Origin of the sequence: Gilliamella sp. CG22 (genome assembly GCF_046635725.1) — a bacterium.
Taxonomy (GTDB): Bacteria; Pseudomonadota; Gammaproteobacteria; order Enterobacterales; family Orbaceae; genus Gilliamella; species Gilliamella apicola_I.
Window position 1 is genome coordinate 1 of the sequence record NZ_JBIDFK010000011.1, and the last position, 57,671, is coordinate 57,671.

The following is a 57,671-nucleotide window of genomic DNA, read 5'->3' on the forward strand; positions in this document are numbered from 1 at the left end:
AGAAGTGAAACGCCGTAGTGCCGATGGTAGTGTGGGTATTACCCATGTGAGAGTAGGGTGCCGCCAGACTTTTAAATTTTAAGTTATACTATGTAATCATACCAAATACGGTGGAGCGGTAGTTCAGTTGGTTAGAATACCTGCCTGTCACGCAGGGGGTCGCGGGTTCGAGCCCCGTCCGTTCCGCCACCTTATTTAGGGGCGTAGTTCAATTGGTAGAGCACCGGTCTCCAAAACCGGGTGTTGGGAGTTCGAGACTCTCCGCCCCTGCCACAAAAAATCATGAATTTGTCTTAATTTTAGTCGTTTGATTATTTTTATCTATATAAATAAAAAAAATTTATTTACAGATTTACTTAGTTAATTATAATTTCCGCCCAACTACTTTTACAATCCAGAGGAAAAAAAATGGCTGAAAGTTTTGTAAGTCAACAACGTTTTTTTGATAATAAAAATTATCCACGAGGATTTTCTCGTCATGGTGATTTTACTATTAAAGAAGCACAAATTTTAGAAAAGCATGGTTGTGCATTTAAAGATCTTGATGCAGAAACAAAAAAACCGACAACAGCAGAAGAAAAATCATTTGTTGCAGTTTGTAAAGGTAAAAAAGAGCCTGCAACCGATTTTGAAAAAGTTTGGCTTAAATACCTTTCTCGTATTAATAAACCAAAACGTTTTCATACATTATCGGGTGGAAAACCGCAAATTGATGTAAACGATGATTTTGTCGATAATGATGACTGATTCTGTTAACCAATATTTTTGTGTAATTGAATTAACAGTCTATCCATAGAACGATAACTTAAAGCTTCTGAAATATGTTTTCGTTCTATGTTCTTTGAACCTTCTAAATCCGCAATTGTCCTAGATACTTTCAATATTCGATGCCAAGCTCTAGCTGAAAGTCCTAACTTGATTAAGGCTTGTTCTAAATATTCATTATTATCGTCAGATAATTGGCAATAGTGTTCAATTTCACTTGCTTCTAATTGACTATTTAATTTTTTATTCCTATCAAATTGTGTATTTCTTGCCTGTAAAACTCTTTGCCTAATAGATACTGTTGATTCAGCAGATGCTTTTTTCTGACTTAGTGAACCTTTTGGTAAAAGTGGTACTTCTATAGAGATATCAAATCTATCAAGAAATGGACCAGAAAGTCGGTTCAAATAACGAATGACTTGTTGAGGCGTCGTTCTATTGTGTGTTCCTTGATAATGACCGGTAGGACTTGGATTCATAGCAGCAATAAGTTGGAATTTAGCTGGAAAGCGTATTTTAGCATTTGCTCTTGAAATAATAATTTCACCAGACTCAATGGGTTCTCTTAACGCATCTAAAACTTTACGATTAAATTCAGGTAATTCATCTAAAAATAATACGCCATTATGTGCCAGTGAAATTTCCCCCGGTTTTGGAATTGTTCCTCCACCAACTAGTGCTGCAGTTGACGCGCTATGATGTGGCGATCTAAAAGGCCGTTTACGCCAATTTTTAATTGAACCATTTAGACTGACTAAACTAGTGATAGCTGCACTCTCAAGAGCTTCATCATCGGTTAATGGCGGCAATAAAGAAGTTAAACGAGTGGCTAACATAGTTTTGCCTGTTCCAGGTGGTCCAATAAGCAATAAATTATGTCCACCAGCGGCTGCAATTTCTAAAGCTCTTTTAGCATGTTCTTGGCCTATGACATCTTGTAAATTAACTGTTTCACTTTCTACATCATCATTTAGACGGTAATTTACTTTAGATAAACTCACTTCATGATTGAGATGTTGACACAATTCAAATAAATTATTGGTGATTAATGCATTGCTATGATGAATTAAAGAAATTTCAGACTGATTTTCTGTTGAAATAATTAATGTGCGATGACTTTTTTGTGATGAAATCGCAGCAGGGATAGCACCTTTCACAGCGCGAATATTTCCAGATAGCGCCAGTTCACCTAAAAATTCATATTGCGATAAATCCTGAGCAGGAATTTGCTCCGTTGCCGCTAAAATTGCAATGGCAATCGGCAGATCGAAACGACTTCCTTCTTTAGGAAGATCAGCAGGTGATAGATTTACAGTTATTTTCTTGGCAGGAAACGTAAAACCACTGTTAATAATAGCGCTACGTACCCGATCTTTAGATTCTTTGACTGTTGCTTCAGGCAAACCAACTAATACAAAGCCTGGTAGTCCATTGCTAATATGGACTTCAACATTTATTAATGGTGCTTGTATACCAATAGATGCTCGTGTGTAGATAATTGCAAGTGACATAAAAATAATCATTAATGGTTAAAATGATTTATTATGTTACTTTGTTAAAATGAGAGAAGTGGCTTAATATTGATTTATTGTGATGTAGTGTCCAATTAACATTGCCATTTTTCTTTGAATAGTTAATTTTTATCAGTAAAAAACTTCGATACAAATAAACACACAAAAAATAAGCCAGCATTACTTAAAACTACTGATGGACTTGTCGGTGTGTCATAGAGAAATGAAAATAATAAACCACTTAATACCGATATCATTCCAATAATAATTGAAAGTATAGCCATTACTTCAGGTGTTTTGGAAAAGTATCTAGCTGTAGCTGCAGGGATAATAAGTAAAGAGGTGATAATCAGTGCTCCCACGAATTTCATTGCAATACCAATAGTAAAGGCTAATAGGAGTGTTAGAATTAATTTTGTTAATCGAATATTAATACCTTGAATGAAAGCTAATTCTTCATTAACGGTAATAAAAAGAAAATCATTCCAGCGCCATATCAATAATAAACCGATAAATATTACACCAATTACGATTTGAGAGATATCAGTGTAAGTTATCGATAACAGATCACCAAATAAGTAACCCATTAAATCAATCCGTATGTTTCCCATTAGACTGATTACAACTAAACCTAAAGATAACGCACTATGAGCAAGAATACCCAGTAATGTATCAATAGGAAGTTGTTTCTGGGATTCTAACCAAAGTAATCCTAATGCTAAAATCAGTGTCACAAAAATTACTGCATAAAATAGATTAATATTTAATAAAAAACCAAAAGCAATACCGAGTAGAGCTGCATGAGATAAAGTATCACCAAAATAAGACATTCTACGCCAAACAACAAACGTTCCTAATGGACCGGTAATGGTTGTTAAGCTTAATCCAGCTAACAAAGAAGGTAATAACAATTCAATCATTTTAATGATCCCTTTCTATATGCATTAATTTATCATGTTGATGATCAGCCGATGTTCTACATAAGTCATGTTGGTGATTGTGATGATGTTTATACACAGCGATTTGTGATGCACCGTGTTGACCAAATAGTGAGACAAATTCAGGATCATTTGACACAGTAGCAGGTGTACCCGAACAACAAATATGATGATTCAGACAGATGACTTCATCCGTTTTAGCCATGACTAAATGGAGATCATGCGAGACCATTAATACCCCACAATTAAATTGTTTTTTTGCATTAGCAATTAAATCATATAAAAGAATTTGTCCATTAACATCTACGCCTTGTGTCGGTTCATCAAGAATAAGTAATTGAGGCTGTTTTGCTAAAGCTTGAGCAAGTAAAACACGCTGTAATTCTCCACCCGACAATTGATGCATTGATTTATCGACTAAGTATTCTGCTTTAACAAGTGAAAGCGTTTTTAAAATATCGTCATTTTTTAATTGTTTATTTAACCGCATAAAACGCTTTACAGTAATAGGGAGAGTTGGGTTTAAATTTATCGATTGCGGAACATAACCAATTGTTAAATTCGGTAAACGACAAATCTGTCCCGAAGAGTGGGGTAGTAATCCTAATATGACTTTAACCAGCGTTGATTTACCTGCACCATTAGGCCCAAGTAATGTAATAATCTGATTTAGCTTAATAGCTAATGAAATATTATCTAATATTTTTTGATGATTGATTTCAACGGAGACATTTTCAAGTGAAATTAATTGAGTCATGAAACGGGTAGCCCTTGCTCACCTAAATGTTATGTTATATTATAACAATATTAAATTTTATTCTATCATAAATTATAGCATTGGATAATAACGTGAAAAATCATATCGTGAAGACTTTTAAACTGTTTATACAGTATTTAATAATCTTAACCCCAATATTAATAATACAAAGCGCAAGTAATTATGCTAATGCTACGGTTATATCGTCGGTTAAACCAATAGGTTTTATTACTCAAGCTATTACATCAGGCATCACTGATGCAGAAATTCTTTTACCGGACGGTGCTTCTCCTCATACTTATTCATTAAAACCTTCTGATTTAAAGAATATTAAGTCAGCGGAATTAGTTATTTGGGTTGGTGAAGATATGGAAACTTTTATGCCAACCTTATTGAAAAATATCGATAAACAAAAGCAAATTGAATTAATGGAAATTCCTGCAATTAAGACTTTGCTTCGAACTAATCACGATGATCATTCTCATGAAGAAATAAATCATCATCAATCAGACCATGATCATCATGGTGAATATGATGAACATATTTGGCTTTCGCCTGAAATAGCGAAAATTATTGCGCAATCCATTCATGATAAACTTATCACCCTTTATCCAGATAAAAAAATAAAAATTGACGAAAATCTAAACGAATTCACTATAAAATTATCTGAAACAGAACAAAACATTGCAAAAAAATTAATAAACGTCCAAAATAGAGGGTATTTTGTATTTCATGATGCCTATGGGTATTTTGAATCACAGTTTAGATTAAAAAATCTAGGTAGTTTTACTATAAATCCAGCAGTTCAACCGGGCGCTCAAAAAGTTTATGCTATTCAACAAAAGTTAAAAGAACACCAAGCAGTATGTGTTTTTATAGAGCCTCAGTTTAGCCCAGCAGTTATTGAAAAATTGGTTAATGGAACAAATGTCAGAATTGGAGAATTGAATCCTTTGGGGACAGATATAATGCCTTCAAAAGATGCGTATTTTCAATTTTTAATGAAATTAACTCAACAATTGTTGGATTGTTTAGATAAATAATCAGATAGATAATAAATAGTTAAGGTTTATTTTGGCTCGAAAGATTGAAAATCGTCATATTGAAAAAAGCAAAGTGAAATTTCCCTATTTTTCAATATTAGGCGTTCTTCTTGTTGTTATCTTTTTTACGATATTATGGCGACCATTGAATTTGGATCGCACGGTTTATATACCGTTGAATCCTCAAGTTGAAACAACCGTGAATAATACTTCTGTGCCTGTAAGTATTGGAGAAGGTCAGGTTGAATTAGTCGACGGTAATTCAAATTCTACTGTGATAGAATCCTCTGATGAACCGGAAGATGAAATTGTCAAAGATGACTTAGATAAAATCATTGATGAAAAAGACAATACTGTACAATATACCATTGTTCGGGGCGATACCTTACATGATATTTTATTACGATATAACGTAAATCGAAATGATGTTTATGAATTAACGTCCAAATTTAAACAGCTTGCTAATTTAAGAATTGGTCAACAGTTGATGTGGACAACAGACGATGACCATAATTTACAAAACTTGAACTGGACTATCTCAAGCAACAATATCCGAATGTATGAAAAATCGGGTAATGACTTTGTTGAGAATTCAGAAACGGTCGAAGGAATTTTACAAGAAGTTGTTATTAAAGGTGAAATAAAATCTAATTTTATTGCTGATGCCCGTAAAAGTGGTTTAACTAGTACTGAAATCGGTATTATTACTCGTGCTTTACAATGGCGATTAGATTTTAAACGCTTACAAATTGGCGACAAATTTTCGGTTATTCTGTCTCGTGAGATGCATGGCGACCGTTTATCGAATAGCCAATTGTTAGCGGTTCGCTTCAAAAATGGCTCAAAAGACTATTATGCTGTTCTCGCCGATGACGGTAAATATTATGATATTAATGGAGATAGCTTATCCCAAAGTTTTTTCCGTTATCCATTAGCAAAAAAAGCGCGTGTTTCTTCTCAATTTAATCCTCGTCGTTTACACCCTGTGACAGGAAAAATAGCGCCTCATAATGGTGTTGATTTTGCGGTATCTCGTGGAACACCTGTCTTATCGGTGGGGAATGGTGAAGTTGTGATCGCTAAATATAGTGGATCAGCAGGTAATTATATCGCTATAAGGCATGGGCGTCAGTATATGACGACTTATATGCATTTAGATAAGATTCTCGTTAAACCAGGACAACAGGTTAAACAAGGTGAACAAATAGGATTGTCAGGCAATACTGGACGTTCAACAGGGCCACATTTACATTTCGAATTACATATCAATAATAAACCTGTGAATCCATTAACAGCTAATTTACCTATAGATGAAGGTTTAACAGGTAAATCTAAAAACGCTTTTGTTGCGAAAGTGAAAAGTATTAAACCACGACTAGAATTTAATAATTAATTTTGTAGATACACCATTTTAAGCTAAATATGTGCTAAATAAACAAGGCAGATATATCTTTGAAAAATTGTGTTATGATAACGAAATATATTTTATGACGAATTTTAGGTGAGCTTTGAATACTTCGACTAAATCTACAAAAAAGAAACCTACTCAAAAAGTAAAAAAAAATAAAAATAAAAATAAAAAACGCTCACTTTGGCGCCGATTTTTGTCATTGCTATTTAAACTGTTTTTAGTTTTTGTGGCTGTGACCGTAATGTATGGTATTTATCTCGATCAACAAATAAAAGAACGCATAGATGGTAATGTTTGGGAATTACCTGCAGCTGTTTATGGTCAAATTATCGATCTTGAGCCAGAAAGTGAATACAGTTTAAGCGATGTTGTAACGTTGTTAATAGGTGCACAATATCGACAACAGGATACGCAAGCTACTCGACCCGGTGAATTCATCGTCAGTAATGATGCTGTTGAAATATACCGTCGCCCTTTTACTTTTCCTGATGGTGAAGAACAAGCTTTTCGAGTTAGAATTACGTTCTATGATAATCGAATAGATCGTATTACTAATTTAGATACAGGACGTGATTTTGGATTACTTAAGATCGATCCAAAATTAATTACAATGATGCACTCACCTAATGGAGAACAACGTTTATTTGTTCCTCTCAAAGCATTTCCTGATTCACTGATTAAAACTTTAATTGCTACTGAGGATAAACGTTTTTATGATCATCATGGCGTGAGTTTATATTCGATTGGGCGAGCAATTTATGTCAACCTTACCACAGGTCGTACCGAAGGTGGAAGCACGTTAACTCAACAAACTGTAAAAAACTTATTTTTAACTAATGAACGTAGTTTAAGCCGTAAAATACGTGAAGCCTATATGGCGATGATTCTTGATGCTCGTTATAGTAAAGAACGTATCTTAGAGTTGTATTTAAACGAAGTTTACTTTGGACAAGCTGGGAGTGAGGAGATCCACGGTTTTCCACTTGCTAGCCTTTACTATTTTGGTCGTCCTGTTAATGAATTGACGCTCGATCAGCAAGCAGTTCTAGTTGGAATGGTAAAAGGGGCTTCGTTATATAATCCTTGGACGCAACCTAAACAAGTTTTAGAACGCCGAAATGTTGTTCTAAAGCTGACCGAGCAACAAGGAATTATTGATGATGAGTTATATAATCTATTAAGTCAGCGCCCACTATCTGTTTTACCAAAAGGTGGTGTTATTTCGCCACAACCTGCTTTTATGCAAGTTGTTCGTAGTGAATTAAGAAAGCAATTAGGTGATAAAGCAGATCACCTTTCAGGAATGAAGATTTTTACGACATTTGATCCTGTTGCCCAAGCAGCGGCAGAACAATCAGTTACGAATGAAATTGAAAAATTACGTAAATCAACTAATAAAGATTTACAAACAGCCATGGTTATTGTTAGCCGAGAAACCGGCGAAATTCGTGCAATTATTGGTAGTGCAGAGCCTCGTTATCCTGGTTACAACCGTGCATGGTTAACCCGAAGAGCAATTGGTTCACTTGCTAAGCCTTCAACATATTTAACAGCATTAGGGCAACCGGATCGTTTTCAACTTAATACGTGGTTGGATGATTCACCACTTTCAATAAAGCTTGATAATGGTTCGTACTGGCAACCGAAAAATTATGATCGTAAGTTTCGTGATCGTGTCATGTTAGTGGATGCTTTAGCACTTTCGTTAAATGTACCAACCGTCAACTTAGGGATGGCTCTTGGTCTTGATGCGACTAAAAATACCCTGCAAGCATTGGGTGTGCCAAGTGATCGTATTACGAATCTACCTTCACGGTTATTAGGTGCTTTAGAGTTAACACCTTTAGAAACAGCACAAATGTTCCAAACGATTGCAAACAATGGACAACGTTCGCCGTTATCTATTTTAAGATATGTACTAACGGATAAGGGAGAATTGGTATATCAAAACTATCCTAAACAGATTCAAGCTGTTTCACAGCAATCAGCCTATTTAACTACTTATGCTATGCAACAAGTTGTGGAATCGGGGACATCACGGTCTCTAAAACGAAAATATGGATCATTTAACTTAGCTGCTAAAACCGGAACCAGTAATGATTCTCGTGATAGTTGGTTTACAGGTATTGATGGTAAAAATGTCGCTGTTGTTTGGATTGGGTTGGATGACCATTCGCCAATGAAATTAACAGGTGCAACAGGTGCCTTAAAAATATATAGTGAATACTTACAAAATAATCCACCTAAAAGGTTGTCGCTACCGATACCTCAAAATATCTATATGCTATCGATAGATGAGAATGGTCAGTGGCAATGTGATGATCGTAGTGGTCGAAAGTTACCTGTTTGGACAACCAATACACAAAGTTTATGTAATAACAATAATCAACCGACTCCAAGTCAGCAAGTACCAACTTGGGTCACTGAAATGTTAAATAATTAGGTGAAATAAAATGCCTGAATTACCCGAAGTGGAAACAAGTCGCCTAGGTATTTTGCCTTATTTAAAAGGGCAAACTATAAAGCAAATAATAGTTAGGCAACCAAAATTACGTTGGCCTGTTGATGAACTCATTCATCGTTCTCATGGAGAAGTCATTTTGGATGTCAAAAGACGTGCAAAATATTTGTTGATACAGCTAGCACATAATTGGATTATCATTCATTTGGGAATGTCTGGTAGTTTGCGTATTTTATTTGATGAACAACAGGAAGTCGCAAAGCATGATCATATAGACTTGGTTTTAGAAAATGGTGTTGTATTGCGTTATACTGATCCAAGACGTTTTGGTTCATGGCTCTGGGCTAATTCGCTTGAAGAGGTTTCTCAATTAAACCATTTGGGGCCTGAGCCTTTGAGTGATGCGTTTTCAGCAGAGTATCTGTTGGCGCAAGCGAAAAATCGTCAAATACCAATTAAAAGTTGGATTATGGATAATCATATTGTTGTTGGTGTAGGAAATATCTATGCATCGGAATCGTTGCATATGGCAAAAATTAATCCCAATCGAAAAGTGAATTCATTACAATTAGTCGAGTTTGAAAGATTAGTTTCAGCGATCAAGCAAGTTCTGACTAAATCGATTAAACAAGGTGGAACGACACTAAAAGATTTTCTTCAATCTAATGGAAAGCCTGGTTATTTTGCTCAAAAATTACAAGTATATGGGCGAGAAGGACAAGAATGCCATAATTGTCAGACTATAATAAAATCGCAAAAAATAGGTCAGCGGAATACTTTTTTTTGTGATAATTGTCAAAAATAGTAAAAAACAAATGGATACTTATTTTTTTTCAAAACGATAAATATGTTAATAAACACACTAGGCTAAAACATCTTTTCAGACAGTTTGAAAATTTTTAATTTTAAAACAATTATTTTTCTTTTTTTGATAACTCAAAAGTTAAATTAGCATAACCAATCTTTTTAACAAAAAAAGCGTTAAAATTATATTAACCTTTTTATTCCATATACTATAGACTTGTTATTTAATATCAGCTATCTTTCTTAATGAAAAAGTATGTAGAAATTGTTGAAATATAAAAATTGCCATTTTTAAGTGATAATAATCGTATGTTTTAATTTTTATTACTTTTCTCCAACTACTAATATATAGTGAATCTAACGTAGTTATTTATGTTTAATTTAAGGAATTTAAGATGATCAAATACGCCTCTCGCTTTTTGATAATTTGTTCTATATTTTTATTTGCTTTAATCAGTAATAGTTGGGCAGATAATACAGGGATTCAAATAAATATTACTGAAGGTGTCAGTACCGCAAAGCCTATTGCTGTTTCACCATTTAAATGGACAGGATCGGGAGAACCACCCCAAATAATTGAAAATATTATTGCATCTGACTTACGCAATAGCGGTAAATTTAATCCAATCGACATCGAAAATATGCCACAAAAACCGACAACCGCATCTGAAGTTAATTCTGCTGTATGGAAAAATCTTGGCGTTTCAGCTGTTGTCGTCGGTTCAATTCAACCTGATGCTTCAGGGAAATACCACATTACTTATCAATTAATCGACACCGTTGATAAACCGGGTGCTATTTTGGCTGAAAACCAATTTACAATAAGTCAACGTTGGGTGCGTTTGGCCGCACATTCGGCAAGTGATGAGATATTCGAATCACTTACTGGAATTAAAGGTGCCTTTAGAACACGCATCGCTTATGTTGTAGAGACCAACAGAGGGCCGTACACGCATGAATTAAGAGTGTCAGACTATGATGGTTATGATCAAGTAACCGTTCATCGTTCTAAAGCCCCACTTATGTCACCAACTTGGTCTCCGGATGGTAAAAAATTAGCGTTTGTTACTTTCGAAAGTGGAAATTCTGCATTGGTCATGAAAAATTTAGAAAACGGCGCCATTGAAACCGTTGCTTCTTTCCCTCGACATAATGGTGCTCCCGCATTTTCGCCAGATGGTACAAAGTTGGCATTTGCACTTTCTAAAGATGGTAACTTAAATATTTATATTAAAGATTTAAATTCTAAACAAATCACTCAAATTACAACTGGTCGAAGTAATAATACTGAACCTTCTTGGATGCCAGATAGCCAAACAATTGTTTATACGTCAGATCAAGCTGGACGTCCACAACTTTACAGTATCAATATAAATGGTGGTACACCTCAAAGATTAACATGGGATAATACTCAAAATCAGAATGCTCGTGTTTCTCCAGATGGATCGTTTATTGCAATGATTTCAACTAACAATGGTGAACAACACATCACGAAATATGATATGGCAACCAAAACCTACCAAAGATTGACTGATACATTTTTGGATGAGACTCCAAGTATTGCGCCAAATGGTACCATGATTATTTACAGTTCGACGAAAGGATTAGGGTCGATTTTGAATCTTGTATCGACTGATGGCTTTTTTAAAGCTGAATTACCCGTATCAGATGGACAAGTGAAATTTCCATCTTGGTCACCTTATTTATAAATTACTGTCGAACTTGATAAATTAAAATGATAAATATTCAATTTATACTGAAGAGTTAAGAAATACAATATATCAACTTTATTTCCAAACTGGTAACAAACGATATTTGAAATCAGTTGGATCGGCTAAAAATAAATATTAATTTATTTAAAAACACAAAGGAGTTATTACAATGCAATTCTCTAAATATCTTAAGGTAGCAGCTATAGCTTTACCATTAATTGCTTTGACAGCATGTTCTTCTAAAAATGGTACCGACGCGAATGGTAATTTTAGCGATACTTTAACAAGAGAAGATCGTGCTTTGCTTGCAAGATTACAACAACAAGAAATGAATACTGTCTATTTCGATTTTGATAAATATAATGTTAAACCTGAATATAATCGCATGTTAGATGTTCATGCAGGTTTCTTACGTGCTCATACCTCAATGAAAGTTGTGATTCAAGGGCATGCTGATGAACGAGGAACACCAGAATATAATATCGCACTTGGTGAACGCCGTGCTGTAGCTGTTGCTTCTTATCTACAAGCGAATGGTGTCTCTTCTAGCCAAATGCTGATAAGATCATTTGGTAAAATGCAACCTGCCGTATTAGGTCATGATGAAGCTGCGTACGCTAAAAATCGTCGAGCGGTTGTTGTATATTAATTATATTTCATAACGGCTGAAGGTTCAGCCGTTAATTTTTCATATTGAGTTTTCATTTATGCATAAAAAAATAATTACATCACTCATATTGCTTTTGTTTACCGGTTACGGTTATGCAGCAAGTAATGCTGAATTAGAAAGAATGATACAAGCACAAGGACAGTTATTGATTGAGAGTCAGCAAAAGATTAGTGATTTACAATCGGATGTTGATACCTTACGTGGTCAATTGGAAGATACCAAATATCAACTAAATCAGACTATTGAACGTCAAAAAATGATTTTACAACAGATGACCAATGGTACCGAATTCTCACCAAATCAAACTAACAACTCATCTAATCAATCAGCATCACAAACTACCCAAACTGAATCGAGTGCATTAATAAATTGGACAACCACAGGAAATGATAAAACCGATTATAATTTTATTATGCAATTTATTAGTGATGCTAATCAAAGTAATGAACTCATTTTAGCTTTTAAAAAGTTTTTAGAAACTTACCCAAAATCGATATATCGTGCTAATGTGAATTATTGGCTTGGTCAAGTTTATTATAAGCAAGGTAAAAAAGATGATGCGACGTTTCATTATGCAACGGTAGTGAAAGATTTTGCAAACTCAGCGAAAGCACCAGATAGTCTTTATAAAGTAGGCTTGATTTTACTTGAAAAAGGAGATAATAAGAATGCTAAAGCTGTTTTTCAACAAGTAGTCAATAAATACCCTAAAGATAAAAATGCGGTGAACCTTGCCAAAAAGAAACTCGCTTCACTTTAGTCAAAACGTATGAAAAACCAGCTTTTGAAAAAAAGCTTTCAGAAAAGGGTTGCATTACCTCATAATTATAAGTAATATAGCAACCCGAAATTGCTTGTACCTATAGCAAAAAAGGTGCAAAGCGTCTCTTCATAATGGGTTGTTAGCTCAGTCGGTAGAGCAGCGGACTTTTAATCCGTTTGTCGAGCGTTCGAATCGCTCACGACCCACCACTTTCTCTCCTTCAAAATCAAATTAGAAATCAATTGAATTTAACAAATTTTAGTGATCATATTTATCGGAAATAATATTAAACCATTATTCTGTTAAGCTTAAAAGATGGGTTAACACAACAAAAGGGTTAAAAAATTATGTTCATTTGTTAAATTTTCTCGATTTTAAAGCAATCTATTTTACAGCCTATCTATAGGATAGGGTAAAATACAGAGACCTCCTTTTAATTAATTATACTCAAACCGCAATCCATTTAAACAACCATTGAATAACGCTTAATTTCAGTTAGATTTTAATATTCTTTGTCGCAATATTTTTATAAAACAGAAAATAAGTTGTAAATGTAAATAATAATCATTATCATATTTATTGTTGCTTTAACTTTAGCCAACTGAAACAAATTATAATAAAACGATAAAAGATAGGAAAAACAATGAAATTAAGTCATCAATTCGCTATTTTGGGGCTAATAAGTACAGCACCCTTTGTTAGCGCTCAAGATAAAATAGACGATGTTGCAAACATCGAAACAATGAAGGTTGTTGCCAACATTACCGATATCAATGACCAGCGAATAAAAAAATCATCAACCGCGACAAAAATGCCATTTGATATTAAAGATATACCCCAATCCATTAATTCCGTTAACATTGATCAAGAAAAAATTTTTGGACAAAATGATTTAAGTGTAATCGTCAATAAATTACCCGGTGTTGATACTACTTATGATATGCGGGATGAAGGCATAAAAATACGCGGTTTTTCCGCAAGTTCTGGCGATATTTATCGGGATGGTGTCCGTGCAAGTGGGCAAGTTAGGCAAAGTACAGCCAATATTGAACGCGTGGAAATATTGAAAGGTCCCGCTTCGGTACTCTATGGTCGTGGTTCTGGTGGGGGAATGATAAACATGATTAGTAAACAAGCTAATTTTGATTCACCTAATGTTTTAAGCTTACGTAGTGGTTCATGGGATAAATATGGCGGTATGGTCGATATTAATCATGTTGTCGATGAGAAACTAGCGATCCGAATGACAGTTGATCACCAATCAGAAAAAAGTTTTCGCAAAGGAATTAAACAAAGAGACACCATGGTATCGCCAAGTATACTCTATGATAATTTAGACGGGTTTAATTGGTTAGTACAATATACTCATGATCACTTATGGCGTAAACCAGACCGAGGACCAGCTTACTATAATTTACCAAAAGGGGTTTCAATTAAAACAACCTATGCGCATCCTGATGATTACGTAAAAGATAATTTTAAATCATTACGTTCGGTGATAGGTTTTGAATTTAATGATGATTGGTCACTAAAATTAACTAACCTTTATCGTCAAGCGAGTCAAAATTTTGACCATATTTATGGTGGTGATTATTGTCATTTAAATGGCAAAACAAATAGTGGAAAAACGTGTAACTATGCAGGGAAACTACAATTTCGACGAGCTTGGCAAGAAACAGATAATAAAACCTATAGTAATACACTCGATGTAATAGGCAAATTTACTACAGCAAGTATCGGTCATGATATGTTAGTCGGCATTGAATATAATATTGAAAAACGTCAACCTAGATTAGCATTAACGAGTGTTTACCCTGAAGTCGTTGAGCCTTACCATCCACACTGGAATTCTAAAAAACCACATTACAATAAGCTAAATACTAAAACGAATCATAAAGCGACTTCAAAAGGGATTTATTGGCAAGATTTAATGAGTTTTACATCACAATGGAAATTGTTGATGGGCTTACGCTATGACAATTACGAATTTGCATCAGATGATAAAATTAAACATCAAAGCCGTTCATATAATGGTCACTCGTTAAGCCCTCGAATCGGTTTAATTTGGCAACCTATCGAATCGCAAAGTTTTTATGCTTCCTATAGTAAAAATTTTGCACCTTATGGTGGACGAGGACTGATTACCATTTCAACAGACTCGAAAACGGTTTACGATAATAAACCACAATATTCAAGGCAATATGAAATAGGCGTAAAAAGTGATTGGTTAAATGATAAATTATCTTCTCAAATTGCACTTTATAATCTTGAATTATACAACGTTCGTTATCAACCCGATGCGGTGAACGATCCTTATAATTGGCAGGTAAAAGGCAGTGACCGCAGTCAAGGTATCGAGCTAAGTATCATCGGACAATTAACACCAAAATGGTACATTAACAGCGGTATTGGTTATCAGCAAGCTAAAGTTCATAAAGATAAAAAAATGCCAGTTAATCAAGGAAAATATTTGCCCAATACATCTAAGCATAGCGGTTACTTAAATATACGTTATTTGCCTTACGACAATTGGTTTACTGAAGTTGAGGTTAATTATAAGGGATCAATGTTTAATGATGATAAAAATCAATATAAACGTCCTGGGTATGTTGTATGGAATGCTGCAATAGGGTATCAATCTTCTTCTTTTGAAATGACTTTTGCAGTAACAAATTTATTAGGAAAAGAATATTGGCGTTCAAGTAGTATGCCTGGCACGCCTAGAGCTGTATTGTTAACTGCAAGTTATAAATTATAACCAATGAAGAAATAAAAGCGGAATGAAATAAAAATCCTATATTGAATAATTGATGATAATATTTGTCTGATTAGTATTTCAATCCGCTTATTGTTTGAATAGTAACAATATTTCAATTCATAAACATTATTATTTATAAAAAAGCATGGTGAAATAAATGAATAATTTGTAGACTATGCCTATCATTTGTTTTTTGGCTCCTATCTTATCTATGAATTTATTAAAATCTTTAGCCACTGTAAGTTCAATGACAATGGTATCTCGAGTTTTAGGCTTTGTTCGAGATGCAATAATTGCACGTTTTTTTGGTGCAGGAATGGCTACCGATGCGTTTTTTGTGGCTTTTAAACTTCCTAATTTATTGAGACGAATATTTGCTGAAGGGGCTTTTTCACAAGCATTTGTCCCCATTTTGGCTGAATACAAAAATCAACAAGGGATCGAGGCAACACGGACTTTTATTGCGTATGTTGCCGGTCTATTAACATTAGTATTGGCTATCGTTACGTTAATTGGGGTAATGACTGCACCTTTTATCATTATGCTGACAGCGCCAGGTTTTATGCAAGAATCTATCGACAAATTTGAACTTGCAACCATCATGCTTCGCATCACTTTCCCCTATATCTTTTTTATTTCACTTGCTTCATTAGTTGGTGCCGTACTTAATACGTGGAATCGCTTTTCGGTTCCTGCTTTCGTACCGACATTGCTTAATATTAGCATGATTGTATTTACGCTATTTTTAACGCCTTATTTTAATCCACCGGTGCTGGCATTAGCGGTATCTGTCGTAGTCGGCGGCATTTTACAATTGCTTTATCAACTTCCGACTTTAAAAAAGATAGGTATGCTAGTGCTACCTCGTATCAATTTAAAAGATAGTGGTGTATGGCGAGTGTTGAAACAAATGGGGCCTGCAATTTTAGGGGTATCGGTTGGGCAAATATCTCTAATCATTAATACGATTTTTGCTTCTTTCTTAATTTCGGGATCGGTTTCATGGATGTATTATGCTGACCGATTAATGGAGTTTCCAGCTGGCGTACTGGGTGTCGCATTGGGTACCATTTTATTGCCGTCATTAGCTAAAAGCTTTTCAAATGGTGATCATAAACAATATTCGGAATTATTAGATTGGGGATTACGTCTCTGTTTTTTATTGGCTTTGCCAAGCACGGTCGCATTAGGTGTGATTTCTCGTCCACTTATCTCAACACTCTTTGAATATGGACAATTTACAATAAATGACACATTAATGACACAACGTGCTTTAATAGCTTATTCTATCGGTTTACTTGGGCTTATTCTAATCAAAGTTTTGGCACCCGCTTTCTATTCCAGACAAGATATTAAGACACCTGTCAAAATTGCGATTGTCACATTAATTTTAACGCAACTAATGAATATGGTTTTTATTGGTCCACTACAACATGCTGGTCTTTCGTTATCAATTGGGCTGGCAGCATGTTTTAATGCTGGATTATTATTTTGGCAATTACGTAAAAAGGAACTTTATCAACCACAGCCAGGTTGGGGTAAATTTTTAATTAAAATTGTGATAGCGGTACTGTTAATGTCATTAGTATTATGGTTTGGATCGAAATTATTACCAGATTGGTCAACGGGTTCAATGTTAATGCGAATAAGTCGTTTATTGTTATTGGTCACGGTAGGTATCGTTATTTATTTTGCATCATTGATTGCAATGGGGTTTAAAATCAGGCATTTCATTAAACGAATTGATTAAATGATTTTTTCAAAATTTTATGAATAAACCGAATTATTGTAAGCATACCGCTTAATTGAAGTAGAGGCTGTCTTTGTGACTTAAATGCAATAATTTAATCTAAAATATTCAGTTGGTTGGATATTAAAATCAGCGTTAAAATGAAAAAATACGATTGTTTGGTAAAAGAATATTTTTTATAAACATGGTTAACAAATAAGATAAATTTAAAACAACTATTAAGAATTAGCACAAAGTATTATACAATAGCCCGATATTTTCTAGAGTATAGCACAATGAGAGAATCATAATGAGCTGGATTGAAAAGATTTTAAGTAAAAATAATATATCATCAGATCATAAAAAAGCGAATATACCCGGTGGCGTTTGGACAAAATGCAGTAACTGTGAACAAGTCATTTACCAAGCTGAATTAGATCGTAATTTAGAGGTTTGTCCTAAGTGTGATCACCATATGCATATCCCTGCGCGCGTCAGGTTATACCATTTTTTAGATGAGGATTCAGATGTAGAAATTGGAACTGATCTTGCGCCAAAAGATATTTTAAAATTCAAAGATACTAAAAAATACAAAGACCGTTTATCTGCGGCTCAAAAAGAGACACGCGAAAAAGAAGCTATGGTTGTCATGAAAGGAACATTACTTGGTATTCCTGTTGTGGTTGCCTGTTTTGAATTCGCTTTCATTGGTGGATCGATGTCATCAGTTGTTGGGGCTTTGTTTACCCGTGCTGCTGAACAAGCGATAGCCGATAAATGCCCGTTAATTTGTTTTTCAACAAGTGGCGGTGCAAGAATGCAAGAAGCACTTTATTCATTGATGCAAATGGCTAAAACCAGTGCAATACTTGCTAAAATGCAAGATGAAGGTTTACCTTATATTTCTGTCATGACCGATCCGACTATGGGTGGGGTTTCAGCTAGTTTAGCGATGCTAGGTGATATTAACATTGCCGAACCCAAAGCATTAATTGGTTTTGCAGGCCCACGCGTTATTCAACAAACTGTACGGGAAACTCTACCAGAAGGATTCCAACGAAGTGAGTTTTTACTGGAAAAAGGCGCAATTGATATGATCATTCATCGTAAAGAAATGAGACCTAAAATTGCCAGCCTAATTGCAAAATTAATGAAACTTCCCGATCCATTTAATGATGTGAATAACGATGAAATGACAATTGATGAGACAGTTTAATTGATCATGCAAAATGAAAAACCTAATGCCATGTCTGACTTAAAGACATGGCTTTGTTATTTAGAGCAACTGCATCCTACTACTATTGATATGGGATTAGAGCGAGTAAAAATCATTGCTCAGCGTTTAGATATTTTGCAACCTGGTCCCTATGTTATTACGGTTGCAGGAACTAATGGCAAAGGTACAACTTGCCGAACATTGGAAATGATCTTACTCGCTTCAAAACGAAAAGTTGGCGTATATAGCTCTCCTCATTTATTACGTTTCACAGAGCGAGTAAGAATTAATAATCAAGAGTCAACAGCCCAAGAAACGGTTAACGCATTTTTAGAAATTGAAAAAGTTCGTGGTGATATTTCTTTAACTTATTTTGAATATGCAACACTTGCAGCACTTTATCAGTTTAAAAAAGCAAAATTAGATGTAGTTGTGTTGGAAGTTGGGTTAGGTGGACGACTGGATGCAACCAACATTGTTGATGCAGATATTGCTGTTATCACAACAATAGACATTGATCATGTAGATTATCTTGGAAATACTCGAGAAAGTATTGGGCGTGAAAAAGCCGGTATTTTTAAATCGAAAAGCATTGCTGTTGTTGGTGAGCAAAATGTTCCTGTCACCATTCCATTGGTGGCAGAATCAGTTAACTGTCCTATCTATACGGTAAATAGTGATTGGTCTTATCAACAAATTAATGATAATCAATGGTCTTTTGAATCCCCCTTGGCAAATTATCATCATTTACCGATAGCCAATGTTCCGTTAGCTAATGCTGCGACAGCAATTGCAGCATTAAGTTATTCTTCTTTAAATATTACCCAAGACGATATCGTTAAAGGATTAAAACAAGCAAGCTTAGTTGGCAGATTTCAGACGCTACAATATTCACCATTGGTTATTATTGATGTTGCTCATAACCCACATGCTGCAACTTATTTAATTAAACAATTAGCTCAATTAAAAGCTAAACAATCCAAAACAGGTAAAATAAGATTTGTTATTGGCATGTTGAAAGATAAAGATATAAAAAGTACATTATCCATTTTACAAGGCGATGTATGGTATTGCGCGACACTCTATGGTGAGCGAGGTTGCAAAGCTGAAGTATTAAAGCAATACTTGCTTGATAAAGAAGAAACCACTGTTTTAACATTTGATCATGTGGCGGATGCTTATCAAAAAGCAATGCAAGATGCCAAAGATAATGATATTATCGTCGTATGTGGTTCATTTCATACGGTAGCTGAAGTTTTAGAGCAATATGAATTAAGTGAAATTAATCATGACGAAAGACAAAAATAACGCTTCAAATAATCAAAATAGAATGAGAAATCGACTTGTTGGTTTTGCCACTTTATTACTTATTTTAGCTTTGATAGCACCATGGATCATCACCGATAAATCGAATACAACAACATCGACTACGCCTATTTTGCAACCGAACATAGTGAATCAGCAGTTTCAATCTGTCGAACATACTCCTGATGACAGCTTTACACAAAATAACTCAAGTGAGGTTGCTAATTTTCCTTATGCACTAGACACAGACCAAAATCCAAGTTCATTAATCTCACCTGAAATCAATGCAGAAGATGTCAATGAACCGATAACGACAGATCAAACGGTCACAACTACGCAAGATTCAAAATTATATATGATTCAGATAGCGGCATTAAGAAACAAGCAAAAGATTGAAGAACTTGTTGCGTTATTACGATTAAACAATTATAACGTTAAAGTTATTCCTAAAAAGCCAGAACCTAACCAATTAATAAAATTACAAGTTGGACCTTATGCTAAAAGGGAGCAAGCAGAACAAGTAATCGATAATCTTAATAATTTAACAAAACAAAAAAGCATTATTATTACTAATTAAAAAAATTTGTTCAAAAATAAAAGTAATAAATAATATCTCCTATAAATAATTAATTGTGAGTTACTATGATGAATTGGATTGATTTTACTATTATTGGCGTAATAATTTTTTCCGCCATGGTCAGTATAATACGGGGCTTTGTTCGAGAAGCATTATCTCTGATTAGTTGGGTGCTGGCATTTTTCATTGCGAGCAGATTTTATGCTTATATTACTCAGTATTTAACCTATTTTGATAGCGAATTGATCCGTACTTCTGTCGCAATAGCTATCCTTTTCTTAGCGACATTACTCGTTTGCTCATTTATTTCTTATGTTATTGGCTTATTAGTCCAAAAAACAGGTTTATCAGGGACAGATCGAGTATTAGGCATCTGCTTTGGTGCATTACGTGGAATATTAGTGGTTTCAGCTGTTCTCTTTTTTATTGATACTTTCACTCCTTTCTCGCAATCGCAATACTGGAAAGAATCACAACTTATTCCTCATTTTCATGTTATTATTCGTTGGTTTTTTGATTTTATACAACATTCGTCTTCATTTTTAGTGCAGTAATTTTGAGGTAATCATTGTATGTGTGGTGTTGTTGGTATTTTAGGATGTAGCACAGTTAACCAATCTATCTATGATGCATTGACTGTATTGCAGCATCGAGGTCAAGATGCAGCGGGTATTGTAACCATTGATGAACAAAACTGCTTTCGTTTACGTAAAGCAAATGGTTTAGTTAAAGATGTTTTTCAAGAACATCATATGCAACGTTTGCAAGGTACATTAGGAATTGGACATGTACGGTATCCTACAGCAGGAAGTTCAAGTCCTTCAGAAGCTCAACCCTTCTACGTTAATTCGCCTTATGGCATAGCACTTGCACATAATGGTAACTTAACCAATGCTAACGAATTACGAAATAAAGTATTTGAATTAGCAAGACGCCATATTAACACTAATTCTGATTCAGAAGTGCTACTTAATATTTTCGCCAGTGAATTAGACAAATTTCCAACTTATCCCCTTTCTGCAGATAATATTTTTACCGCTATACGTCATGTACATAATATTATTAAAGGCGCTTACGCTTGTGTCGCAATGATTATTGGGCATGGATTGGTTGCATTTCGTGATCCCTATGGCATTCGTCCTTTAGTTATTGGTAAACGCATTTTAAATAATCAAAAAGTGGAGTATATGGTTGCTTCTGAAAGTGTTGCTTTAGATATACTTGATTTCGAATTTATACGTGATGTCGAACCCGGCGAAGCGATTTATATTACACAAGATGGGCAATTTTATTCACAACAATGTTCAGATAATCCCCAATATTATCCATGTATCTTTGAATACGTTTATTTTGCACGACCCGATTCGTTCATGAATGGGGTATCGGTTTATCAATCACGTATATTGATGGGACAAAAATTAGGTAAAAAAATAGCACGAGAATGGAAAGATGTTGATATTGATGTTGTGATTCCAATTCCTGAAACATCTTGCGATGCTGCGCTTGAGATTGCTAGAATTTTAAATAAACCCTATCGGCAGGGCTTTGTCAAAAATCGTTATGTTGGACGAACATTTATTATGCCAGGTCAAGCTACACGCAAACTTTCTGTAAGACGTAAACTTAATGCTAATCGCATTGAATTTGAAGGAAAGAATGTCCTTCTTGTCGATGACTCTATTGTTCGAGGTACAACTTCGGAAAAAATTTTGGAAATGGTTCGCTCTGTTGGTGCTAAAAAAGTTTATTTAGCTTCGGCTGCGCCAGAGATTAGGCATCCTAATGTATATGGAATTGACATGCCAACAGCCAGTGAGCTTATCGCTTATAATCGCACAGTCGAGCAAATTGCTAAAGATATTGGTGCAGATAGACTAATTTTTCAGGATCTATCTGACTTAATCGACTCAATCCGTGAAGAGAACCCTAAGATTCATCATTTCGAGTGTTCAGTGTTTGATGGGCAATATATTACAGACGGTATTGATGAAAGCTATTTGCTTCAATTAGAACAAACAAGAAATCAAAATCAAAAAGCTTTTAATAGTAAAGAATCAGAAAATCTTGAAATATATAATGAAGAACAATAATTAGTATTCTTGCTGAAAATGACATTTTTATAAAAAAAGATACTAATATTCTAATATTTCTATCTTTTTTATCTGCTTTATTTAGTATTAGATAAAGAGAACTAATGTATTATTAATATTATCAAATTGATAAATAAATCCCACGTTTTATTTTAATCTATCTCTCCTCATATTCTGAAGACATTTTCATCAAATCTTTACAAATATTTTAAAAAAGTTATTGAACAATGACTTCTTTGTAATATAATCTTAAAAAAAGTAATTTTTTGTAAAGAATTTTAAAGACAATAAAAATGCTATCGTTTTTTTATTCTAAACAAAGAAGCTTTTTTATCAAAAAGCTGAATAAAACGTGTTTTTGATACATATATTATCAATAAAGTGAAATATGAGGAATGATTAAGATGAAAACAAATCTTAATTTAAAAATTGTTTCAACCTTAGTTGTTCTGGCATTAAATTGCCAGACAGCTATGGCATTGGATTCGAAACAAGGCACTTCTACTGTTGCTGTAGACAACAGTAAAGTTATTGAACTTAAAAATGGTATTAAAGTTCGAGAAATGGTTAACAATAAAAAGGCTAGCCTTTACCAAATAGCATTAATAAGTGGTATAAATGTTGACCAACTACGCAAAATGAACAATGGGCGCTTTGATAAAAAGGATGTGATTGAAGAAGGTGAGCTTCTCGTGCTTCCTGAAAACTCCCCACTACTACCTGCCATCAGTACAAGTAAAGCTGAAGATACTAAACAAAACAAATATACAAATTTACCGGATTTAGGATCAGATGAAAATTATGATGTACAGGCAGATAAAGATAAGCTTGCAACTCATGTTGCTTATGCTTTACAGACATTAGCAACACAAGATTGGAAACAACTATTATCATCTGAAAATGGTGGCTTATCAAGTCAATTGGCCAATCGAGGTAAGGATTACGCAGAGGATTATTTACGCAGTAGTGTGAAAAATCATGTTGTTGATCCACTTCGTACCGCTGCCCAAGACTTCTTAGGGCGTTTTGGTACGGCTCAATTATCTTTTGACGTTAGTGATAAAGGACAATTTAGTAACGTCAACGTTAAACTATTTAGTCCTTGGTATGATACAGAAAATACCTTGATATTTAGTCAAATATCATTTCAAGAATATGAACATAAACGACGTATTGGAAATATTGGTATTGGTCAACGTTGGGACTTTGCAGATAAAAAATGGTTATTAGGCTATAACGTATTTTTGGATCATGACTTTCAACGTTCACACAATCGTTTAGGTTTAGGTGTTGAGGCTTGGAGTGACTACATGAAACTTGCAGCTAACTATTATCATCCATTATCAAATTGGAAACAATCTCGTGATTTTGATGATTATTTAGAACGTGCTGCAAAAGGTTTTGATGTTCGTTTTCAAGGTTATTTACCACAGTACCCTCATTTAGGTGGTTCATTAATGTATGAACAATACTTTGGTGATAAAGTGGCATTATTTGGTAAAGATAACCTACAAAAAAATCCTAGAGCAGTGACAGCAAGCGTTGATTACACACCTGTGCCACTTTTTACCCTCAAAGCGGAACATAAGCGAGGACAAAATAATCAAAAAGCCACTTCTGCTTCATTGACGATGAATTATCGTATGGGGGTTCCTTTAAAAGATCAGTTAGATCCAGATATGGTTCAAGCAGCACGTTCATTAGCTGGTAGTCGTTATGACTTAGTTGATCGTAACAACTATATCGTTCTTGAATATAAAGAGAAAAAATTAAGTGTTGATTTAGGACTTGAATCTTTACAACTCGTTGAAGGACAAAGTTATGATGTTAGTATCGCTGTTTATAATGCGAAAGGATTAAGCAGTGTAAAATGGAATGGTGATATGTTTGAAATTGATGCAAATGGTGGATTCCTTTGTTATACAACAGGTATTTGTACATCTTCATCATGGGCTACACCAAAAGCAGATACTCAAAATTGGAAAATTGTTGCACCAAGTTATGTAGATGAAAATGGTAAACGTCATCCAATTCAATCTAATGGTAAATATACCTTATCTGTTTCCGTTACCGATAAAAAAGGTCGTTCAGCAACATCAAATCAAGTGTCATTTGAAGTTATCCCCGATCCTGTCATGCGTAAGATTGGTCTTTGGGCTGTTGATCGTAACGGCAATAAAACCACAATGGCTTCTAATTCAGCCGATGGTCTCAGTGCTATAACATTGATTGCCAGCCTTGTAAAGCCGAAGGTACCAAATGGAACAATTTCGGCAATAGAGGATGCAGTTGGGTTTAGTGATGAACAACTCATGAACCGAATTCCAGACTCATTTGATTCTGTACTTAAAGGCTGGACAGCAACAAGTAATGGCAAAAAAATCACCTTAATTGATGGTACTTCGGGTCAAGTAACGTCTTGTCCTAAACAAGAACCTTGTGTCATTGTGAAATCCTTTGAAAAAATCAAAATGGGTCAAAAGATTTCTGCTAAGGCAGCTACTGCTGGAGGCATGGATGCAATTGGTGATAGTTATGCATTAGATGTCGCTTCTAATATTGAAGGGGTGGTTGAATTTTCCACTTCGATAGATCAATTTGGCGCATCGTTCAATAAAGTATCCATAGATTTTGCTGGTGGTCAAGCTGGATTAATTAAAGTTTATCGAAGTGATGGGGTATTGGTTGCGACTCAAGCTGGAAACTTATTAGAGTTTGATCCTAATGGTTCAAAAGAGTGGAAAGTTGATAATGAATATTATGTCAAAGCATATGCAGCAGATGGTGTCACTGAAATGAATAGTCCATATGTGATTTGGTCTCTTGTGGGGTCTAATGCGGTTGCATGTCCTAATGGAGCGGCAACAGCAGCATTACCTGATGCAAGCAACAAACCAAATGGGCCTTGGTTTAATGTCGCAATGGGATATAACGCACATTATAAAATTAGAAGTATAAAAACAGGTAGTTATGCAACTTCTGGTTCGAGCATTATCGCTAATGCTGATGCTCCACAAGAGTTAAATCTTGATCCGATAAACGCAACGCCTTCAGCATGTGCAGGTGATCAAGGGTTTAGATTACAAGTATTTGTTAAATAGAATGGTTAATTAAAAAAGAGTTTTAGATAACCAATTTATAAGGGTTATCTAAAAGTTAAATACAAAACGGTGTATATTATTTTTGATATACAATAATTAATAAATGAAAAATAGGAAGTTAAACATGAAAAGTTTAATGATAAAAAATATTGCTTTAGGTCTGTTAATCGCTGGATGTGCAGCAAGTAACGCATATGCACTTAGCGGTGTGAGTGCTAAATATATAGTGGGTAATGCACCTGTAATTAAAAGTCTTGGCGGTCAAGATCACAGTTTAACAGTGTCAGTATCCTCTGATGCTGATGGTAACAATACCGTGGGTGGTCGAGCTGCAAAAGTTAATGATTATGTCGTTATCGAGTATACATTACATGATGAAGATGGTGACAGCGATCCTTCAGGTAAAGTAGTAAAAGAAACGTTTAAAGCATTTTATAAAAGTGCGTCTGGTGAATGGAAAGAAGCCAGTTTAGCTGACTCAGATATTAAATTCAGTAATGGTAAAATCACGTTTAAAATTACAAATGAGTTTGCTGGTGCAACACGAATTGGTTTCAAAGTATTAGAAAAAACTGAGTTTGGTTTACCTTATACAAATAAATGGTTAAAAGTTGCTGATATTTGGAGTACGCAAGCACCAGGACAAGTGGATACATTAGATCCGACAGATCCAAGTAAAGCCCCTACTGATGATACTAATGGTCCGAATAAAGACGAAATAGGTAGTAACCCTAATGATGGTCCAGGTGAACAAAAAGATCCGAATAAAATTACAAGTGGACCAATTGAATCTGATGACATGAGGGTCTACATTTTAGCTGCTGATTCAAATGATAACTATAGTATAGCGGGTAGTACTTTCGTACCTAAACAAGGCGGAAAATATCGAGCTGTGGTATGGTTAGATTCTAATGGCAATGGTGCTTTAGATAGTGGTGAAGCTGACTTATCTGCAAATTACAACTTTACTTGGGAGTTAGACGGTACTTATGCCGGTGTTGGAGCGACAACAGATTCGTTAGCACAAAATCAAAATATAACATTAGGTCAACTTAACAACGATTCAATGTACAGTACGACCTACAAAGCAGGTGCTCAAGGTTATAAACTCAAAGTTACCGCAACCGCAAAATAATGCTTATTTAAGACAGATAAAAAACCACTCAAACGAGTGGTTTTTTTATAAATAAATTAGTTTGAACATCTTTTTAAATTAGTTTAAGCCGTTAAGTATTGTGCCATACTCACTAAGTTAAATACCCATTTAGGATAGACTCCGCAAATCATAATAAGTAAAGCAGAAAGGGTGATGAGTAACTCACTCATTCCAATTTTATGCCATTTAAAACTTACTACTGAATTATTGATAAATTGATCATCTCGACAAGTTGGTTTGATATAAAGGTTGATCACTAAACGAGCATAAAAATATAGGCCTAGCGCACTACCGACTACAACTGCTGCCATTAACCACCATAGTTCAGCGGTGACACCTAATAGGACTAATAAAAATCGACTAATAAAACCGAGAGTTAAAGGTGCGCCAGCTAATGAAAGCAAGCCTATTCCCATAGATAATGCAAGGATAGGGCGTCGCCAAAATAATCCAGACAAATCTAGCTCATTTTCATGATCTTGAAGCTCATTTGAGTGAGATTCTAAACTAATTACGCCCAGAACAGTAATATTTGCAAGAATATAACCTATCAAATAAACGCCGATTGTTTCTAAGGCCAAAACTTGATATTGCACAGCAATTAATGCAATTAATAAATAACCAAAATGTGCGATTGAGGAATATGCAAGAAGACGTTTTAAATTACTTTGCATAAAAGCAAATAAATTACCCCATAAAATAGAACAAAATGCCATCACAACTAAAATAATTCGGATGGTTTCATTGTTTACAATAGGAGCTAATAAAAATAGTCTTGCGATAGCGCAAAATATCGCAACTTTACCCACTGTGGATAAAAGAAGTGCGACAACCGTTGGTGCACCTTGATAAACATCGGGTAACCAAAGTTGGAAAGGAACAAGTGATAATTTAAAACCGACACCTACAAGCATTAAACAGACCCCCATTAATAACAGTGTGCTTGGGTAGGTCATAGTGGATAACTGATAACTTAAACCACTGAACGTTAATTCACCAGTGGATGCATAATAAAAAACAATACCCATTAGCAAAAAAGCACTTGCAACGGCGGATAAAATCATATATTTAATTGCTGCTTCAAGGGAGTGGGTTTGAATATATTGATATCCTATTAAACCCACAAAAGGAATGGAAAGCAACTCAATACCAATAAAGAAAGCGATTAAATGGCTGGCGTAGACTAAGGTCACTCCACCTAATGCCATGAAAAGTAATATTATATAAAATAATCCATGAGACTTTTGTTCTTGCTTAAACCAACGATATGCTAAGCAACTGACGATAATTGAAATTAATAAAATCAAACTGGTATAAAGTAAACCATAGCCATCACAGGTGAAAAGTACTGTAATTTCTTGGGAGTTCCAAATATTTACATTATTCGGTTGTTGAATATCTGAATGGGATTGATTTTTTTCTTGGTTATCCGCAATGTCTTCATTTTTCGGTGTTTCAGATGTTATAGTCTGTTCCGAATTGGATTCGTCTAACTGAGGTTGGCGGACTTGAGTTGCTGATTCTACGCTTGCATCATTATTATTGTCACTAAGTGCTTCTGTCTGATTAGTTTGTGGATCTGGTTGAGTTGGTGCGGCATCCACTGCTAACAATTTTGCATTCTGAAAATCAGGAGAAGTCAGTGGCAAAGAAGAGATAAATATTTGCATATTATCGCTGCTGATATCTGAAATTTTCTGATCATTGGCTGAAATTTTATATCCCATGACAGAAGCGCAAATTAATGCGAATATCAAACCACATAAAGATAAAATAGCGCAGCATTTTGTACTTACTTTGAAACGAAATAATGCAAACATTAGCGCAATAATAGTAAGACTTAATATATAAATAGGTGATAAAGCTATCATATCTTATTACTCTCCCATGCGCTCTGTTGTTATATAGTGTTGAGTTTGATTCATGACAGAATATGACATATCTAAAATGACTTTAGGATATAATCCGATAAAAATAAGAACAGCCAATAAACTACTTAACAATAAAAGCTCTTTGATATTAAGAAAACACTTTTTCATGGTTTCATTATTATCGTGACCGCCATGAAAAATAGGTTGCATACGAATAATGAATGAAATAGATAGCATAAGTAATCCTAATGCTAATAAAATTGTAGAATAAGAAAATGTTGTGAAACTTCCAAGTAACATCAGGTAATTTCCTATAAAGTTAGCTGTGCCAGGTATACCCAATACGGCCAATATGAAAAATAACGTAAATGATGATAAATATTTGACTCGCTCTTTCAATCCAGTAAATTGACTGATGTTACGTGTTGAATAACATTCAACTAATAAACCACTAATCATGAACATACCGACAATCGCTAAGTTAATCGCAATAATTTGTATGACCACTCCTTGGTAGGCGATTAATGAACCACTATATATGATAGCGGTCACAAAGCCCATCAATGCAATATGAACATAAGCAATTAGTTTTTTAATATCCGTTTGATTAAATGCAAGTAGTGCAGAATAAAAAACGGTGATTAATGCAAGTATTAAAATTAAAGGTACAATTGTTGCAGAAGCATTAGGAAATAGTGGTATGACAAAACGCAATAACCCAAAAGTGGCAGTACTAAGTAATAAACCACTAATCATCATTGAACCGGTTGTTGACGATTCGATATGTGCTTCAATAAACCAATTGTGAAATGGAACAAAAGGAATACGCACAATAAAGGCAGCCATGAATCCTAGCATTAATAAATATTCTGTTTTACTTGATATAGGCGTTTTGGTTAGGATTTGATAATCAAAAGTCCAATGACCCGTTAAATTCCAATTAATGAGAGCTAATGAAACAATCGAGATTAACATTAACAAACTACTGATTTGCGTATAAATAAGAAATTTACTTGCACCATTAAAGCGTAGCTGAGAATTGGAATCTCGTCTTCCCCATAAAGAAATTAAAAAATAGATAGGAATCGCAACAGCTTCCCAATAAAAGAATAACAAAAAGAGATCCGTAACTGTAAATAACATCATGACAGCTGATGTCATTGCTAAAATACACAGATAATATAATCCAGTATTATTAATGCTTTCTTTGCTTGAATAGGCGATAGTGAATAAAACAATAATGAGTGTTGAAGTAATAACAATGATAGATAGCCCATCTAAAATTAAGTGAAAACGAATACCTAATAACGGAATCCATTCAAAATTGACTTCTTCTACCCAACTATTTCCTTGATCCATAATAGCTTGCGCATCCAGCCAAAAATTAATCACCAATATTAGCGAGATGATAATCGTCATGAATGCGATACAAATTGGCAGTTTATTCCAACGTGATTGCGCATCAACAGATGCTACCATTCGTTGTAAAAAAAGATGACATAACCAACCGATAAATCCACCTGTCACAGGTAAGAAAATAAGCCATAACAACATGAAAGATTGCACCTTTATTAAATAAACACAAGTAACATTAATATAATAATACTACCCATTACAATTGAAACCATATACCATCTGAGATGTCCATTTTCGAAGCCGACAATATATGAATTGATTTTTTTTATACCCAGCATAACCCAATTGTCCCAAGTTGCTAATGGATCCTTTTTCAATTTACTGGTTAAAAAGATGAAAGGCTTAACAAAAACAATATTGAGTAAATAATCAAATCGCCATTCTGCTTTACACAGTCGTGTAAAAAATTTCACTATGGGCGTGTTTAACACTTCTTTCACTTCACTATTAGGATGAGCAAATAGTGTATAAGCGATGATAATGCTAAGTAACGTTACCGCAGCAAAAAGAAGCTGGAATGACAATTTTACATTAGTATCTAATGCAGCAATTGGAATTATTCCTTTTATGGGTAACGGAAAATAGATAACTAATGATGAGGTAAATATTAACAATAAGAAAATAGGGCAATAACTCATCCAATTCGTTTTGGCAAATTGTTTAATTTTAGGTTTATGATAAAACACCATAAATATTAAACGTAATATACTAACACTCGAGAGCAAAATACCTAATAACCCAATGGTTCCATTCATTAAATTATCTTGAGCCATTAATCCCCAAATAATGTCACCTTTAATGTAAAAGGCAGCTGAAATCCAAGGCATTGCACTAAGCGATAACAGAATGACTAAAAAAATGATAAATAAAACGGGGAATTTTTTATATAAACCGCCAATTTTACTTATATCACGCTCACCTTGGCATTTTTTGATAAGTATTGCCGAGGCTAATATGAGTAACGTACTTGTCATTGTATAATTGATTAAACAATTAAGTGATAAACTCCAATGTTGAGTTGAAAATGCATAAAACAGATAACTAATTTGTGTCAGGTTTATGAAAGTGACTATACGTTTAATATCGTATTGTACAAGAGCAATAGAACTCGCAAATAAAACTGTTAGCGATGAAATTATTGTCATGATCGAAAGTACATCGCTTGACATCATAAACAAATTGCTGAGTCTTAAAATTAAATAAACACCCGCTAAGATTACCGTTGAACTTTGCATTAACGCCATTGCAGGCATGGGGGCTAAGGTGCTTTCAGTAAACCAGGATTGCATTGGAAATAGCGCTGATTTACTCATTGCACCAAGCAATAGCATCAATGTTATCCAATAGATGATATCTGAATCGATAGCTAAATTAGCATGTGCGAGAGTCAATATATTCCGAATATCTAACGTATGAAGCGTTTGATAAATTAAAAATACACCGATGAGTAAAAAAACATCGGTCAAATGCATGATTACAAACGCTTTAACTGCTGCAAAACCATTGCGGATTTGTTTATAGTAAATGCCAATAAGTAAGTAAATACTTAATGTAACACCTTCCCAACCAATTAGCATGACCAACAGATTATCGACTAAAATAATTGTTAACATACTGGCTATTAACAAATTGCTATAAGCATAAAAAGTATAAATATCTTTTTGAGATGTTAAATAATACGCAGCAAAAAAATAGATAAGCATGCCCAAAAAAGCAATTAACACAAGAAAAGTTAATGACAAACCATCTAAGGTTAAAGTAATGGGAACAACAAAATCCCCTATAGAAAACCAATTCCATAATGGTCTGCTATAAATTAATGACATATCAGGGACTGAGTTAGTAACAAAATCAATACAAGAAAATATGGTAATTAATACCACAATCAGCATAGTACTAATGCCGATAATGATGATATTAATTGATCGTATTTGTCTTCCTAAGCTAACAAGGGCTAAAAAAGAAAGCAAAGGAACAATGATAGTTAAATAGAGTAAATTCATCCTTTCATTTCACTTAATGAGTCAATGTTAAAAATTTTCTTTCGGTAAACTAGCTTTCTAAAAAGGGCAAGTCCAACGCACACTTCGGCAAGTACCGCTACAATCGCTAAAATAGCCAGTACTTGCCCATCTGTATGTTGCCAGTGGCTACTTGCAGCAATTAAAGCAATAATGGCACCGTTATTCATTATGATTAGGCTAAGGAGCAAAAAATAGAGATTGCGCCGAATCATCACGCCTAGTAAACCAAGGACAAATAAGATAGAAGCTAAAATAAGGCTATGCATTAATGGAATCATATTAGCTCTCCGACGACAAACGATGCATAAAATGATAAGCAATGACCGCTGCACCTAATAATAAAAATATTCCCAATTCTGCCATTAAAATATAGGCATGTATTGAAATTTCATGGGTTAATTCATGTGGCTCTTTTAGCTGTGAATAGTCAGTGCTTACTACTCCATAAATAAGGATGACCAGTAAAACAAAAGCTAACATTAGCGGGACTAACCATATTTTAGGGCTAATACCACGTTTATCATTTTCTACATTGTCTTTACGAATTTTAAGTATACTTGCAATGGATAAAAAAAGCGTTACTGTTCCGCCAATAAAGAACACGATATAAAGCACAGCTGATAAATAAGTATTAAGTAGAATCAATATCAACGCTGAAGCAAAAAGCGAAACAATAAGGTACAAAATAGCTTTATCTATTTGTAAGCAACTAATCACTTTCATGCTAGCAAAAATAGCTATAATCGACGCAATATAAAAAACAGCGATCATTAAATAATCCAATATATATTCTCAATATTATTAGTATATACCCAAATTAAAGCAAGATACAGATTACAGGCGAGCTATTCATTGAAAAACAGTGATTTAATAAAAAATAGAACGTTATTTTTTAATATTAGCTAAGAATTTAAAGATAAGTGCATTATATTTTCAATATAATTAAAACAGAAAAAAAAATAAAAACCATAAAATTTTATTATTTAAATTCAATTAAGCATTGATATAAAGTATATAACTTGAGCAAATTAACCATTATTTATACTTATTTCTTTAAATTGTGAACATGCCCTTACAGCTTAAAGTTGCTTAACCCTAATTTTTAAATACATAAAATGAGATTAAAATGAACAGTGAATACTCCTCTATGCGAAGTAATGTTAATATGTTAGGTACCCTCCTTGGCGATGCAATAAAACGAGCGACCGGTAACGAAACTTTTGATTTAGTCGAAAAAATAAGGAAGCTATCAAAATCGGCTCAACAAGGAAATAAGCAATCTCATCAAGAGTTACTCAAATTAATAGAACATCTCAATGATGAAGATTTATTACATGTTGCTCGAGCATTTAACCAGTTTTTAAACTTAGTGAATATTGCGGCAGAATATTATGGCATTTCGCCGCACGGGGAAGCGGCGAGCAGTCCAAAAAAAATGACAGACTTATTTACTACCCTAAAAAAATTGAACTTTTCTGAGCAAACTATCACACAAGCCATTAACGATTTATCGATTGAATTAGTATTGACTGCTCACCCAACCGAAATTAATCGTCGTACAATGATTAATACCTATACCGCAATAAACAATTGCTTATCGCAATTGGATCATAATGATCTTGCTGATTACGAAATTGAACGTATTATGCGCCGATTAAAACAGCTAGTTTGTCAGGCCTGGTATACGGATGAAATACGTAAAAAACGGCCTACACCTCTCGATGAAGCTAAATGGGGGTTTTCTGTTATAGAAGACAGTTTATGGCAAGGTGTTCCTCTCTTTTTACGGGAATTTAATGATCAACTCGTTGATGCGTTTAATCAACAACTATCTGTTGAACATGTTCCAATAAAATTTACCTCATGGATGGGAGGAGACCGTGATGGTAATCCTAATGTCACAGCTGATGTGACAGAAAAAGTCATGTTACAAGCTAAATTAAAAGCAATTGAATTATTTTTAGCAGATATTCAAATATTAGTGCGAGAGTTATCGATGACAGAGTGTAACCAATCTGTTATTGATCTGTTAGATGAGCCAAATAAAACAGCATCAGAACCTTATCGAGCGGTGATGAAGCAGCTACGAGCCCGTTTAGTTAAAACGCACAGTTACATAGTATCAGTACTCAATAATGAACAAGTCCTAGCTCCAGCTGATATTTTAATTAAAAATAACCAACTTTGGGATCCACTTTATATTTGTTACCAATCATTAATTGATAATGGGATGTCAACTATTGCTCACGGACCTTTACTTGATACATTACGTCGAATAAAAAGCTTTGGATTACAGTTAGTCAAATTAGATATACGTCAAGATAGTTCTGTTCATACTGAAGCACTTGATGAATTAACGAAAGAACTTAATCTTGGAAGTTATGCACAATGGTCTGAAGAAGAGAAACAAGCATTTTTATTAACCGAACTTCAATCTAATCGTCCATTATTACCCTATCATTGGCAACCTAGTCAAATCGTTAAAGAAGTATTTGACACTTGTCGTGTAATTAAAAAAGCTGGTGAAGAGTCGATTGCTTCTTATGTTATCTCAATGGCAAAAGCACCTTCGGATATTTTAGCGGTATATTTGCTCTTAAAAATAGTCGATTGTGAAAAAAATATCCCCGTGGCACCGCTATTTGAAACATTAGAAGATTTGAATAATGCGAAGATTGTCATGCAAAAATTATTGGATATTCCTTGGTATCGACAAAAAATCCAAGGTAAACAGATGGTCATGATAGGTTACTCGGATTCAGCTAAAGATGCAGGAACCCTTGCGGCATCATGGGCACAATATCGTTCGCAAGAAGAATTAGTCGCCTTATTTGAAAAATATAATATCAATCTTGTTTTATTCCATGGGCGAGGCGGTTCAATTGGGCGTGGTGGGGCGCCAGCACATGCGGCACTCCTTTCTCAGCCACCTGGTTCATTAAAAGGAGGGCTTCGTGTCACTGAACAAGGTGAAATGATTCGGTTTAAACTTGGTTTACCGGAAGTCGCGCTCAGTAGCTTAATGTTATATGCTTCAGCTATACTTCAAGCAAATTTATTACCTCCTCCACAGCCGAAACAAGCATGGCGCAATATCATGGATGAAATGTCAGATATTTCATGTCAGTGCTATCGACGTTATGTTCGTGAAAAAGCAGAATTTGTCGATTATTTTAGAACGGTCACCCCCGAAGCAGAATTAGGAAGGTTACCTCTTGGTTCAAGGCCTCAAAAACGGCGAACAGGTGGCGGAATAGAAAGTCTTAGAGCTATTCCATGGATCTTTGCTTGGACACAAAATCGCTTAATGGTTCCTTCATGGCTTGGTGCTGGCTGTGCCTTAAAAAAAGTGATTGAAGAGGGGAAAAAAGATTTGCTCAAAGATATGTATCACAACTGGCCTTTCTTTAATGCACGATTAGGTATGTTAGAAATGGTATACGCTAAAGCTGCACCAAAAATTCATGAGTATTATGAACAACGTTTAGTTGATGCTAGCATGTGGCCATTAGGAGAAGAGTTACGTAATTTATTAACAGATGATATTAATACCGTTTTAACCATTACTGACGATGATAGCTTAATGGCCGATCTACCTTGGATTGCGCAATCCGTTGCTTTACGAAATATTTATATTGAACCGTTGAATTTATTACAAGCAGAACTATTAAATCGTTCTCGTCAACGTAATGATGAAGAAAATACAATAGTTGAACAAGGATTAATGATCACAATATCAGGTATTGCTGCTGGAATGAGAAATTCTGGATAACTTAATAAAAATAAAAAAGGGCAATCGCCCTTTTTTATTTATCTGCTAAAAGTTCATCTAAATACGTTTTAGCATCTCGATCACCTTGCTCACTCGCTTTAGTAAACCAGTAAATTGCCGTATCTTTATTTTTCTTAATACCTTCACCTTCAAGATATTTAATGGCTAAATTGTATTGAGCATCAGCACTGCCTTGTTCAGCGGCTTTAATATACCATTCAATCGCTTTTTTAATATCTTTGGGAACACCACCGCCGACATCATACATTACGCCAATATTATATTGTGCATCTGCATTACCCGCTTCTGCTGCTTTAGAGAACCAATGGGCTGCTAATTGGTTATTAGGTCTAGTGCCTGTACCTGTGGCATAAATAATGCCTAAATTATACATTGCAAGTACATTACCATATTCTGCCGCTTGCGTATAAAAATAGGTTGCAGCAACATAATCTTGAGTTAGACCGTCGCCGTGTTCCGACATTAATCCTAGATAATATAAGGCTTCAGGCACATTATATTTCGCTGCTTTACTAAACCAATCGGCTGCTTGCATACGATCTTCTTCTACACCATCACCAAAAAAGTACATAATGCCTAGATTTAGGTAAGCATCAAACACGCCTTGATCACCAGCTAAAATAAAATAGTTAATAGCACTATCGTTATTTTTGGCGACACCTTCCCCATTTTTGTACATCAAAGCTAAATTATAAAGTGCAAAACTGTAATTTTGATCCGCTGCCAATTTAAAATATTTAAATGCTTTCGATAAATTACGCTTAGTTCCTAAACCATTTTGATACATATATGCTAAATTATTTTGGGCCTTAGCTAATCCTTGGTCAGCTGCTTTTTTAAACCAAAACAGCGCGCGAACATGATTAACTTCAATACCGCCTAAACCTTGTTTATAAATATTACCTAAAGTGTATTGTGCTTGTGCATCCCCTTTTTCTGCCGAAAGCTTTAAAGAAGGAATCAATGAGCTAGGATCAGTCATTATTAGTTCTGGAGCTTTTGATGCACCATTTTCATTAGCTTTGACACTAAATGAAAAAGATAACATTAATACCAATAATAATTGAAATGTCTTCATAGTTTTTATTCATAATAAAAGTGTTATTAAGTATATATTAACAAGATAAAAATAAATAGTTTATATGTTTTTTGATAGATATAATCGATAGATTCTATATAAAAAAATTAAGTTCTGAGCAAAATTAATTTATTATTAATCAATTAAATCATACTATTATATTATAATTCAAAAATTTAGTTATCAAATCACATAACTTTTAAACGTACATAATACGGTTACTAACATACAAAAGGTGGGTTAACTTTCTGTTTAGTTTCTATTGATCGGATAAAGAATTCAAGTACTTTCTGATAATATTTAATTAAAAAATCGACAAATATTACTTTGTTTTAGGTATAAATTACCTTATTAACTTATTTATTCTATTTAAAATATTTAGTAGTGAATAATTTAAATATATTTTAATCTTTATGCTTTCTTAGGCATAGGGGCAACAAATAGTACATATTTAACCTTTTTTTTATGATACAATTTCGACCTTTATAAAATAAATTTGAATTCAGAGGATCAATATGGACTTTTTTATTAATCAAGCGTACGCAGCTGACGGACAAGCCGTTGAAAGCAATCCTTATTTTTTACCGATCATGCTTGTTGTTTTTGGATTATTTTTCTATTTTATGATCATGCGTCCACAACAAAAACGTGCTAAAGCACACCGTGAATTAATGTCATCCATTTCAAAAGGTGATGAAGTGTTAACCAATGGTGGATTGATCGGTCGTGTTTCTAAAGTGAACGAAAATGGTTATATTGCATTAGAATTAAATGATTCAACTGAAGTAATAATCAAACGTGATTTTATTACATCTGTATTACCAAAAGGTACAATGAAATCATTATAATAACAATATTATTATGATAATTCATTGTGTTAATAGTCTAACCCCACAAGAGAATATGTCGTGTTAAATCGCTATCCTTTGTGGAAGTACATTATGTTGGTCGTCATAATTTGTGTCGGCCTACTTTATGCGCTTCCTAATATTTATGGTGAAGATCCAGCTATACAGATTTCTGGCTCGGATAGTGCCAAAATTGAAACGGCTACGCAAAGCAATGTAATAAAATTGCTAGCTGATAATCACATCGATATCAAGTCAATTGTTTACGAAAATGGAACCATTTTAATTCGATTTGCTGATAACGATACGCAACTTAAAGCCAAAGAACTTATTTCAAAAGATTTAGGTGAAAATTATATTGTTGCTTTAAATCTAGCGCCCGCAACGCCAAAGTGGCTTTCCATGTTTGGTGCTTCACCTATGAAATTAGGACTAGATTTGCGTGGGGGAGTTCACTTCTTGATGGAAGTGGATATGACAACGGCATTAGACAAACTCGTAGAGCAATCAATTGAAAATCTAAAGTCTGATTTTAATAATAGCAAACTAAACTTTAAATCCTTGAGTCGCAATAGTGAGCAACAAATCGTCATGGAGTTTGTTAATACACAAGATCGAAACAAAGCCATTGCTAAAATCAATAATTTACAAGATTACAAGATTGACTCTCAAAACGACAACAGCATCATAATCAATATAAGTGAACAACGCTTACAACAAGCTAAAAACGATGCTGTTCAGCAAAACACAACGATTTTACGTAACCGAGTTAATCAACTAGGTGTTGCTGAACCGATTGTACAACGTCAAGGTTCGGATCGAATTGTTGTTGAATTACCGGGAATTCAAGATACCGCATTGGCTAAACGCATTATTGGTGCAACCGCTACACTTGAGTTTAGACAAGTAAATGAAAACAATTCAGCGGATTTGGCTGCTATCATTAACGGTCAAATGCGTGTTCCTTATGGTTCAGAAATAAAATATATGGAAAACGGGCGTCCGGTACTGTTATATAAACGCATTGTCCTGACTGGTGACCATATAACGGATTCTTCTTACCGATTGAATGAATATTCCCAACCAGAGGTTTCTATTACCCTTGATAGTTCAGGGGGAAAAACTATGCTCGATTTTACTCAAAAAAATCTGCATAAATCAATGGCTACTTTATTTGTCGAATATAAAGATACTGGTAAACGTGATGAAAATGATAAACCAATTTTTGAACGACTTGAACGGGTTATCAATGTTGCAACAATTCAAGGCATCTTCAGTGATCGTTTTCAGGTTACAGGCATTAGTAACATTAATGAAGCTAAAAATTTGTCACTTTTACTACGTGCCGGCGCATTAATAGCGCCAATTCAAATCATTGAGGAGCGTACCGTTGGTCCATCAATGGGGCAAGAAAATATTACTCAAGGGTTAGAATCTTGTGTATGGGGATTATTAATCTCAGTTATCTTTATGTTAGTGGTTTATCGACTATTTGGAGTATTTGCGAGTTTAGCGTTAGTTGCTAACTTAATATTAATTGTTGGTGCGATGTCATTATTGCCTGGTGCGACGTTAAGTATGCCGGGTATAGCTGGTATTGTATTAACTGTCGGTATGGCTGTTGATGCAAACGTACTGATCAATGAACGAATAAAAGAAGAACTGAGTAACGGTCGTAATGTTCAACATGCGATTAATGAAGGATATGCAGGTGCTTGGAGCAGTATTTTTGATGCAAATATCACTACATTAATTACTGCGGTTATCCTTTATGCAGTCGGTACCGGTTCAATCAAAGGTTTTGCGATTACATTAGGTATCGGTATAGTAACATCAATGTTTACATCTATCGTCGGTACTCGAGCATTAGCAAATCTTATTTATGGCGGTCGTCGCGTCAACAAGTTATCAATTTAGAGGTTTATTGTGATTGTTACTAGTAATGATATAAAAAATCATGATGTTAAAGAACTAAATCATGGTCGCAGAGTCCTCGACTTCTTAAAGTTTGGTTTTATTGCTTTTGCAATATCAATGTTACTTGTTGTTGGATCAATTTATGTAATTTTGACCAAAGGATTTAATTTGGGACAAGATTTTACAGGTGGTACAACAGTCGAAATTACGGTGACCAAACCAGTAAATCTTGACGACATCCGTGACAGTTTACGCAATGCTGGCTATCATGAGCCCGTTGTTCAATATTATGGAAGCAGTAAAGATATTATCATTCGACTTGCTTCAGAAAAAAAGGATGACGGTAGCGTATCTTCAGTTATTGATAATGCGTTAGGAGTCAACATTTCAAATTTAATTCATAAAGATATTGATGCAAATGCAGAAATAAAACGAATTGAATTTGTTGGACCAACCGTTGGTTCTGAGCTTGCTAAAGATGGGATATTAGCTATCTGCGCTGCATTGGTTTGCATATTAATTTACATTGCATTTCGTTTTGAATGGCGATTTGGAACAGGTGCGGTTGTTGCGCTTGCGCATGATGTCATCATCACTGCAGGCTATTTATCACTGTTTGATCGGGAGTTGGATCTCACCATAATTGCTGCCATGCTTTCAATTATCGGTTATTCACTTAATGATACCATTGTAGTATTTGACAGAATTCGTGAAAACTTCAGGAAAATTCGTCGAGCATCGCCTTATGATGTGATTAATATCTCATTGACTCAAACCTTACACCGAACTTTAATGACATCAGGTACAACCTTGGCAGTAGTCATTATTCTCTATATTTTCGGTGGTTCAATGCTAAAAGGTTTTTCAGAAACATTGGGCGTTGGTATTGTTTTAGGCACTATTTCGTCAATTTATGTAGCAGCTTACATGTCACTAAAATTAGGCGTTAAACGAGAACACTTTATGCCGCAAAAAAGTGAAGCTGAGGGTGCTGATCAACCTTCAATTATGCGCTAACTTTTACACTCTGCTGGATGCCCAGCAGAGTTATATCAGATTGTTATTTAAACAAATGATATTAAATAGATTGACACCTATTATCGAGTTGAATATTATTAGCCACAGTTTTATCCCTTTCTACTTGGGGCCATAGCTCAGCTGGGAGAGCGCAACGCTGGCAGCGTTGAGGTCAGGGGTTCGATCCCCCTTGGCTCCACCACTTTTTAAATTCATGTGTCAATGTTAATCAAACACAAACGATGACACTAAAGATATTAAATCCTACTTCATTATCATTCCTGTTATCGCGTTACTCATTCTCCTAAAGGCATATACCTACAAGTAAATATCTGAATACATCTATAATTAAAATAGGCAAAAGCTAAAACGAAAATTTAACTATCTTGATTGCATAAGGCTTTATTAATAATCCTAAAAGATTATATATACCGTTACTATGCCAAAATTCGCAAGAAAACCATATAAAGTTAAAGAATAGTAAAGAAATGTATATAGTAAGTAAATAATATTTAATTTATAATAATTATGTAAGGTTGATTTTGTGAATCTCCCTGACAAAACATCTATTTTAAACGATGAATAGATCAATATGTTTTAGAACTGACATTCTGTTTTTATGAAAAATAAAAAATAGAACGACATGATGTAATGAAAATTACATCATGTTTTTTTTGATTTAATTTTAGGTTAAATATTTTATAGGCTATTAATTTATATGAAAAATCATAAGTTTTCTGTTGTATATCAAACTATAGCATTAATAACGCTTTCCAGCGCGACTTATGTTAATGCTTTACCATGTAGTATCGCAAATGGTCAAATTAATGCCACTAACTCTTGCGAGACGAATGAGAATAATCTTACCAATATTAATGTTAACGCAGGGGCGACAGTTAACCATGATACCGCTAGTAGCTTAATTATCAATAATCCTGGGATTGAGTCAAATAGTAACGGAATTAATGTAACTGGTAGTAATGCGAATTATTTATTAAACGCTTCCGATACAACAAAAGATATAACAATCGATATAGGCGACAATAAAAATCAAAGAGGTCGAGGTATTTCTGTTGAAAAAGGTGCCACAGCAACCGTTAAAGCAAATAACGTGACAATCAAATCAAAGGATAAATATACCAACGATTGGAATGCAAACAATGCATTATGGGCAGGCTCTGGCGGTCAATTAACTATTTTTGCTGATAAATTAGATTTATCAGTTGAAAATGCCACAACACCTTATGGAACAATTGGTGTCAACAACGGTAGTATAAAAATCCAAGGTAATAATGGATTGTCAATTGCGACAATTTCTAACACTGGTGGATCAAGTGCCGGCATATGGGCAGAAGGCAAAGGAACGATAGATCTTGATCTTGTTAAAATTAATACTGATTCTTCTCAAGATTATGTCATGGGGGTTTATACTAAAAATAAAGGGTCAACCGTCACATTTGCTGGAGGTGAAATTGGTAGCCTTGCTAGTCGGGCCGGTTCAGCAATTCGAACATTGGAACAGTCACAGGTTATTGCCAAAGGTTATGATAAAGGATCTTTAATTATACAGACTAATGGAACGGATTCACGGGGTATTCGAGCAACGGGTGGTTCATCTGTCATTTTAAATAACGACAAACACAGTAATTTTGTCACGCAAATTCATACTACAGGAAGCATTTCTGATGGTATTAACGCTGGTCGATTAGGGACAATGCATAAGGATGGAAAAATCTTTAAGCATGGCGGTGAAATAGGATCGGAACTCGCGTCTTCAAGCATTGAAACTTATGGTGAAACTCATATAAAAACAGATTCAGAAAATTCTTATGGTCTTCGACTTATTGGTGATGGAGCAAGCATAAAAATGCATGCGTTGGATGGACAAGGTCGTAGTACGATTCATTCAGCGACCACTGCAATACGTTTTAATTTTGGCAATGGTTACAGTCTGAATGAAGATGGTTCTTCGGCAAAAGATCTTGCCCAAAATATGATGCTCGAAAATGTAGACATTACCAGTGATGGAAAATCAGGCAAGTTCGAATTGATTAATACCAGTGATAATAACAGTTTTATCTGTAAACTTGGTGGTTGTGACAAAAATGGAAATAATACCTATGCTAGCGGTAATTTAATTCAGGTCGGGGATCACAGCCTTGATGTCGGTATGTTATCGCATATCAACGATAATAATTTAGCTATGACTGTGGCTGATTCAGTAAAAAATGGTGTGCTGTTATTAAAAAATAGTTCGGCAACAGCGGCTGAAAATACCGATCTATTAAATGTTACTTATGGTGGTGGAACGGCTAAAGTGACTGATAAGGTTTCAAGTAGTTTTAATTTAACATCTAATGCATCGATCTTAAAAGGGAGTATCTTTACGGATAAAACCTTAGACAAAGACAATCAAGCAAGTCAATCCAACATAAGCCTGAATAATCAATCTACATGGTACATTCAACGTGATTCAAATGTGACTAATTTAAATGTCCAAGATAGTGAAATTTACCTCAATCGCTACGACAATTGGAAAGATGAGCAAGGTAAATTACTTGAAAATGCTAACCAGCCTTCAAATTATACTGTATTAGAGACAAATAAACTAACGGGTAATAATAGTCGCTTTTATTTCCAAACTGATATTGTTAACCAAAAAACAGATAAATTAATAATAACCGATAAAGATGGGACGAATGGGCAACATTATGTCATTGTAAAAAATGATGGATCGCAAAGTACGACAGGAACAGAAAAAATAGATATCATTGAAACCAATGGAAATCATGCCGATTTCAAATTAATCAATAAAGTTGAATTAGGTGGTTATGAATATGATCTCAGACAAATTACTGATCCTGATTCAGACGATCTTGGCGGTTGGGAGTTATATAGTACAGGTTCAAAACAGAAACCTTCAAAACCATCAAAAACTTCAACGGCTCAAGCAACGCTAAGCTTTGCAAATACTAACTATATGCTTGTTTATATTGATATCCAAACTTTATTACAACGAATAGGTGATTTAAGGAATATATCGGATCATCAAGGCGATTTTTGGATTAGAGGCGTCGTTGGTCAATTAAACTCATTTGCATCAGTTGATTATAATGATTATAAAATGAATTATCGGGGGCTACAAAGTGGTATTGATAAACTGGTTTATGAATCTGAAAATGGTCGTTTCTATTTAGGTGGTATGATTGGCTACTATGATGTAGATCAAGATTTTAAACAAGGAAGTGGTTCAGGAAAAAACTATAATGTTGGTCTCTATTCTACTTATATCACCAATAACGATTTTTACTTAGACGGCATTTTCAAATTATCCAAATTAAAAAATCAATTTGATGTTAGAGATAGCCAAGGTAAAAATATTTCGGGTAAAGGGAATACCCACGCGCTAAGTCTATCGTTAGAAGCAGGGAAACGTTTTTACCTTTCTGATGAAAAACAAGGGTTATATGCAGAACCTCAGCTACAAGTTGTTTATACTCGTAATGGCACTGATTCAACAAAAGCGAGCAATGCACTCAAAGTTAAATATGATCGCTATAACTCATTGATAGGACGTACAAGCGTCATAATGGGATATGCGATACCGAATATCAAAAATCAAACCAATATTTATTTAAAAACAGGATATGTTAAAGAGTTTGATGGTGATACTTCTTACCGATTAAATCATATCAAGGAATCTAATCAATATCGTGGACATTGGTTTGAAAATGCACTTGGTATAAACGCAACCATACAAAATAATCATCATATCTACAGTGAAGTCGATTTTGCTAAAGGGAATAAGTTTAACAAAAAGCAGATCAACCTGGGTTACCGATACAACTTTTAATAACAATAAAATCCTAACAAACTAACTTTATAAGCTTATCCTTATTGGATAAGCTTTTTTTATATATGTCGTAACCAAATATTACCCTAATTGAAATTTAATGAGCGATCAGTTGAACAAATAATTTTTTTAATTACAACTGCAAAGTTATTGGTTTTTGTACGATGAAAGTAATATCAACCTTAGGATCTTATTCATGACAATTGAATGTTCCCTTTATCATTAATTTAATAATTATTAAAAAATTCATGATTTTATAAACGAAATCAACAATATTGATAACACTATCATTAAATTCTTGGCATATCGATTTGAACAGGTCAAACAAGCCAGTAATTTAAAAAGAAGACTTCTGATATTTACGCAAGTGGTGGTTTTGAGTGTATGCTTGAAAAACGAGAACAACAAGCTAATGAATTCGGATTGAATGATGAAATCATCAAACATTTATACGCTAATCTTGTACAACATTTTATTGAGGAAGCATTGAAATACGTTAATAATCTAGCAAAATAATCGTATCGTAATTTTATCAATGACAATAAGAAATTAACTCTATTGTATGAAAAACAAAAGGTTAATATAAGTAAATTTCACTGCATTAAAATTTACTTTATCACTCACTTCATCACAAATCTTATCCAAAAACAGCTTGATGCCTATCCTATTTTTCGAAAAAATAACTGACTTACGTCAATAGATTAGCTAACCAATTTGGTAATAATTAATAAAAAAAATAATAAATTGAAAATGAAATGAACAATTGTTTATAACCGTTCTAACAAAATCATTAAACAGCAGTATTGAAATTGTTTTAAATCTTTAATGGGTAAAAGTATGAAATCTTTTTACAGTATAAAACTAGCCAATTTTCTGAACTTTTTTTCAACGAATTTCTTTTATCATAGTGCAGAAATGCTATTTTTAATCTGGTTCTTCCTATTTTCATTCATATTTTTTTCATTAAAAATCACTCAAAATATATATCAATTAGGCATGATTTCTACGACAAGAGATGAAGGCAAGTTTGAACTTTCAGTCGATGGAAAAAAAAGAAAAAAGTTTGCGTTCAAATATATCAATTATGATAACCCTGTCAGCAATATCTTTTTCATCAGGCTATTTGGCGTTATTTTAAACTATTTATCAATTATTTTTTGTTTTATCATTCTATCTAACTTATTAATAAATATTGTTTTTTATTTTTTGGGTTTAGGTAAAATGATTAATTTAAAGTACTATAAATACTATCTTTTTAGTGAATATAATATTTATGGCATTGCATGGATATTTGTTGCATTTGTCGTAGCGGTAACTTGTTATCTGATTATCTATCATAAATATACAAAACAGTTTTTTTCAGAATTAGATAAGAAAGTTAATGAATCAATGATTTCAAATATTAAGAAATCTGATTTAAGAAGCGGTAGTTTATTGGATGTTAAAGATTTAAAATTTAATGAAGTCGATATTTATGATCCATCAGATTATTATCAAGAAGCGAAACAAAAAGATTCGTTATTTCTTGGTATTGATGATGAATCGACTCCCATATTTTATAAAAAAAGTATATGGAATGAAACTAACGTACAAATAATCGGAAAAATGGGAAGTGGTAAAGGTGTATTAGCAACATCTGTATTTATCCAATGTTATGAAAACTATAATGATTTCAACGTATGGTTCGACCCTAAAAACGACGAATGGGCTTATAGTGTTTTCAAGAATAAATCAAAAAGAGATCAGTTCTTTTATATAGATCTTAATCGAGATGCAGAGCCTCAATTTAATATATTCCAAGATATTACCGTCACAGAACTTAATGAATTATTTGTAGCCGGTTTTGGACTTGGCAGAACAGGAACAAATGCTGACTTTTATAAAATTGGTGATAGAAAAGTATGTCGTGAATTGGCTAATCAGTTTGAGGATGAACCAGATAATATCAACATCAACACGATTATGGAAAAATGGAATAAACTACCTAATGAACTAAAACAGCAAGGTTCAAGTTTTTTCGGTCAGCTTGAAGAATTATCTGAATTAAAGTGTATTCAAACTGATAAAGGAATTAACTTAAAAGACATTATATCTGGCAATAAACCCGGCATGTTATATATAACAGGATCGTTAAGAGATGAAAATGTTGTTATGTTACAAAAAATGTTGCTGTTAAGAATAACGCAGATCATCGAAAAAAGGGACAGAAAACAAGATTTAACACACATTAATATCATGCTTGATGAAGTTCGATATATTTTATCTAAAAACACGTTAGAAATGATGGGAACAATACGAGATAAAAAAGCAAATATTATCTATACTCACCAATCGTTAGGTGATTTAGTTGGGGCAAGCCAAGATCTTGATCCTGCATCGACCAAAAATATCATGCTCGACAATGTTGGACTAAGATGGATATATAAACTTGATATAAAAGATAGTGCGGAATGGGCAAGTAATTTAACTTCAGAAACGCTAAAAGATGTAGAAAGAAGAACTTTAAGCTTAAATGATGCAAACGTAGAAATGGCAAGCAAAGAAACAACCATCTTTAAACAAAAAGCCAATTATATTGAAACGAGTGTTATACAGAATTTGCCGAAACGCTGCGGCTTAATTATCGGATTAGAAGGCTTGCCTAAGTTAGCTTACAGTAGCCCAATAATCGTATCTAAATTAGATAAAGTATTACAGATAGCACCTAGATTGGAACTTACCTACAAAAAAACAACACCAAAAAACAAGGTTGAAAAACAACCAGTCAAAAAACAGAAAAAAAATGAGACCACTGTCGATAAAGAATTACTTAATCAAACTACAGGATTAGAAGATTTTTTAGCATCCAAACTTAAAAAAGATAAAAACCTGTCTGATGAAATAATGATTGACATCGAAAGTAATCCTACCGCTCAATCAACGATTATAAATCATGAAGTGATTAAAGATTAACAATTTGTGATAACGATTTCAAAAAAAACATAAGGGTAACGTACGTACTAAAAAATTTTTACGTTTCAATAACTATAGAGAAAAGCTTATTCTGTCTAGTTTTTGGTTATCTTTTTCCAAAAAAAATCGTTATATTTCGTAAAGATAATAATTAACAAACAACAATTATAATTACAAAATTTACTAAATTAGAACTGAAAATATCGAAAATAGCTATTATAGTACGACCCATCTTTACAAATTCGTTTCAATTAGCGATTTGTGCGATTTTGAAAATAAATTAATAAAAATCAAATAACTATAAACAAAAAATAAAATAATAAAAAATTACAATAATTTGTAATCGTATATCATTATATTAGGAATAGAAGGAAATGAGGAAGTGGAGTTAGTTACGCTTTTAACAGCTTGTGCTTTAAATGTAAGTTCTGATTTATTAGAACCATTAATTCAATTAGAAAGCGGTTATAACCCTTATGCTATAGGTGTTGTGGGCGCTTCTGTTCCTCAACCTACTTCTTTAAATGATTTTTGGCACACTATTAATGATTTAGAAAAAAGAAACAAAAATTATTCGGTAGGTCTTGCTCAAATCAATATCAAAAATCTTCATCGATTTAATATTCCTGTTCTTGACGCGGTAGAGCCTTGTAACAACATCAAATTATCAAGTGTCATATTAAAAGATTGTTACTCAAATTATCAAGATATAGGGAAAGCATTGAGCTGTTATTACAGTGGCAATGATAAAACCGGTTTCAAACGTGATTTTAATAATAGTTATGTTGAACGATTTTTAACATCTTATGCTAACAAGCAAGAAAATGTTGTCATCAATTTTGATTATGACCAATTTTATCAACTCAAAAATCAAGTTGAAAATTATCATCAAAATCAACCATCAACACAAGTTGCCAGATCATCAAATGTTAAAAATACTAATCAAGTAAAAAATTTTTCTAATCACAAGAAAAAAGAATCGTTTTTGAAAAAAACGATCAATATGAACTAATGGAGATAAAAAATGAAATTAATTAAAAAGTTATTTTGGTTGTCAATCGGGATTTTGATTACTAATCCAAGTTTTGCTGTCGGACTTTCTAAAACCGAAAGTGGTATGAAAAATTTGCAAACTTCGATACATGCCATTGTAGGGGTTGTATTTCTTATAACAGGACTCATTGTTGGTGTTTTAGTTTGGCGAGGATCAAAAACTTGGGAGGAGTGTTCTAAATGGGTGATTGGAGTTGCATTTGCAGGTGGAGCGGCAGAATTAATAGGTATTTTCTTTTAAAAATAAAAGTGTCAAATAAATGGAAAAAGATATTTTATACAAGGCATTAACCAGACCCGCACTAGTGTTGGGATTACCGTTACAGTTAATCATATTTATCGCTTGGATAACTGTAATGCTATGTATGTTTATTTCATACTTTTTTGTCGGTTTAGGTATTTTCCTTTTTATTACCTGTGTTGCTTTAAATAAAAAGGATGAAATGTTTTTTTCTATATTGGGAAAGAAATTATTGGTTTCAAGCGGAACGACCAGTTTGTCACAAAGTAAAAAGCTATATGGCAATAATATAGATTATGTAACATCATCGTCTTATCGGGCAATAAAAGTGGATAATAATATTAATTTAAAACATTTTTCAACTATCGAAAAAAACATACCTTACTCAAGTCATATCGATAATCACATTATTATTAACAAAAATGGTGATTTAGTGGCAACATGGGAAGTAAAAGGTATTTCCTTTGAAACAAAAGGTGATGATGAACTTGATATCAGAAAAAATGAACTTGATAATTTTATTCGCTCATTTTCAAATGAAAACATAGCAATATATGTAAATGTCATCAAAAAAAATACAGATATCAAAATAGGCGGTGATTTTACGGGGTTTTGGTTTGCTGAACAAAATAATAATCGATATCTCGATTACCTAAAAAGTCAGCAGAATAAAGAGACTTTTATTTATGTTTCTTTGGTGATGAAAGGCGCGGATTTACAAGATAAAGCAGATAGCTTCATTACCAGTATAATTACAAAATTGATAGGGAAAAAATCGATTAATATCAAAGAAAAACAAGATTTCATTGATAATAACTTATTACAAATGAAAGATCTTTGTTTCAGATTTGATAAAGGATTATCTGAATTTGGCTCAAGGCGACTAGGGTTATATAGGAAAAATGACTATGTTTATTCAGAATTGATTGAATTATATAACTTAATATTAAGTGGTATTGATCGACCTATAATAATCGAACCGACAAGGTTATCCAACCTATTAGCCACGTCTGATTATTATTTTGGTGAACAGACAGTTATCGCAAAGTCAAATAATCAAACTAAATACATAAAATGCGTTGAAATAAAAACTTATTCCAACGAAACCAATCAAGGTATTTTTGATTTTCTTCTCGCTTTACCGATAGATATTTGTATAACGCAATCCTTTTCTATTTTATCAGCCAAAAAAGGAGTGGATTTAATAAAAAGGAAGAAAAATCAATTTGAATCATCAAACGATGATGGTGTGTCTCAAGTTATGACTCTTAATTTATTTATTGATGATTTAGCAAGTGGTAATATTTCGATTGGAGAATACCATTTTAACGTATTTATTCGTGCCAATACGTTTGAGCAAGTCCAAAACCAATCAAAAGAAATTATACAATCGCTAAATAATAAAGGGTTTATTGCACAAGATAGCACAATATCATTAAAACCTAATTTCTTTGCGCAGTTGCCTTCAAATTTTAAATATCGAACACGCGTCGTTGAAATCACCAGTAAAAATTTTGCAGGAACAACGGGATTACACAATTTTTTAGCTGGTAAACGAATCGGCAATTGTTGGGGAGATGCGTTAACGGTATTACAAACTAGAGGCGGACAACCCTATTATTTCAATATTCATGAAGAAAACGCATTTACTAATGATTTAGGTAAAGATCTAGTCGGAAATTTCATGATCATTGGTGGAACAGGCGCCGGTAAAACGGTTCTTGCATCCTGGATATTGGAACAAAGTTTAAAATTTAATAGTCCAACATCGTTTAAAACCAATGTATTAGAACAAACCAAAAAATTTAGATTTATCTATTTTGATAAAGATAGGGCTGTTCAGATGCATATGTTAGCCTTAGGTGGAAAATACATTAGTCTCAGAAAAGGTTTCAATACCAATCTAAATCCTTTTGCGCTTGAAAGCACGCAAGAAAACATTAATTTTTTAGTTTCATTCATAAAACTACTTTGCTCATTAGACGGTGGCCCTGTATCTGTATTACAAGATAAAGAGATATATAGAGCCGTTAATCAAGTCATGTCCCGAGAAAGAAGCAAAAGAAGTTTTGGTATTTCTTTATTACTTCAAACATTGGACATAGAGCAGGCAGAGGATAAACGAGAAAAATCAATTCATGAAAGACTGCAAAAATGGAGCCGAAATGGTTTTTTAGGTTGGGTATTTGATAATGAAATAGATGATCTTGATATCGAAAAATACAATACTTTTGGCATTGATGGTACAGAGTTTTTAGATGATAAGGAAATTTTAGATCCGTTAATGTTTTACATTCTCCATAAAATAAAATTGTTATTGAATGGTCAACGGATTGGTGTTTTTATCGACGAAATACAAAAATATGCAGAATGTCCTACGGTTGACAACATGATCGATGATCTGTTTAGGGTTATCCGTAAATTACAAGGATTTATTGGCGGTGCAACGCAAGATCTGACTTCGATTGAACATACCAAAACATACAAAGTACTACTAACACAGACAGAAACTAAAATAGTTATGCCAGAAAAAGTATATCGGGAAGATTATTTTATTGAACGTCTAAAATTTACTGAAAAAGAGTTTCAATTGCTAAAGACTTTGAAAAAAGCAGATAGAGAATTTTTAGTGAAAAAAACCAGTGTCGATACCGGAAAACCTGAAAGTATCGTTTGTCGATTAAATTTAGGTTGCCTAGGTGAGAATTTACGTATATTGAGCATTGGTTCATCAGAACGAGCAGTCGCCGATAAACTAATAGCAGAAACAGATGACCCTCAAATCTGGATTAAAAAATTAGGTCATTTATTACAAGCTGAAAATATAAATCAATAAAGGGAGAGGAAACAATGAAAAAAACAAAATTATTAATGTTAAGTTTATGCTTTATATCTTATAACGCATTATCTGGAGGTGTTCCTGTATTTGATGGTGCTGCCAGTATAAGAGCACTCAATGAGTGGCAAGAAAAACTACAACAATGGCAATCAACAAACAGTTTTCATAATAGTAATCTTACTTTAGGTCAGGAACAACTGGGTACTTTAAGAGGTATCGAAGATCAAGTTCGAAATTTTAATGTTAAAAGCTTACTTAAAGATATTAATGCCATTGATAAAATTATGCCTGACTATAACGCAATAATTAGCGGAAAATTTTCACAAGAATCTAATGCATTAGCATCAAAATTAGATATTAATGGTCGATGTGGAAATAACATTAAAGAGCTGATTAATCTTTGTAAATCGGAAAATTTGAACTTAGCGGCTAACTATATTGCAATGGAAAAAGTTAATGAACAAATAAATGTCATTTCGGAAAAAATAGGAAAACTAGCCGATGAAGTCGCACAATCTAAAAATATTAAAAACAGTACAGATATCAATAATCAAATCACATTATATAACAACCAATTAGCATTATTAGATCGAAAACTAGCACTTACACAAAAACAATATGAATCTAATCAAGAATTGATAAATAAGCAAAGAGAGCAAATTATCGATGAAATAGAATTACGACCGACTACACCAACATTTCAGTTCTTTCAGGATGAGTTAGATAGAAACAATCGTAATGTTAGTTTTGATGGTTTTTAAAAAAGTTTAAAAAAATAATTAGGTCTTCTTCAATTATTTAGCTTATTTGCGTTGTTAACAATACATATATTGATAATATTTTAAGATTTTTGGGGAATGCCTAATAGGCTAATATTACATTATAAAATAGTCTTATAGGGTTGGAGAAAATTAAAAATGGCAGGAGTATTTACTACACTTCAGAAGTTTGTTGATAAGTCGCTTGCAGCAGTTACCGCCCCCAAAATTACGGAATTGGTGAGTGCAATCAGTGAAATATTCGGAAGTATCATGTTGTTATGGGTAACCTATAAAAGTATTGAAATTGCGCTGGGGAGTAGGCCTTTCAGGCTTGGAGAACACATTCATAAAATATTAATAATCTCTATTGTAACGAGTATTGCTTTTGATGCTGATGGGTGGATAAAAACAGTTCTAGACATAATAAAAGAAGTTAAAGGTGTTTTAGTAGAAAAGGGAGGAGCAATTGCACAACTAGATAGTCAAACAGATAAGTTTAATAATGCCATAGAACCGATCATTAAAAAAGCATTTATGTTTGAACGTCCTTTTATTGCAGTAAGTTTCTGGGCATGTTTCTTCATTATGGCAGGAAGTTGTCTTTTTGCATTATTAACATCTGAAATTATTTTGGCGTTTGCTTTGCTCTTTACACCACTGGCAATTTTGTCGTTATCATTTGAAAATACCAAAAAAGTGTTTGAAGGATGGCTGTCTGCAGTAGTCGGGGCTATAATTACAATGGTATTATCTGGATTAATGATGTCATTAATGTCAGGATTTTTAAAAACACTTTGCGATTCCATAGGTAAGTATCCCCAATCATACCGAGTAATTTGTGCTGCATGTTTATTCTTTGCCATTTTCTTTTATTATGTTATGTCAGAAGTAAAAAAGTTAGCTCAAGCATTTACAGGGTTTACATGTGGTTCAATTCTGAATGCATGGGATGGAGCTGTTAACACAGTTAAAACTACAGCCAATGTCGCATCTAAGGTAGCAGCATTATGATTCAAAAAATAATTAAACATGGAAAAAAAATGAAAATAATTATAATTTCTCTATTATTTTTAACGTTAGTGGTAGGCTGTGTTAAAAGAAAAAATACTGTTCCTCTTGAAAATAACCAATTACAAGCAGTAAATAGTGACATTATTACTTATCAACTAATAGAAAATATAAAGGCGAAGTAAATGTCAGACAAAAAAAGTATACATGTTATAGATGAACTTACAAAAGAAAGTCTAACTTTCGAAAAAAATATTATCCAGAATCAGGAAAAATCCAAAAAATTAGCATGGATAGTAGCAAGTATTTTTATCTTATATTCGCTAGTGTTAACGGGGTCATTTGCATTTTTATTACCATTGAAAGAGACTCAACCCTATGTTATTCGAGTCGATAGCAATACAGGCTATACTGATATTATTCCATCCTTAACGGATCAATCCTTTACGCCGGATGAAGCACTCGATCGATTTTGGATAGCTCATTATATTGAATTACGTGAAAAATATGTTTATGAAACTCTTCAACAAGATTATGAAAGAGTGCAATTATATGGATCAGCAAATGTTAATCGGCAGTACATCGGCTTATTTAACGCAGATAATGCACCCTACAAATTGTATGGGGATGGTTATGCTATCGAAGTAAAAATTTTGTCTATAAATTTAGGGGTAAGTGAAGGAGAGACTAACACGAAGACTGCAATTGCACGGGCAGAATTGACAAGGGTAAACCTTGCTAACAATGAAAGAGTGAGCAAAAGAATTTTTGCTACCATAGCATATGACTATAAACCAAATTTATCACTAGCGTTAAATCATAGAACGTCCAATCCGTTAGGATTTCAAATATTATCTTACACCGTCGATACAGAAAATAGGTAATTTTAATGAAAAAGCTGATTACATTTTTAATAGTATTAATCACGTTTAATGCATATTCCGAAACCGATCCCCCAAAATCTAATTTTGATTATCGTGTTCGAGAGCTTGACTATAATAATGATGATGTAACTAAAATCATTGCGGTAGATGGTTACACCACAACCATAAAATTTTCAGATAATGAATACATACAATATGTAACCACCGGTTTTGAAGAGGGTTGGCAACATAAAATACAAAATAATTATTTAATCATAATGCCCAAACCTATCGACAATGGGGAAGGGACATTTTATAAACCATCATCACCAGATTGGAATACCAATTTAATTGTGATTACCGATAAAAGGGAATACTCATTCCAATTAATGATAGATGAAAAACAAGATAATAATTCATTCATTGTACGCTTTAATTATCCGAAAGATAGAGCCTTAGCCATAAAAAATGAAAATATAAGAAAAGCAAAAATATATCAAGAAGAGAAAAATAAACAACTTATAACAAAATCATTAGGAAAGTTAAGTACACCTGTGAACTGGAATTATTACAAATCTGTTAATAAAGGAAGTGAAAGTATTGTACCGGATTTTGTTTATGATGATGGCATACTAACCTTTTTAGGGTTTTCCAATGAAAAAGAGATCCCAAGTGTATTTTTGGTGAATAAAAATAAATCAGAAGAAATGCTCACCTACAATATGCGAGCCGATGTATTAAATAATTACCGAACGTTAGTGGTTCATAAAGTGGCAGAAAAATTAATTTTAAGAAATGGTAACAAGGTTGTTGGGATTTTTAATCAGTCTTACGGAACCTATAAACCAGAATATAAAACAACAATAAGCGATAATGTAATCAGAGTGATCAACCAGTAAGGATAGAAAATGAGTGTCAATCAAAATAATATGGAGTCAAATGAAGAAAATTTGAAATCGAATATCGCTGATGAATTGAAAAATGAGAAAAAATCAAAAGGAATATCATTTAAAACAATTTTCATGTTGATGATTGTTATCGCTATTGTGTTATTTATGTTAGCAAAGGGAATCTTATCGCTCAAAACATCATTAACAGCAGATAGACATGAAGGAGAACCCGAAGTTGTTACTGTTGATAATAGATCATTTAATATTACAAGAAATACTAGAAATCCTGATAATCTTGTACCCCCGAATGATCCAGAAAATGGTGTTGATCCAGAAAATCCAATCCCAAATGAAGTTGAAGTAGAGTCAAAACCCGTAATTATAAAAGGGCGTTTTGGATTAGCTAAAGGTGATGATAAAGATGTAAAACAACAAGAAACTCAACCAATAGTTCAACCAATACCTCAACAACAAAGTTCTGTCGATAACGAAAAAAACAAACAAGGTACCAAGATTGTTAAGGCGGAAGTATTAAAACTTAACCCTAATTTATCAATTTACAGGGGAACATTTATTAAATGCTCATTAAGGACAGCATTGATTAGCCAAATTAGTGGTGATGTTGGATGCATTATCAGTGATGATGTTTATTCGGCAAATGGCACGACCTTACTCATAGAAAAAGGTTCAATAGTTAATGGAGCCTTCAGACGAGCCAGTGTTAATCAAGGTGACGATAGAGTGTTTGTTTTATGGGAAGAGATCAGAACACCCAATAATTTAATAATAAGAATTGATTCAGGGGCGAGTGATGTATTAGGTGGCCAAGGTATTAGTGGTTGGGTTGATAATCATTTTTGGACTCGTTTTGGTAATGCTGTGTTAGTTTCTTTGATGAGTGATCTGTCAAGTGCTGCTGCATCACGATTACAAAAAGAACACACTTTTACTGATTTAAATAATACCACTCAAGGTGGAACGGATGTTGCTAAATCGATAATTGAGAAAAATGTTGATATTCCACCAACAATATATCGTAATCATGGTGATAGTGTTGGTATTTACACTAACCAAGATATTGATTTTAGTGATGTTTATAAATTAGAGTACAGAAAATGATGAATACTATTTTTTGGGAAAATACAGAAGTTTTATTTGGAAAATACCTATCAGATCCGAAAATAAAAGAAATTTGTGTCAATCCTGATGGTGCATTGTGGGTTGAAACAACCGACGATGAATGGATAAAAAAAGAATCGATTGAAAACGATATAAAAAAACCAGGTTCACTTTTACAATCTTTTGCGACGACCGCGGCAAATTACAATAATACAAAATTAGGTGAAACTAACCCCTTTTTAAGTGGGACATTAATCAGTGGTGAAAGAATACAATTAGTTTATGCACCCGCATCTAAAAACTTAATTGTAGATATCCGAAAAAATCATAAAACCAATGTACCGTATCAAAAGTATGTTGAACAAGGTTTATTTAATGATATCAAAGCATTTGGTGATAAAAGTAGAGATGATGAAGAGTTAAAAGAACTTTATCTTAGCAGAAATTTCGTCGATTTTATAAAAAAAGCCGTAGCTGTAGGTAAAAACATCATTTTTTGTGGTGAAACAGGATCGGGAAAAACGACCTTTATGAAAAGCTTAATGGAGTTTATACCATTAAATGCACGGTTAATATCTATCGAAGATACAGAAGAGTTAGCCTTTTTTAATCATGGTAACTATGCCCAACTTTTCTATGATAGCCAATACAAAGAAGAAGATCCGGTAACGCCATCAAAATTATTAAAAGCATGTTTACGATTAAAACCAACCAGAATTCTACTGGCTGAAATACGAGATCAAGTCGCCTTAGATCTCATCAAAGTAATTGGTAGTGGCCACAATGGAACACTATGTTCTTATCATTCACCTACAGTTGAAATGACTTTTCAAAAAATGGTGACTAATGTAATGGAAAATCCTAAAGCCGTAGGATTAAGTGATAAAACTGTTGCTAAAATGATAGGGTTATCAATTGATGTAGTCATTCAAATGTCAGCTTTTTCTGGTTCAAGAAAAATTACAGAAGTCTATTTTAAGGATGTCGATTATGAAAAGTTATTTAATTAAAGGGTTATTAATTATATTAATAGGATACCTAACAGGTTGTTCAACTCCACCTAAACCACCTAAATTGAATAGTGACAACTATAAATCTGTATATCAAGATCAACTATTTCGATATCCGACAAGTCGACTATCACCTAATGAACAAATTATCAAAGACTTTAAAGATAAATCAGTGATTTATACTGTAGTAGGCGCGCCAATTAAAGAGTCAGACAAAATAACTGTCATTTTTTTAGCAACTCATGCCGATTCAATAAAAATAATTGGCAACAAAAAAAATATTTATCTCTATGAAAATTATTTCAGAAAAATAGGGATTAAATGCCAATTTGTAACAGAAGAAATGGTTGA

The 57,671-nt window shown here is 33.6% G+C and carries 44 protein-coding genes and 4 tRNA genes (1 of these 48 running past the window's edge); 39 read left to right on the forward strand and 9 right to left on the reverse strand.

Going from position 1 to position 57,671, the window contains the following annotated elements:
* Positions 1–112 precede the first annotated feature (112 nt).
* From ACGH46_RS09285 to ACGH46_RS09295, 3 genes are all read left to right on the forward strand, one after another.
* A tRNA-Asp gene (locus ACGH46_RS09285) sits at positions 113–189 on the forward strand.
* Positions 190–197: 8 nt separating this feature from the next.
* A tRNA-Trp gene (locus tag ACGH46_RS09290) sits at positions 198–273 on the forward strand.
* Positions 274–408: 135 nt separating this feature from the next.
* Positions 409–747, forward strand: a complete 339-nt coding sequence (locus ACGH46_RS09295; protein ID WP_065557810.1) for a DUF413 domain-containing protein — start codon at positions 409–411, stop codon at positions 745–747.
* 5 nt (positions 748–752) lie between these two features.
* Here the strand turns inward: ACGH46_RS09295 and ACGH46_RS09300 are convergent, their stop codons facing one another.
* From ACGH46_RS09300 to znuC, 3 genes are all read right to left on the reverse strand, one after another.
* Positions 753–2,276 carry a YifB family Mg chelatase-like AAA ATPase gene (locus tag ACGH46_RS09300; protein ID WP_411590610.1) on the reverse strand — a complete coding sequence of 508 codons (1,524 nt, stop codon included), beginning with the start codon at positions 2,274–2,276 and terminating at the stop codon, positions 753–755.
* A gap of 122 nt (positions 2,277–2,398) precedes the next feature.
* Complete coding sequence (znuB, locus tag ACGH46_RS09305; protein WP_411590608.1) at positions 2,399–3,196, reverse strand: zinc ABC transporter permease subunit ZnuB; 798 nt, start codon at positions 3,194–3,196, stop codon at positions 2,399–2,401.
* Position 3,197: 1 nt separating this feature from the next.
* A complete protein-coding gene (znuC, locus tag ACGH46_RS09310) occupies positions 3,198–3,971 on the reverse strand; it encodes a zinc ABC transporter ATP-binding protein ZnuC (RefSeq protein WP_267360448.1) in 774 nt (257 codons plus the stop codon).
* 92 nt (positions 3,972–4,063) lie between these two features.
* Between znuC and znuA the strand changes: the two genes are divergently transcribed.
* The 17 genes from znuA to ACGH46_RS09395 all read left to right on the forward strand — a co-directional run bounded on the left by znuA (position 4,064) and on the right by ACGH46_RS09395 (position 26,746).
* Positions 4,064–5,014, forward strand: a complete 951-nt coding sequence (znuA, locus tag ACGH46_RS09315) for a zinc ABC transporter substrate-binding protein ZnuA (protein WP_267351448.1) — start codon at positions 4,064–4,066, stop codon at positions 5,012–5,014.
* Positions 5,015–5,045: 31 nt separating this feature from the next.
* Positions 5,046–6,407 (forward strand): murein DD-endopeptidase MepM, encoded by a 1,362-nt coding sequence (gene mepM / locus ACGH46_RS09320; protein ID WP_267351450.1) that lies wholly within the window; start codon positions 5,046–5,048, stop codon positions 6,405–6,407.
* Between the two features lie 115 nt (positions 6,408–6,522).
* Positions 6,523–8,868 (forward strand): bifunctional glycosyl transferase/transpeptidase, encoded by a 2,346-nt coding sequence (mrcB, locus tag ACGH46_RS09325; RefSeq protein ID WP_411605419.1) that lies wholly within the window; start codon positions 6,523–6,525, stop codon positions 8,866–8,868.
* A 10-nt stretch (positions 8,869–8,878) separates the two neighbouring features.
* Positions 8,879–9,691: a bifunctional DNA-formamidopyrimidine glycosylase/DNA-(apurinic or apyrimidinic site) lyase gene (gene mutM / locus ACGH46_RS09330; protein WP_411605421.1), complete on the forward strand. Its 813-nt coding sequence runs from the start codon at positions 8,879–8,881 to the stop codon at positions 9,689–9,691.
* 397 nt (positions 9,692–10,088) lie between these two features.
* Positions 10,089–11,399 carry a Tol-Pal system beta propeller repeat protein TolB gene (gene tolB, locus ACGH46_RS09335; protein ID WP_411597326.1) on the forward strand — a complete coding sequence of 437 codons (1,311 nt, stop codon included), beginning with the start codon at positions 10,089–10,091 and terminating at the stop codon, positions 11,397–11,399.
* A 172-nt stretch (positions 11,400–11,571) separates the two neighbouring features.
* Positions 11,572–12,051, forward strand: coding sequence for a peptidoglycan-associated lipoprotein Pal (gene pal / locus ACGH46_RS09340; RefSeq protein ID WP_267351457.1), 480 nt, complete (start codon positions 11,572–11,574; stop codon positions 12,049–12,051).
* Between the two features lie 58 nt (positions 12,052–12,109).
* A complete protein-coding gene (gene ybgF / locus ACGH46_RS09345) occupies positions 12,110–12,832 on the forward strand; it encodes a tol-pal system protein YbgF (RefSeq protein WP_411605422.1) in 723 nt (240 codons plus the stop codon).
* A gap of 136 nt (positions 12,833–12,968) precedes the next feature.
* Positions 12,969–13,044, forward strand: a tRNA-Lys gene (locus ACGH46_RS09350).
* A gap of 434 nt (positions 13,045–13,478) precedes the next feature.
* Positions 13,479–15,593, forward strand: coding sequence for a TonB-dependent receptor (locus ACGH46_RS09355; protein ID WP_411605424.1), 2,115 nt, complete (start codon positions 13,479–13,481; stop codon positions 15,591–15,593).
* A 211-nt stretch (positions 15,594–15,804) separates the two neighbouring features.
* A complete protein-coding gene (gene murJ / locus ACGH46_RS09360) occupies positions 15,805–17,343 on the forward strand; it encodes a murein biosynthesis integral membrane protein MurJ (protein ID WP_267360815.1) in 1,539 nt (512 codons plus the stop codon).
* Positions 17,344–17,632: 289 nt separating this feature from the next.
* On the forward strand, positions 17,633–18,538 hold the full coding sequence (gene accD / locus ACGH46_RS09365; RefSeq protein ID WP_267360817.1) for an acetyl-CoA carboxylase, carboxyltransferase subunit beta: 906 nt from the start codon (positions 17,633–17,635) through the stop codon (positions 18,536–18,538).
* Positions 18,539–18,541: 3 nt separating this feature from the next.
* Positions 18,542–19,846 (forward strand): bifunctional tetrahydrofolate synthase/dihydrofolate synthase, encoded by a 1,305-nt coding sequence (gene folC, locus ACGH46_RS09370; RefSeq protein ID WP_411605463.1) that lies wholly within the window; start codon positions 18,542–18,544, stop codon positions 19,844–19,846.
* The gene (locus tag ACGH46_RS09375; RefSeq protein WP_267351465.1) at positions 19,827–20,420 is read left to right on the forward strand and encodes an SPOR domain-containing protein; all 594 of its coding nucleotides are present in this window, start codon (positions 19,827–19,829) and stop codon (positions 20,418–20,420) included. The genes folC and ACGH46_RS09375 overlap by 20 nt, the downstream gene beginning before the upstream one ends.
* A gap of 68 nt (positions 20,421–20,488) precedes the next feature.
* The gene (locus ACGH46_RS09380; RefSeq protein WP_411590614.1) at positions 20,489–20,974 is read left to right on the forward strand and encodes a CvpA family protein; all 486 of its coding nucleotides are present in this window, start codon (positions 20,489–20,491) and stop codon (positions 20,972–20,974) included.
* 18 nt (positions 20,975–20,992) lie between these two features.
* Positions 20,993–22,510, forward strand: a complete 1,518-nt coding sequence (purF, locus tag ACGH46_RS09385; RefSeq protein ID WP_411590599.1) for an amidophosphoribosyltransferase — start codon at positions 20,993–20,995, stop codon at positions 22,508–22,510.
* Positions 22,511–22,914: 404 nt separating this feature from the next.
* Entirely contained in the window at positions 22,915–25,611 is a 2,697-nt protein-coding gene (locus tag ACGH46_RS09390; protein ID WP_411599811.1) for an inverse autotransporter beta domain-containing protein, read from the forward strand.
* Positions 25,612–25,735: 124 nt separating this feature from the next.
* Positions 25,736–26,746 (forward strand): hypothetical protein, encoded by a 1,011-nt coding sequence (locus ACGH46_RS09395; RefSeq protein WP_267351473.1) that lies wholly within the window; start codon positions 25,736–25,738, stop codon positions 26,744–26,746.
* 83 nt (positions 26,747–26,829) lie between these two features.
* Here ACGH46_RS09395 and ACGH46_RS09400 read toward each other — a convergent pair whose 3' ends face one another.
* From ACGH46_RS09400 to ACGH46_RS09420, 5 genes are read right to left on the reverse strand one after another with little or no spacing between them, the layout of a single operon-like run.
* A complete protein-coding gene (locus ACGH46_RS09400) occupies positions 26,830–28,638 on the reverse strand; it encodes an NADH-quinone oxidoreductase subunit N (protein ID WP_411605427.1) in 1,809 nt (602 codons plus the stop codon).
* Between the two features lie 6 nt (positions 28,639–28,644).
* A complete protein-coding gene (locus tag ACGH46_RS09405) occupies positions 28,645–30,192 on the reverse strand; it encodes a NuoM family protein (RefSeq protein ID WP_267351477.1) in 1,548 nt (515 codons plus the stop codon).
* Between the two features lie 17 nt (positions 30,193–30,209).
* Positions 30,210–32,057: an NADH-quinone oxidoreductase subunit L gene (locus ACGH46_RS09410; protein WP_267351479.1), complete on the reverse strand. Its 1,848-nt coding sequence runs from the start codon at positions 32,055–32,057 to the stop codon at positions 30,210–30,212.
* Positions 32,054–32,356, reverse strand: coding sequence for an NADH-quinone oxidoreductase subunit NuoK (nuoK, locus tag ACGH46_RS09415; RefSeq protein ID WP_267351481.1), 303 nt, complete (start codon positions 32,354–32,356; stop codon positions 32,054–32,056). The genes ACGH46_RS09410 and nuoK overlap by 4 nt, the downstream gene beginning before the upstream one ends.
* Position 32,357: 1 nt before the next feature.
* A complete protein-coding gene (locus ACGH46_RS09420; protein ID WP_065557830.1) occupies positions 32,358–32,849 on the reverse strand; it encodes an NADH-quinone oxidoreductase subunit J in 492 nt (163 codons plus the stop codon).
* Positions 32,850–33,204: 355 nt separating this feature from the next.
* On the opposite strand from ACGH46_RS09420, the gene ppc reads away from it, so the two are divergent.
* On the forward strand, positions 33,205–35,850 hold the full coding sequence (ppc, locus tag ACGH46_RS09425; protein WP_267351485.1) for a phosphoenolpyruvate carboxylase: 2,646 nt from the start codon (positions 33,205–33,207) through the stop codon (positions 35,848–35,850).
* Positions 35,851–35,884: 34 nt separating this feature from the next.
* Here ppc and ACGH46_RS09430 read toward each other — a convergent pair whose 3' ends face one another.
* Positions 35,885–36,949 carry a tetratricopeptide repeat protein gene (locus ACGH46_RS09430; RefSeq protein WP_267351487.1) on the reverse strand — a complete coding sequence of 355 codons (1,065 nt, stop codon included), beginning with the start codon at positions 36,947–36,949 and terminating at the stop codon, positions 35,885–35,887.
* A 515-nt stretch (positions 36,950–37,464) separates the two neighbouring features.
* On the opposite strand from ACGH46_RS09430, the gene yajC reads away from it, so the two are divergent.
* The 18 genes from yajC to ACGH46_RS09520 form a co-directional block, all read left to right on the forward strand.
* Positions 37,465–37,797 (forward strand): preprotein translocase subunit YajC, encoded by a 333-nt coding sequence (gene yajC / locus ACGH46_RS09435; RefSeq protein WP_065558440.1) that lies wholly within the window; start codon positions 37,465–37,467, stop codon positions 37,795–37,797.
* A gap of 60 nt (positions 37,798–37,857) precedes the next feature.
* The gene (secD, locus tag ACGH46_RS09440) at positions 37,858–39,714 is read left to right on the forward strand and encodes a protein translocase subunit SecD (RefSeq protein WP_411605429.1); all 1,857 of its coding nucleotides are present in this window, start codon (positions 37,858–37,860) and stop codon (positions 39,712–39,714) included.
* 30 nt (positions 39,715–39,744) lie between these two features.
* Positions 39,745–40,731: a protein translocase subunit SecF gene (secF, locus tag ACGH46_RS09445; protein WP_411605465.1), complete on the forward strand. Its 987-nt coding sequence runs from the start codon at positions 39,745–39,747 to the stop codon at positions 40,729–40,731.
* A gap of 126 nt (positions 40,732–40,857) precedes the next feature.
* Positions 40,858–40,933, forward strand: a tRNA-Ala gene (locus tag ACGH46_RS09450).
* Between the two features lie 516 nt (positions 40,934–41,449).
* The gene (locus ACGH46_RS09455) at positions 41,450–44,584 is read left to right on the forward strand and encodes an autotransporter outer membrane beta-barrel domain-containing protein (protein WP_411605431.1); all 3,135 of its coding nucleotides are present in this window, start codon (positions 41,450–41,452) and stop codon (positions 44,582–44,584) included.
* Positions 44,585–44,968: 384 nt separating this feature from the next.
* On the forward strand, positions 44,969–45,100 hold the full coding sequence (locus ACGH46_RS09460; RefSeq protein ID WP_411605433.1) for a hypothetical protein: 132 nt from the start codon (positions 44,969–44,971) through the stop codon (positions 45,098–45,100).
* Between the two features lie 705 nt (positions 45,101–45,805).
* Positions 45,806–47,536 carry a hypothetical protein gene (locus ACGH46_RS09465; RefSeq protein ID WP_411605436.1) on the forward strand — a complete coding sequence of 577 codons (1,731 nt, stop codon included), beginning with the start codon at positions 45,806–45,808 and terminating at the stop codon, positions 47,534–47,536.
* Positions 47,537–47,918: 382 nt separating this feature from the next.
* The gene (locus tag ACGH46_RS09470) at positions 47,919–48,548 is read left to right on the forward strand and encodes a transglycosylase SLT domain-containing protein (protein ID WP_411605438.1); all 630 of its coding nucleotides are present in this window, start codon (positions 47,919–47,921) and stop codon (positions 48,546–48,548) included.
* Positions 48,549–48,560: 12 nt separating this feature from the next.
* The gene (locus ACGH46_RS09475) at positions 48,561–48,830 is read left to right on the forward strand and encodes a TrbC/VirB2 family protein (protein ID WP_267351499.1); all 270 of its coding nucleotides are present in this window, start codon (positions 48,561–48,563) and stop codon (positions 48,828–48,830) included.
* Positions 48,831–48,849: 19 nt separating this feature from the next.
* Positions 48,850–51,666, forward strand: a complete 2,817-nt coding sequence (locus ACGH46_RS09480) for a VirB3 family type IV secretion system protein (protein WP_411605440.1) — start codon at positions 48,850–48,852, stop codon at positions 51,664–51,666.
* A 14-nt stretch (positions 51,667–51,680) separates the two neighbouring features.
* Positions 51,681–52,430 carry a type IV secretion system protein gene (locus tag ACGH46_RS09485; RefSeq protein ID WP_267351502.1) on the forward strand — a complete coding sequence of 250 codons (750 nt, stop codon included), beginning with the start codon at positions 51,681–51,683 and terminating at the stop codon, positions 52,428–52,430.
* 156 nt (positions 52,431–52,586) lie between these two features.
* Entirely contained in the window at positions 52,587–53,441 is an 855-nt protein-coding gene (locus ACGH46_RS09490; RefSeq protein ID WP_267351504.1) for a type IV secretion system protein, read from the forward strand.
* Positions 53,438–53,623 (forward strand): hypothetical protein, encoded by a 186-nt coding sequence (locus ACGH46_RS09495; protein WP_267351506.1) that lies wholly within the window; start codon positions 53,438–53,440, stop codon positions 53,621–53,623. The genes ACGH46_RS09490 and ACGH46_RS09495 overlap by 4 nt, the downstream gene beginning before the upstream one ends.
* A complete protein-coding gene (locus tag ACGH46_RS09500) occupies positions 53,624–54,322 on the forward strand; it encodes a virB8 family protein (protein ID WP_267351508.1) in 699 nt (232 codons plus the stop codon). It abuts the gene before it with no gap.
* A 5-nt stretch (positions 54,323–54,327) separates the two neighbouring features.
* On the forward strand, positions 54,328–55,200 hold the full coding sequence (gene virB9, locus ACGH46_RS09505; RefSeq protein WP_267351510.1) for a P-type conjugative transfer protein VirB9: 873 nt from the start codon (positions 54,328–54,330) through the stop codon (positions 55,198–55,200).
* A gap of 9 nt (positions 55,201–55,209) precedes the next feature.
* The gene (locus ACGH46_RS09510) at positions 55,210–56,310 is read left to right on the forward strand and encodes a TrbI/VirB10 family protein (protein ID WP_411605442.1); all 1,101 of its coding nucleotides are present in this window, start codon (positions 55,210–55,212) and stop codon (positions 56,308–56,310) included.
* Entirely contained in the window at positions 56,307–57,320 is a 1,014-nt protein-coding gene (virB11, locus tag ACGH46_RS09515; RefSeq protein WP_081299148.1) for a P-type DNA transfer ATPase VirB11, read from the forward strand. Before ACGH46_RS09510 ends, virB11 begins: the two co-directional genes overlap by 4 nt.
* A protein-coding gene (locus tag ACGH46_RS09520; RefSeq protein WP_267360843.1) for a hypothetical protein crosses the window boundary here: on the forward strand, positions 57,301–57,671 show its 5' portion. 67 nt of this gene lie beyond the right edge of the window; 371 of the gene's 438 nt are visible here — the first part of the coding sequence; its start codon is at positions 57,301–57,303; its stop codon lies beyond the right edge, outside the window. Before virB11 ends, ACGH46_RS09520 begins: the two co-directional genes overlap by 20 nt.

Bases quoted from the DNA above. Each gene is read 5' to 3' on its own strand.
- ACGH46_RS09295 (WP_065557810.1), top strand. From the start codon at position 409: ATGGCTGAAAGTTTTGTAAGTCAACAACGTTTTTTTGATAATAAAAAT.
- ACGH46_RS09300 (WP_411590610.1), bottom strand. From the start codon at position 2,276: ATGTCACTTGCAATTATCTACACACGAGCATCTATTGGTATACAAGCA.
- znuB (WP_411590608.1), bottom strand. From the start codon at position 3,196: ATGATTGAATTGTTATTACCTTCTTTGTTAGCTGGATTAAGCTTAACA.
- znuC (WP_267360448.1), bottom strand. From the start codon at position 3,971: ATGACTCAATTAATTTCACTTGAAAATGTCTCCGTTGAAATCAATCAT.
- mutM (WP_411605421.1), top strand. From the start codon at position 8,879: ATGCCTGAATTACCCGAAGTGGAAACAAGTCGCCTAGGTATTTTGCCT.
- pal (WP_267351457.1), top strand. From the start codon at position 11,572: ATGCAATTCTCTAAATATCTTAAGGTAGCAGCTATAGCTTTACCATTA.
- ybgF (WP_411605422.1), top strand. From the start codon at position 12,110: ATGCATAAAAAAATAATTACATCACTCATATTGCTTTTGTTTACCGGT.
- ACGH46_RS09355 (WP_411605424.1), top strand. From the start codon at position 13,479: ATGAAATTAAGTCATCAATTCGCTATTTTGGGGCTAATAAGTACAGCA.
- murJ (WP_267360815.1), top strand. From the start codon at position 15,805: ATGAATTTATTAAAATCTTTAGCCACTGTAAGTTCAATGACAATGGTA.
- accD (WP_267360817.1), top strand. From the start codon at position 17,633: ATGAGCTGGATTGAAAAGATTTTAAGTAAAAATAATATATCATCAGAT.
- ACGH46_RS09375 (WP_267351465.1), top strand. From the start codon at position 19,827: ATGACGAAAGACAAAAATAACGCTTCAAATAATCAAAATAGAATGAGA.
- ACGH46_RS09380 (WP_411590614.1), top strand. From the start codon at position 20,489: ATGAATTGGATTGATTTTACTATTATTGGCGTAATAATTTTTTCCGCC.
- purF (WP_411590599.1), top strand. From the start codon at position 20,993: ATGTGTGGTGTTGTTGGTATTTTAGGATGTAGCACAGTTAACCAATCT.
- ACGH46_RS09390 (WP_411599811.1), top strand. From the start codon at position 22,915: ATGAAAACAAATCTTAATTTAAAAATTGTTTCAACCTTAGTTGTTCTG.
- ACGH46_RS09395 (WP_267351473.1), top strand. From the start codon at position 25,736: ATGAAAAGTTTAATGATAAAAAATATTGCTTTAGGTCTGTTAATCGCT.
- ACGH46_RS09400 (WP_411605427.1), bottom strand. From the start codon at position 28,638: ATGATAGCTTTATCACCTATTTATATATTAAGTCTTACTATTATTGCG.
- ACGH46_RS09405 (WP_267351477.1), bottom strand. From the start codon at position 30,192: ATGTTGTTATGGCTTATTTTCTTACCTGTGACAGGTGGATTTATCGGT.
- ACGH46_RS09410 (WP_267351479.1), bottom strand. From the start codon at position 32,057: ATGAATTTACTCTATTTAACTATCATTGTTCCTTTGCTTTCTTTTTTA.
- nuoK (WP_267351481.1), bottom strand. From the start codon at position 32,356: ATGATTCCATTAATGCATAGCCTTATTTTAGCTTCTATCTTATTTGTC.
- ACGH46_RS09420 (WP_065557830.1), bottom strand. From the start codon at position 32,849: ATGATCGCTGTTTTTTATATTGCGTCGATTATAGCTATTTTTGCTAGC.
- ppc (WP_267351485.1), top strand. From the start codon at position 33,205: ATGAACAGTGAATACTCCTCTATGCGAAGTAATGTTAATATGTTAGGT.
- ACGH46_RS09430 (WP_267351487.1), bottom strand. From the start codon at position 36,949: ATGAAGACATTTCAATTATTATTGGTATTAATGTTATCTTTTTCATTT.
- yajC (WP_065558440.1), top strand. From the start codon at position 37,465: ATGGACTTTTTTATTAATCAAGCGTACGCAGCTGACGGACAAGCCGTT.
- ACGH46_RS09455 (WP_411605431.1), top strand. From the start codon at position 41,450: ATGAAAAATCATAAGTTTTCTGTTGTATATCAAACTATAGCATTAATA.
- ACGH46_RS09460 (WP_411605433.1), top strand. From the start codon at position 44,969: ATGCTTGAAAAACGAGAACAACAAGCTAATGAATTCGGATTGAATGAT.
- ACGH46_RS09465 (WP_411605436.1), top strand. From the start codon at position 45,806: ATGATTAATTTAAAGTACTATAAATACTATCTTTTTAGTGAATATAAT.
- ACGH46_RS09475 (WP_267351499.1), top strand. From the start codon at position 48,561: ATGAAATTAATTAAAAAGTTATTTTGGTTGTCAATCGGGATTTTGATT.
- ACGH46_RS09480 (WP_411605440.1), top strand. From the start codon at position 48,850: ATGGAAAAAGATATTTTATACAAGGCATTAACCAGACCCGCACTAGTG.
- ACGH46_RS09485 (WP_267351502.1), top strand. From the start codon at position 51,681: ATGAAAAAAACAAAATTATTAATGTTAAGTTTATGCTTTATATCTTAT.
- ACGH46_RS09490 (WP_267351504.1), top strand. From the start codon at position 52,587: ATGGCAGGAGTATTTACTACACTTCAGAAGTTTGTTGATAAGTCGCTT.
- ACGH46_RS09495 (WP_267351506.1), top strand. From the start codon at position 53,438: ATGATTCAAAAAATAATTAAACATGGAAAAAAAATGAAAATAATTATA.
- ACGH46_RS09500 (WP_267351508.1), top strand. From the start codon at position 53,624: ATGTCAGACAAAAAAAGTATACATGTTATAGATGAACTTACAAAAGAA.
- virB9 (WP_267351510.1), top strand. From the start codon at position 54,328: ATGAAAAAGCTGATTACATTTTTAATAGTATTAATCACGTTTAATGCA.
- ACGH46_RS09510 (WP_411605442.1), top strand. From the start codon at position 55,210: ATGAGTGTCAATCAAAATAATATGGAGTCAAATGAAGAAAATTTGAAA.
- virB11 (WP_081299148.1), top strand. From the start codon at position 56,307: ATGATGAATACTATTTTTTGGGAAAATACAGAAGTTTTATTTGGAAAA.